The organism is Sphaerisporangium sp. NPDC004334, assembly GCF_053602655.1.
In genome coordinates, this window is record NZ_JBSGDZ010000016.1 from 114,864 (window position 1) to 171,505 (window position 56,642).

The following is a 56,642-nucleotide window of genomic DNA, read 5'->3' on the forward strand; positions in this document are numbered from 1 at the left end:
GCGCACGGGCACGCGCCGGACGGCCCGGCCGCCCGGCGCGTGTCGTGCTCTGCGCTCCGCGCCCCCTACCAGCGCAGGTGAAGGGCGGCGATGAAGTCGTTCAGCCGCTGCGAGATGATCTGGTGATCGTGGGCCGACGGGTGCCAGTCGCAGCCGCCGTAGTCCAGGTCGGCGTTGTCGTAGTACCAGTAGACAACCCGGTCGTCGCCCTGCCCGTTGCGGTCCTGCACGACCTGTCGCGCCGCGTCGGCGAGCGCCGTCGTGTTGTACACGTAGGTGGCGCTGACCACGATGACCGCGCGCTTGCCGTAGCGGGCGCGCAGCTTGTCGATGAAGCCCTGGTAGGCGGTCTTGTAGGCGGCGACCAGGGATTCCGGCGTCCACGGCTCGCCGGGGTTGATGGCGGTGGAGAAGTCGTTGATGCCGAGCCCGACCACGATGAGCTGCGGGTGCCAGGTGCCCGGATTCCTCCAGACGTCGCCGGGCACGCCGATCAAGGCACGGTCGTAGTAGGTGCGGTAGTCGGTGCCCGGCTCGATGCCGTTGTAGTTGCGCACCATCCCGCGCCCGGAGAAGGCGTTGAGCTGGTAGTCGGCGTCGAGACCGTGCGCGGTGAGGGCGCCGAAGCTCAGGTCGGCGTTGGTGTTCCTGTCGAGCTGCCCAGGAGCGGGGCATTCGCGGGTGGGGGAGAGGTTGCCGTAGCCGGCGGTGTAGGAGTCGCCGATGAACTCGATCTGCCGCCGGCGATCCGGGGGCCTGGGCAGGACGACGCCGCCGGGGGCGGCGACGAAACCGCCGAACTCGCCGATGCCCGACTGGCTCTCGGTGCGCTTGACGAGCCGCACGTCATGCACGCCGTAGCGCAGATTCTTGACCCAGTACGTGGTGCGGCCGGGGGTCACCAGCGTGGCGACGGTGGCGCCGTCGATCTGGACGTCGTAGTCGTTCACGGCGTCGTTCAGGGCGATCCCGACTCCGGTGCCGACGAAGCGGCCCTCGAAGTAGACGCCCGGCCAGCTGTACCGCACGGCGTCGCCGGCGACCTGTACCCGGCCGGCGGTGTGCGCCCTGGCCAGCACGGCCGCCGCATGCCTGCCCGCGGACGTCGCCGGAACGGCCGCCGGACTGCCCGCGGACGTCGCCGGAACGGCCGTCGCCGGACTGCCTGCGGACGTCGTCTCGGAAGGGCTCGCCGCGTTGGCGGCCGTCGGCAGCAGCGTGGCCGCCACCGCCAGCGCGGCCAGCGCCGCCTTCACCTGTGTGTGTCGCACGGTCTCTCCTACTCCTGCCGGCGAGAGCGCCGTGGGACACGCTCCGCCGGGCGATGAGGGGCCAGCGTTCAAAGCTCGCGTTGAAAGCTTCATGGGGGCGAGTACGGCGAGCGCCGCCGGCGGAGACCGCGGCCCGGCGGCATGACGGATCACGGCGACGCGAACATCCGGTGGGGGCACGGATGACGTGGGGCTCAACGCCCACCCTTCGCCTTGGATCGGAGACAGGCCCGGCGGCGACCCCGGAGAACACTCCGGTCCCGCGCCGGCCAGAGTGTCCGTCCCCCCACCCCAACGGTCAAGACCATCCGCTCGAGGGTCGCCCTGTCCGCGTAAGGCATGGGCAATGTCTAGGGTGTTCTTGTGCCTGCCACGCTCAATGCCACCAAGACCCGCACCGCACTGCGCACTTCGGCGCGCATCTCTTTGGAGATGCTGCTCGTCGTGCTGATGACGGCGGTGGCTCTGTGGATTCTCGGCCGGATGTGGTCTGTCCTATGGCCGCTCGTGATCGCCCTGCTGCTCACCACACTGACCTGGCCCCTGACCCGTTTCCTGCGCCGGCACGGCTGGCCACCCGCCCTGGCCGCATCGGCCGTGACCGTGCTCTTCCTGCTGGTCGCCGCCGGGACCGTGGTGCTGATCGCCGTCCCGGTGGCCTCCCAGTCCGGCGAGCTGGCCACCGGCGTGGGCGACGGCATCCAGAAGCTGCGCGACTGGGCCGCCGGGCCGCCGCTGAACATCGGCGCGGACCAGGTCAGCACCGCGTTCGACAGCGCGGTCAAGCGCGTCCAGTCCAGCGTCGGCAGCATCGTCACCGCCACCCTCACCGGCCTGGGCACCGTGGTCAACGGCCTGGTGACCACGGTGCTGGCACTCTTCCTCATGTTCTTCTTCCTCAAGGACGGCCCGCGGTTCCTGCCCTGGCTGGCCCGCCAGCTACCCGGCCGCCTCGCCACGGACGTGCCGATCGTGGCCGCCCGCAGTTGGGACACCCTCGGCTCGTTCGTACGCTCCCAGGCCTTCGTGGGCCTGCTCGACGCCGTCTTCATCGGTCTCGGCCTGTGGATCGTGGGCGTGCCGCTGGTTCTTCCCTTGGCCGTCCTGACCTTCGTCTCGGCGTTCATCCCCATCGTCGGCGCCCTGTTCGCCGGTTTCGTGGCGGTCCTCATCGCGCTGGTGTCCAACGGTTGGACGGACGCGCTGATCGTGCTCGCCATCATCGTCGTCGTGCAGCAGCTCGAGGGGAACGTGTTCCAGCCAATGGTGCAGAGCCGTGGTCTCGGCCTGCACGCGGCGGTGGTCCTGCTGGCGGTGACGCTGGGCGGCAGCCTGGCGGGCATCGTGGGCAGCCTGCTCGCCGTACCGGTCGCCGCCCTGATCGCCGTGGTGTGGAACTACCTCCGCGAACAGCTCACCGACCCGCCCCAGGAACCGGAGCCCGACCTGCCGGAAACCGGCGCGGCCGCCCCTGAGCGGACGTCCACCTGATCCACTCGCCTTCAGGGGTGTCGCGAGAGCCACTGCGATGCGTCAGGTCAGGGTGGCGAAGCTTGTTGCCTTGACGCCGCCGACGAAGGTCCGCCAACCGGAGGGACCGACGAGGAGTTCGGGGCCATCAGGAACCTTGCTGTCGCGCACCGCGACCACGCCGGGCAGGTCGTCGGCGACCTCGACGCACTGCCCGCCGTTGTCGGAAGAGCGTGACGATTTCCGCCACACGGCGGCACTCAAGTCCATTCCCGTCTCACTTCCTCGATCATTCGCAGGGATACGTGCTCAGGATAGGCCCACGCCCTTACGGCTTCATATCGGTTTCGGATGGAAACGACGAATTCGTGCTGGCTTGTTATCTGTCCCTGGACCGGTGAGTCCGCATGAATGACATCCGGCTGGCCGTTGGGAAGCTCCGCGATCATGAAGGCCCCGGCCAGTCCGGCCAGACAGTCCGGGTCGACGACTTGAATGGTTACGGCAGGCCGTTCGGCGACTTCGAGCAGATAGCCGAGTTGCTCGCTCATCACCTCTGGCCCGCCGACCCTGCGGCGTAGCACACCCGCATCGAAGAGGACGAGGACCAGCGGAGAGTCTTCCCTGTCCAGTACCCTCCGGCGCCGCATGCGGGCCTCGACTCGCCTCTCCACGTCCTCGGCGACGGATCTCGGACCCCTACTGAAGAGTTGCCGGGCGTACGCCTCGGTTTGGAGCAGTCCGGGGATCAGCAGCGGGTCCCAGGAGCGCAGGACGAGGGCGGTGGGCTCGATCTCCTCGGTCCAGCCCTCGAACCAGATCGGGCCACTGGGGCGGGCGACGATGCGACGGCGCAGCGCCGCGAAGTAGGTGCCGCCCTCCTCGCCGAAAAGCCGGTCCAGCCGCTCCGCGTCGGACTTGGACGGCGTCCTCGTGGCGGCCTCCAGGCGGCTGACCTGGGTCTGCGTGCATCCGAGGCGGGTGGCTACGGCGGCTTGAGACAGTTGCGCGGCCTCACGTAGACGGCGCATCTCGGCTCCGAAGACCATACGGGGGGACCCGGGGTCCGGGAATTGCTCGATGCTCATCGCGGTCCTCCCGAAATGGAGAAAATCGGGCTTTTGCCTCGGATGGCAAATGCCGGTCCGAGGTTTTCCTATACCGGTGACTGTCATCGCCGGTCATCTTCTGGGGCGCTGATCCGGCCATTCAAGCGCTGGTCGCGCAGGCAATCTAAGCACACGCCTTGTTTATCCGGCAGGGCGGAAGGCAAAGCGAATCGGCGCCTGCGAGCGAAGGACAAGACGAGTGATCAGCGATCGAAGGGGTGACTCCGCTCACTCCACCCACGCGTCCCCGAAAGCCGCGAGCGATGGCCCGGCGGTAGGGGGCGCGCATGGGAAATGCGTGTGGGCCGGGGCCGTCAGCGAGGCCGGCGTGGGCTGGTCGGGGGTGGGGTCGTGAGGTCGGACGAGCAGGTGGTTCGGCATGGGGGTGAGGTGCCGGGGGCGGAGGCGTGGTGCGGGGAGTTTCCCGGTGACATCGCCTCCGTGCCGGCCGCCCGGGCGTGGGTGCGTGGGCTGCTGGCCGCGACGGTCGCCACTCCGGCCCTGGACGACGTCCTGCTCCTGCTCAGTGAGGTGGTGACCAACGCGGTGGCCCACTCCGACTCCGGGAGCGCGGTGGGCGGGCGGGTGACGGTGCGCGTCGCCGTGGCCTCGCGGACGGTCCACGTGGAGGTGACCGACGCCGGTTCGGCCACCAGTGCGCCCGTGGCGCGGATGGTCGAGGCGGACAGCGACGGCGGCCGGGGCCTGTGGCTGGTCAACACGATCGCCACCGCCTGGGGCTCCCACCACGACGACGCGGACAGAACGGTGTGGTTCCACGTCGCCGAGATGTAAGGCGTACCTTCCGTTGAGTCAGGGTCGCTTGACCTAATGGAAGGTTCGCTTTACATTCATGGCATGGCAAAAGAGATGCAGCAGGATCAGGTGACGCGCGCGGCCCGCCGCGCCGTGCTCATCGACGGCATACCCGTGTCCACTTTGGGGGTGGTGGCCCTGGCGCTGGGCAGCGACCCCGATCAGAGCACCGTCCAGAAGGGTTGGTGGATCGCGACCACCACCGTGTTCACCCTCGCGATCGCCTGGGTGCTGCTGCGGGCGTTCCGGCGCGCGGACGAGTACCTGCGCAGGGTTCAACTGGAGAGCATGGCCATCGCGTTCGCCGCGGTCCTCGTGGGGCTGCAGGTGGCCACCCTGCTCGATGCCGCGGGCATCATCCGGCTCCAGCAGCTCGCGCAGTTGATCCTCATCGGCGGCGTGGCGCTGTGGCTGCTGATCGCGGACCTGCGCACCCGCCTGCACCGGTGACGGCGCGCATGAAGAACCGGCTACGCGAACTGCGTGCGGCCCGCCGTTGGAGCCAGGCCGACCTGGCCGACCGGTGCCGGGTCTCCCGGCAGGCCATCAACGCCATCGAGACCGAGCGGTACGACCCCAGCCTGCCTCTGGCGTTCACCCTCGCCGACGTCTTCGGCCTGACCATCGAGCAGATCTTCCTCCCAGAACGGACGGAGGACACGGGCGACCCGGCCTGACAGGGACCGTCCGGTCAACGATGCGGCGACGAAGGCACCCTTGTGCCCGGGGCGTGCTGGAGCCGCCGGCGCCGTGTCAGCTCATCACCCCTCTAAGGTGGGATGAATTCCGGGCAACGAAAGGGTGAAGGCGATGGTGTGCGGTGGGCGCACCTCGTGGTCCCCGTCTTGGATCCGGTCATCCGGCTGATGAAAGTTGCACGGAACTCGGGGGAGAGCCCTCGGCTGTCCTGGAGATCGGACCGGAGATGACACGGCGTTCTTGACGGCACACATGAGACGTCGTACGTTACGCACGCTTTATTCATGGGATGTATTTCCGGAAGCCGCATGATGTCCTTGCCGTCGGAGGCACCTTTGACCGAGTGCTCCGCATCAAGGTGCCCCGTCGAACGACGACCGTCACCAAGGCGACGGACCATCCATCGCGGCACAGGCGGCACGTGGCCGCGACCGTCATCCCCAGCTCGTCACCGGGAGCTTCGATGAACATGCCGCTGAACCGCCGACGTTTCATCGCGACCACGGCGGCTGCCGTCGGTGCCGCCGCGCTGCCCTCGACGATCTTCGCTGACCGGGCGGCCGCCGCCGTGCCGCCGCAGGTGTCGCTGCCGCAGCGGGGGATCTACGACACGGCCGCCGCGACGAGCTGGACCGATGCCTTCCTGACCGGCAACGGTGAGTACGGGGCCATGTTCTACGGTGCGCCCACCCTGGAGAAGATCGTCTTCACCCATCACCGGTTCGTGATGCCCAACGGCACCCGTAATGTGACACCGCCGGTGCTGTCGGGCCGGTTGGCGGGAGTCAGGGACAAGGCGCTCGCCGGTGACTTCAACGGCGCCACCGGCGACTTCACCTCCGGCTGGTCGCTGCGCTGGACCCAGACCTTCCATCCGGGCTATGAGCTGCAGATCAGCACTCCGGGGATGACGGCGGCCGGCGACTACGCCCGGATCACCGACTTCAGGACCGGTGAGGTGACCTCGACGTGGACCGACGGCAACGGCGCGTGGACGCGCCGGGCCTTCGTCTCCCGAGCCGACCGGGTGATCGTCCACGAACTCTCTCCCGCGCCGGGCCGGACGATCGACACCACGCTCAGCGTCAACACGGGCCTGAGCGGCGTGCCGGGGTCGGTCGGCTTCACCACCCTGGCCACGGTCGACAATGGTGACGGCTACCTGAACTTGAGGGGCAGGTACCCCGCCGGCCAGGGGGCTTTCGGCTATGAGGGCGTCACCCGGGTGGTCGCGTCCGGCGGCTCCGTTCGGGTGAGCGGGTCGGCCATCGTCGTGGCCGCGGCGACCAAACTCGTGCTGCTGACCCGACTCGACCGCTACGAGTCCTCCACCGCGTGGGACGCCAGACCGCTGCACGCGGCACTGGCCGCGCTGAACACCGACTACGCGGCGCTGCTCGCGCGGCACACCGCCCTGCACACCCCGCTGTACGACCGTTCACGCCTCGACCTCAACGTCAGCGCCGCCGACCGGCGACTGTCGACCAGTGAGCTGATCGCGCGGCAGAACTCCAGCCGCAACGTCATCGACCTGGCGTTGCTGGAGCGGATGTACGACTCCGGCCGTTACCTGTTCCTGTCCTCCAGCGGCGTACTGCCGCCGCGGCTGACCGGCCTGTGGACGGGCGCGTGGGACGCGGCGTGGGCCGGCGACTTCACCACAGACGCCAACGTCAACTTCCAGGTCGCCGGCGGCAACATCCTGTCCCTCACCGAAGCCATGGACGGCTACTTCACCCTGATCCTCGGCCAGATCGACGACTGGCGCACCAACGCCAGGAACCTTTACGGCACCCGCGGCCTGCTCGCTCCCTCCCGGACCGACGGCGAGTACGGCAAGATGCTGCACTTCGACGGCGGGTTCCCCGGCCACACCTGGATCGGCGGCGCCGACTGGCTGCTCTATCCATTGCTGGAGTACTACCAGGTCACCGGGGACGCCACCTTCTACCGCACCAGGCTCGCCCCGGTCCTGATCGAACTCGCCCTGTTCTATGAGGACTTCCTCACCCGCACCGACGCGGGTGGCAAGGTCATCTTCGTGCCCTGCTTCTCCATGGAGAACAGCCCCGGCAACACCGGCAGGCAGTTGTCGATCAACGCGACCGGCGAGATCGCCGCGGGCAAGCATGCGCTGCAGGCCGCCATCGAGGCCGCCGGCTTCCTCGGCACCGAGCAGGGCGCAGGCCAGGGCGTGCAACGCTGGACCGCCTTGCTGGCCAAGATGCCCGACTACCGGATCAACGGCGACGGAGCGCTCGCGGAATGGTCGTGGCCCAGCCTGACCGACCGGTACAACCACCGTCACGTGCAGCACATGTACCCCCTCTGGCCGCTGCACGAGATCAACCCCGAGGACAAGCCCGACCTTATCCGCTACGCGAGCCGCGCCCTTGATCTGCGAGGGGACGAGTCAGGAGAGGCCCACGGCGCCATCCACCGCAGCCTCGCCCGGGCCCGGCTGAAGGACGGCGCCGGCGTGTACGGCAACCTACGGAAGATCCTGGGCAACAACATGGTCTTCCGGTCGTTGATGACCTCGCACAATCCGAACCTGGCGATCTACAACGCCGATGCCGCCAACTCCCTGCCCGCGATCCTCGCCGAGGCGTTGATCTACACCAGGCCCGGCATCCTGGAGTTGCTGCCCGCGCTGCCCGATCAGTTCACCAAGGGCACGATCACCGGCGTGCGCGGCCGCAACCGTATCCGGATCGACTCGCTCATCTGGGATATCAGCGCCCGAACCGTCACCGCCACCGTCGTCTCCGACACCACCCAGACCGTGACGCTCATCTGCCGGCGCGGGATCACCTCCATCACCACCGGCGCGGGCGTCACCGCGTCACCTTTGGGCGGCCACGCCCGGCAGGTGTCACTCACCGCGGGCACCACGACCCAGATCACCGTCGAGCTGGGCGGCGGCGGCCCGTCCACCGGCGTCGTCCGCCTGGTCAACCGCAAAAGCGGGAAGGTGCTGGACGTCTACGGCGGCTCCACCGCCGACGGCGCCGCCATCGTCCAGTGGCCCTGGACCGGCGGGACCAACCAGCAGTGGCAGATGTCGCAGAACGCCGACGGCTCGGTCCGGCTGGCCGCTGTCGGCAGCGGCAAGGTTCTCACCAGCCCGAACGCCACGCAGGGGGCCGCCCTGGTCCAGATGACCGCCAACAACGGCGCCAACCAGCGGTGGAAACTCGTCCCCGCGGCCACAAGCGGCTACCACCAACTCGTCAACGTCGGCAACGGACTGTGCGCGGACGTCGAAGGAGGCTCCACGGCCGACGGCGCCCGGGTCATCCAATGGGGCGGCAACAGCGGCGCCAACCAGGAATGGCAGATCATCGCCCTGTGACACCGGGGACCCGGCCGTGTTGACGACGCACGATCACCGTTCAGAAAGGGTGGCGCGGAGCCCATCTCAGTACGATCGGAGGATGGGCAAGAGCAGTGATCATCCCCGCGGGGGGATGGAACTCGGATGCGATCGCCTCTCCACCACAACGGCCGGCGAGCAGGCATGAGATCCGACGTGTTCCTGGCCGACTGCCCGGCTCGTACCACCCTGAATCTGGTGGCCGATGCCTGGTCCGTCGTCGTGGTGTTCGGGCTCGGACGTGGTCCGCTGCGGTACACCGAGCTGCGCGACCGGATCGGCGGGATCAGCAACAAGATGCTGACCCAGACGCTGCGCAAGCTGGAGCGCGGCAACCTGGTGGAGCGGCGGACCCTGCCCACCGCGCCCGCGGGTGTGGAGTACCGGCTGACCGCCCTGGGGGAAAGCCTCCTTGAGCCGGTGTCGGTGCTCGCCCGCTGGGCCGAGGAACACGCCGGCGAACTCGCGGACGCCGACGGAGGCTGACCTCCGCAGGGCACCGGATGGTTCCCTGTAGACCTTTAGCGTTGCGGCCATGAAGATTGGAAGCAGCGATCTGGAGGTGTCACCGCTGTGCCTGGGCGGCAATCCCTTCGGCTGGACGGCGGACGAGCGGACCTCGTTCGCCGTGCTGGACGCCTTCGCCGGGGCGGGTGGCAACTTCGTCGACACCGCGGACATGTACGGCTTCCGCGTGCCCGGCAACAGGGGCGGTGAGTCCGAGACGATCATCGGCCGCTGGCTGAAGGCCCGCGGCAACCGGGACCGGATGGTGATCGCCACGAAGGTGGGTGCGCTCCCGGGGCTCGACGGCCTGAGGCCGGAGACGATCCGGTGCGCCGCCGATGACTCACTGCGGCGGCTCGGGCTTGATCACATCGACCTGTACTACGGGCATGTGGACGACCCCGACACCCCGCTGGCCGAGACCCTCGGGGCGTTCGACGAACTGGTCAGGTCCGGCAAGGTGCGGTACATCGCGGCGTCGAACTACACCGCGGCGCGGCTGTCGGCGGCACTGGAGACCTCGGACCGCGAAGGGCTCGCCCGGTACGTCGCCTTGCAGGCGGAATACAACCTGGTGCAGCGCGAGACCTACGAACGGGACCTCGCGCCCACCGTGACGCGGACCGGACTGGTCTGCCTGCCCTACGTCGCGCTGGCACGTGGTTTCCTCACCGGCAAGTACCGCCCCGGCGGACCCAGGGTGGACAGTCCCCGTGCCGATCAGGCCCGCGCTCACCTGGACGGCAACGGCCCGGCCGTACTGGCCGCTCTGGAAGAGGTCGCCGCGGCGCGGCACACCACGATGGCCGCGGTGGCGCTGGCCTGGCTCGCCGTCCAGCCGACCGTCGCCGTTCCCCTTGCCGGAGCCCGCAACCCGGCCCAGCTCGCCGACCTGCTGCCGTACCTGACCCTGCGGCTCGCCGACGACGAGATCGCCCTGCTCGACCAGGTCAGTGCCTGGGGAGGGTGAGAACTCAAGAAGAGGCTCTCCAGACGGAGGCGCCCCGTGGGCGCCCTTCACCGTCGCCTCCGTCACGCGGCATCTGAAGGCCCCGTTCATGGGCGGCGGTCGCGGTGGGCGACTTTGAGGGCGGGGAGGATCGCGGCGGCCGTGAGGGCGAAGGTCAGGGGGTAGCCGATCGAGGCGATGACCAGGCCGGCGCCGAGGGCGCCGGCGGCCATGCCGAGGTCGTAGGCGGCGTTCCAGATCGCGCTCACGGCGCTCTCGCCACCGGACGGCACGCGGGCGTACATCAGCGTCAGCGTCGCGTTCTGCAGGGCGCCGAACCCGAGGCCGAACACCAGCGCCCCGCCGATCACCGCCGACGGTGTGCCGGTGGCGGCGATCGCGGCCATGCCGGCGGCGGACAGAACCAGCCCGGGAACCAACAGGAACGCGGAACCGTGGCGGTCGCCGAGCCGTCCGGCGACCCAGCGGGCCAGGGTGGCGGCCGCGGGCTGGGCGAGCAACGCGCTCGCGGCGACCCAGGCCGGCTGCCCGGAGGTGGCGAGCGGCAGGAAGGTGACCAGCACCCCGACTGCCGCGGTCGACGCCGCGAAGATCGTCGCGGGCCTCGTCAGGGCCGGGTTGCGCAGACCGGCGACCACGCCGTGGTGATCACCGGCCTGCGCCGTCGCGGCGCGCCTCGGCAGAGCGGCCACCGGCAGCATGGCGAGCAGCGTGGCCACCGTCGTCATGACGAAAACAGGGGAGTAACCCCAGTGGGCCGCCATCCACACGCCGGCGGGCAGCGCGAGCATGCTGGTCGCCCCGCTGACGATCCCGACGAGCGCGAGCCCCTCACCGCGCCGGTCCGCCGGGATCAGCAGGGCGGTGACCGCCCCTCCGGCCACGGCGGCGATCGCGAAACCGGCCCCGCGCACCACGCTGACCAGGACGATCACCCAGATGCCGTCGCTCATGGTGAGGACGATGGTCGGCGCGCCGAGCAGGAACAGCCCCAGCGTCAGCGCCCACCGGTATCCGAGCCGGACGATCAGCCGGGGGGTCACCAGCTCACAGGCCACGGTGGACAGCAGCAGCGCGACCGTCGCCAGCCCGGCACTGCCGTCCGAACCGGCCTGCTTCGCGTACAGCGGCACGACCGACAGCGGGAGGTAGAAGCCGATCGACGAGCCGACGATGGAGACTAAGCGCAGCACGAGCGCCCGGGACACCAGCCCGGTGCGGGCCGGCCGGGTGCGGGGGCGAAGGTCAGTGGTCATGCTGAGAACGCTATGCGGCAACTGGGCCAGTGATAAGGTCCAGTTCCATGCCCGTGGAGTGGGCCGGTTCGGGTCCTGAACTACTCGTCACGATCGACCGGCACAGCGGCGCCGGGCTCCGCTCGCAGCTCGAAGACCAGATGCGCGACGCGGTCCGCAGTGGTCGTCTGGCCGGCGGCGAGCGGCTGCCGTCCTCGCGCGAGCTCGCCCGCGCCCTGGGGCTGTCGCGGGGCCTGGTCCAGGACTGCTACGCGCAGCTGCAGGCCGAGGGCTACCTGACCAGCAGGCCCGGGTCGGCCACGCGCGTGGCGGCGGGCGCGGTCGTCCGCCCGGGAGCGCCGTCGCCGGCGAGCCGGCCGGCCCGGCCCCGTCACGCGGTCGCCGACTTCCGGCACGGCGTCCCCGACCTTCGCCTCGCGCCTCGCGAGGACTGGGCGTGGGCGGTCCGGGAGGTCTGCCGCTCCGCCCCGAACTCCGCCTTCGACTACGGTGACCCGATCGGCGAGCCGCGGCTGCGCGAGGTGCTGGCCGCCTACCTGCGGCGGGTGCGGGCGGTGGCGGCGACCGCCGACCAGGTCGTCGTCTGCACCGGCATGGCCCAGGCGCTCGGGCTCGTCCTGCGCGTGCTGGCCGGCGACGGCGTGGACACGCTGGCCTTCGAGGACCCGGGGGCCGGCGTCTCGACGACCGAACAGGCGGTCGCCGCCGGGATGGCCGCGGTGCCCGTCCCGGTCGACGCGGACGGGCTCGACGTCGCCGCGCTTGATCGCACCCCGGCCCGGGCCGTGCTGGTGACCCCGGCCCACCAGTGGCCGACCGGCGTGGTGCTCGCCGGGCACCGCCGGCAGGAGCTCATCGCGTGGGCGCGGCGCCGCGACGGCGTGATCGTCGAGGACGACTACGACGCCGAGTTCCGGTACGACCGCGATCCGGTGGGCTCGCTCCAGGGGCTCGCGCCCGACCGCGTCGTCTCGCTCGGGACGGTCAGCAAGTCACTCGCGCCCGCGCTGCGCCTCGGCTGGGTGATCGCCCCCGAACGGCTGCTCGGCGCGTTGGCGGGCGGCAAGCGCGTCGCCGACCGCGGCAGCCCGTCCCTCGACCAGCTCGCGCTGCTCACGCTCATCGAGTCGGGCCGCTACGACCGGCACCTGCGACGGGCCCGCGCCGAGTACGCCGCCCGCAGAGAGACCCTGCTGGCCACCCTCGCCGCCCACGCCCCCGCGCTGCGCGTCACCGGCCTCGCCGCGGGCTTCCATGCCGTTCTCCACCTGCCCGCAGGCGCCGACGAGGACGAGCTGGTCAGGCAGGCCGGGCGGCGCGGCGTCGGCCTCTACGGCATGGCCCGGATGCACCGCGCGGCGCCCCCGGCCGCCCCGCGCCTCGTCCTCGGCTTCGGAGACACCCCGAAACCCGCCATCGAAGCCGGCATCGCCGCCATCGCCGACCTCCTCCAGGAGGGATGAGGTGACCGGGCGGTGCTGGGACAGGTCGATGTCGGTCAGGTCGTACCACCGGCCTGAAGGGGGCTGGTCGAGCAGCGGGTCGGTCCAGCGGAGGCGGACGCGGTGCGGGCGGACCTCGACCAGCAGGGCCTCCCGCCGGCGGGTGTCGTCCATCGTCTGAACCCACCACGGCTCGGCGAGGCAGGCCAGCCCCGTCTCGTGCAGGGTCTCCAGCGCCCCATCCCGGTCGGTGACCTCTCCGAGCGGCGCGCCGAACACGGTGGTGGCCTGCCAGCCGCCCGCGGTCGGGACCAGCCGTCCCAGCACCTCGCCGTCGTCGCGGCGGACCTCCTCCGGCGCCGGGACGTCCGGCCACGTCCGACGGATCGCCTCCATGATCCGTTCGTTGGAGTCCCTGAGCCAGGCGACGCCCTCGCGTTCGACGGCGCTCCCGGCGTAGGCGCCGGGGTCGGCGGACCGTCCCGCCACCCACACCTGACGGAGCGACCCGGTCGCGGCGAGGTCCGTCGTCGGGTCGCCGTCGACCAGGACGAGGTCCGCCCGGCGGCCCGGGAGCAGCCTGCCCCGGTCCGCGAGGCCGAAGACCTCCGCGGGGACGGAGGTGGCCGCGGCCAGCGCCTCGGCCGGACGCAGGCCCGCCCGGGCCAGATGCCGCAGTTCGCGGTGCAGGCTCGCGCCGAACACCAGCCCCGGGTTGGGGGTGTCGGTGCCGGCGAGCAGCCGCACCCCCGACTCCAGCAGGGCGACCGCGTTGTACCGCGCCGCGGCGCCGTCCGGCGGGTGCGGAGGCATCCACCGTCTCGACTGGGCCGTGAGCACTTTGCGCCACCGCGGCGTCAGGCGGGCGGCGAGCGCGGGCTCGGCCAGCAGCGGCATGACGCCGTCCGGGCCCGGGAAGCCGTCGATCACCGACAGCGTCGTGATCACGGCCACGCCGGTGCGGGCCACCTCACCGATCTCGCGGTCGGACATGCGGTCGAAGGGCACGTGCGCCAGCACGTCCACCCCGCACCGCGCGACCGTGACCGCACCCGCCGCCGTCGAGACGTGCGCCACCACCGGCAGGCCGCGTCGGTGGGCCGCGCCGACGAGCGCTTCGATGGTCGCGGGGTCCAGCGAGGGGATGTCGAGCATGGCGCCGGAGCCGTCGTCGTGGATGACCTTGAGGTGGGTGGCGCCCTCGGCCAGCCGGGCCTCGGCGAACGGCTCGGCGTCGGCCGGCCCGGTCACGTAGGGGATGGGGGCGTAGGCGAGCGTCGGGTGGCCGCCCGGTGCGGTCGCCCCGATGCCCGAGGTGCGCAGGCCCGCGCGGACCGGCCCGGCGCCCTGCTCCGAGGCCGCGACCGCCGCCAGCTCGGGGGAGATGACCTCGGGCTTGCTGAACTGGTCGATCACCGTCGTGACGCCGAAGAGGGCCGCGAGCTGGGTGCATCCGGGCAGCAGGTGAACGTGGGCGTCGATCAGCCCCGGCAGGAGCGTCCCGTCGTTCCCGGGGACCAGGGCGTCGCCGGGCCGGGCGATCGCGGCGTCGCCGGCCGCGTCGACGCGCCCGTCCACGACCCGCAGATGGGTCGCCGCGATGACGTCGCCGCCGTCGAAGACGCGGACGCCGCTGATGGTGAAGGGCTGGTGCGCGCTCATGCGCCCGACGGTAGAAGTTGACGCAACGAGAAGGTCAACCCATGAACAGCGCGCCGTCCCGAACGCTCGGCGAGGCCGGCGCCGCAGGCCTCGCCGACAGCAGGTGAGCACTCGTCGATCTCATAGCACTCCACAAGCCGTCTCATCCTGCCCGAAGGGGCACAAGTCGGCCTGCGCCACCGCGAGGTGGCCGTGCGCGAGACGAGCCATCAGGCGAAGTCGGTTCCGGCCGCGGGGCCGAGCGCGGCGGCGCGCCTGCGCACCAGGAGGTTCTGCGTCCCCAGACCGATCGCCAGGTACGCGTACAGCGATGCCGTCCCCAGCAGTCCGGCCCCGGCGGCGTGGTCGATCCACAGTGCCAGCCCGATGTGCACACCGACCGAGGCGAGCCACAGCGCGGTCGTCGCCGTCGTCCCCTTGCGCAGCACCTCGCTCTGGGGGCCCCGCCAGATCCGCACGGTGCGGGCCCTGGCCACGCCGAACGACGCCGCGACGGCCAGGCTCGCCAGCAGCAGGACGATGGGCAGCGTGGTCAGCGGGTGGTACTTGACGACCGAGGCGATGCCGAAGGCGATCGCGGCGGCACCGACGACACCGAGGACCACAGGTGCGATCAGCGAGCCGTTGCGCCGCACAGGACGGGTGCGTAACTGCCGTCGCACCACCAGGCCGACGACCACCACGGCTATGAGGAGGACGGCCTCGCCGTTCGTATTCTGCATGCCACAAACTCCTCGCCGTAGCAGTGCCCTTATGCGCGGACTCCTCGCTGATCATTATGCTGCGCCCACGGAGGCCGCTGATCATTATGTTCCGACCGGCCGGCGTCCCGAGGGCGGCGACGTCACATGGTCCCGCCGGTAGCGGATGAGGTGGCATGAGCCCCGGTGAGCGACGGCGCCGGTATCGGGGCGGGGGGCTAACCTTCGCGGCATGGAGCACTCGATCAGCCAGGTCGCCAAGATGGCGGGCATCTCCTCCCGGGCGCTGCGCCATTACGACGAGATCGGCGTCCTGCGGCCGGCCCGCGTCTCGGCGAACGGGTACCGCTGGTACGGGCGCCCCGAGCTGCTGCGCCTGCAGCGCATCATGCTGCTGCGGGAGCTGGGAATGCCGCTGGACCTCATCGCCGCGACCCTGGACGGCGAGACCGACGAGCTGGTGGCGCTGCGCGGGCACCGCGAGCGGCTGGCGGCCGAGCGCGACCGCCTGGACCGGATCCTGGACACCGTCGACCGCACGATCGCCGGCCTGTCGGGGGAGCGGCCGATCAGCGACGAGGACTTCTTCACCGGCCTGGCCGAGGGCAGGCGCCGCCTGCGCGAGGACCTGCGGGCCCGGTACGGCGCGAAGGCCGAGGCGCAGGTCGCCGTCGCCGAGCGCTCCACGGGCGAGTGGACCAGGCGGGAGTACGAGCGCGCCGCCGACGAGGGACGACGCCTGCTGGCCCGCCTGTCCGCGGCGCGCCGGTGCGGCGTGGCGCCCGACGCGCCGGAGGCCCTGGACCTGGTGGCCGGGCATTACGCGGCGGTGCGCGCCCTGTGGCCGGCGGACGCCGCCGCCTACCACGCCCTGGGCGAGCTCATCCAGGACAATCCCGAGCAGCGCGCCATCGTCGCGGCCGAGGACCCGGAGCTGCCGTCCTGGCTGGCGCGCGCCGTCCAGGCGTACGCCGTCCACCGGCTCGGCCACGCCTGAGGCGCCCGCCCGGTCACGCGCACGGCCGTGTGTGAGGACCTGCCCGGCGGCGTCGCCGTGGCGGCGCAGGAGGCGTCGCGGACGGTTGCTGTTGCGCGTGTGGCGGAGGGGCCCGACACTTGGCTACCTATGAGCGCGGAAGATCGAGTGGAGCGGGCGCGGGCGCTGTACGACAGGGCCGTCTTCGGCGGGGACGCGGATGCGCTGGTCAGCGTCGAGCGCCTGCTGGACGCGATGGAGGCCGACCTGGCGCTGGCCCGGGGGAAGGTGCTCCACGCCCGGTTCGTCGACCGGCGCGGCGAGGAGTCGCCGGACGTCGCGGCCCTGACCGGCGCCGAGGAGATGGCGCTGTTCGAGCGGGCCGTGGAGCTGTATCACGGGCTCGGGGACGAGCGGGGCGAGGCGGAGGCGCTGTTCTGGGTCGGCGCCTGCCACCAGGTCGTCCTGGACGATCTCGAGGCCGCCGTGGTCTGGTTCGAGCGGTCTCGCGCGCTCGCGGCCGAGGCCGGTGACGCGCTGACGATGTCGTACGCGCTGCGTCACCTCGGCTTCGTCGAGCACATGGCCGGCCACCTGGAGGTGGCGCGCGAGCGGCTGGAGGAGTCCACCCGGCTGCGCAGGGAGGCGGGTTTCCTGCCCGGTGTGGCCGCCAACCTGGTCGGGCTGGCCTACGTCGCCGCCGGGCAGGAACGCGGCCAGGACGCGCTCGCGCTCCTCGACGAGGCCACGGCGATCGCCGAGGCCGCCGGCGCCGAGGCCATCCTGCGGCAGATCGAGGAGGCCCGGACGCGACTGTGACCCGCCCGCCATGGTCGCGGTCGCGCCCGGACGATGAGAACGGCCGTGCTGTTGTGATGACAACGGTCGTGCCGTGGTGATTCGAGCGGTCGCCCTGAGGGCCGTCCGGCCGGCGTGGAGGCCGGCCGGACGGGCCTGGTGAATGGGTCAGGGGCTGGTGCAGGTGGCGGTCGGGGTGGCCGCGGTGCCGTTGGCGGTGAAGCCGAAGGTCGTGGACCCGTTCGCCGGGATGGAGCCGTTGTAGGCGGCGTTCTTCACCGAGACGTTGGAGCCGGAGACGGTCGGCGTTCCGCTCCACACGCTGCTGAAGCTCTGCCCGCTCGGCCAGGTCCACTGCACGGTCCACCCGTTGACCGCCGAGGAGCCCGCGGTGACCGTCACCGTCGTCTGGAAGCCGCCCGGCCAGCTGCTGACCGTGCTCAACGTCGCCGAGCACGCCCCGGTGCCCGGCGTGGGCGTCGGCGTGGGAGTCGGGGTGGGGGTCACCGTGGGCGTCGGGGTGGGCGTCGGGTCGGGTCCGGGGCCGCCCGCGGCGTTCAGCGCGTTGAGGACGGAGGTGTAGGCGGCCTTCTTGTTGCCGTTGCCGTCGAACAGCAGGGGGGTGTCGCCCGAGCGCCAGGAGTCGCTGTCACGCACGCCCCAGGTCGTGATGCCGGCGCAGCGCGGCACCGCCAGGCAGTCGTTGACGATGGCGGCGTAGGTGGTGGCCGACGCGCCCTGGACGTCCAGCTCGGTGATCTGCACGTCCACGCCGAGGGCGGCGAAGCTGGAGATGGTGGTGCGGTAGTTGGAGTTGTAGGGACTGCCGCTGTTGAAGTGCGACTGCAGCCCGACGCAGTCGATCGGCACGCCGCGGGACTTGAAGTCCTTGACCATGTTGTAGACGCCCTGCGTCTTGGCCCAGGTCCAGTTGTCGATGTTGTAGTCGTTGTAGCAGAGCTTCACGTCCGGGTCGGCCGCGCGCGCGGTGCGGAAGGCGACCTCGATCCAGTCGTTGCCGGTGCGCTGCAGGTTGGAGTCCCGCCGGCCGCCGCTGCTGTCGTCGAAGGCCTCGTTGACCACGTCCCACGCGTAGAGCTTGCCCTTGTAGTGGGCCATCACGCCGTTGATGTGGTTGATCATCGCCTGGCGCAGCGCGCTGCCCGACAGCGACTGCATCCAGCCCGGCTGCTGGTTGTGCCAAGCCAAGGTGTGGCCGCGCACCCGCTTGCCGTTCTGCACCGCCCAGTTGTAGACCCGGTCGGCGTTGGTGAAGTTGAACTGCCCCTGGTTCGGTTCGGTGGCGTCGATCTTCATCTCGTTCTCGGGCGTCACCATGCTGAACTCGCGGCCGGCGATCGTGGTGTACTGCGAGTCACCCAGCTTGCTCGCGCTGATGGCCGTGCCGAAGTACCGGCCGGTCCGGGCCGCCGCGGCGCCGAGGGTGGTGCCGGGCTCGCCCGGCGTGGGAGTGGGGGTCGGCGTGGGAGTCGGGGTCGGGCTCGGTGTCGGGGTGGGTGTCGGTGTCGGTGTCGGGGTGGGGGTCGGAGTGGGGGTGGGAGTCGGGGTCGGTGTGGGCGTGGGTGCGGCGGCGTTGAGGCCGAGGAAGTCGATGGCGTACTGCACCATGCCGCTCTGCGGCAGCGAGTGGCCGACGCCCTGGACGCTGATGCCCTCGACGGGGGCCTGCGTGAGGTTGGACCCGTAGCGGGTGCGCGTCCAGCCCGACTGCGGAGTGGTGGTGGACACCGGCGTCTGGCCGACGCCCTGGAGGTTGGTCCACTGCTTGATCTCTTCGCCGAAGTTCGGGTAGCGCAGCGTGTCGTCGGCGGTGCCGTGCCACAACTGCATGCGCGGGTAGGAGCCGCTGTAGCCGGAGTACATCGCGCGGGCCTGGTCACCCCACTGCTGGGCCGTCTTGGTGATCTGGCCGTTGGCGCACTGGCTGTTCCAGGTGGAGCCGTCGGTGGTGCCGAAGCACCCGGCGGGCACGCCCATGAAGGCCGAGCCGGCGGCGAAGACGTCGGGGTACTCGGCGGCCATGACGTTGGTCATCATCGCGCCGGAGGAGAAGCCGGTGACGAAGACGCGGCCCGGGTCGACGTTGTAGCGCTGCTTGGCGTAGTCGACCATCGACATGATGCCGACGGGGTCGCTGCCGCCGCCGCGCCTGAGCGCCTGCGGGGAGTAGACGTCGAAGCACTGCCCGCTGCGGGTGGCCTCGGGGAACACGATGACGTACCCGTATCGGTCGGCCGCGGTGACGTAGTCGCGGGCGTAGCCGTTGAAGACGGCCGACGCCGAGCCGGTGCAGTAGTGGATCGCGACCAGCAGCGCCGGCCGGGGTGCCACGTTGTCCGGCACGTAGATGTACATGTTCAGGTTGGTGGGATTGCTCCCGAAGCTCGTCACCCGGGTGAGCGAGGCCGCCGAGGCCGGCCTGGTGAGCACGATCGAGGTCGCCGCGATGGCGGGGACGATCGCGAGGGCCAGCAGGGCCCTGAGGAATCGTTTCACGTACTTGATCCCTTCCTAGATCAAGCCAAGGACGTGCCGGGGGTGCGCGCGGGCGCGCGAAAGCGCGGGTGAGCTGCGGTTTCACCGTCGCTCGCCCGGCTGGTACGGGATGGGGCCGAGATGTGGACTCATTGTGAGAAGACCCTTGAAACGTGTCAACAAACATCAGGAACGTTTCGCCCTGCTTAACCGCTTAAGGAGTGCCTGTCCTGCTGAAACGGCGGTGAAAGACCCGAAAGCTTTCGGATCGCCGACCCTCCGCCTTCCGTCTCGACGGTCCGCTCATCGGTCTCGACGGTCCGCTCATCGCCGAGGCCATCCGGCCCACGTCCGCATGCGCCCCGGCGGAGGGCCGCCGCCGACCGGCCGGTACTTTTGCGGCGAGCGTTTCGTCCCTCAGAAAGGCGCCTCAGTGGAGATTCGCCGTGTCTCGTTCGACCACCCGGACGCGGTCAGGCTGAACAAGGAAGTACAGGCCGAGTACGGCCGCCGCTACCAGAGCGACGGCGACGCGACGCCGCTGGACCCTTCGATGTTCGAGCCACCGAACGGCCTGTACGTCATCGCCTACGACGAGGAGGGCCTCCCCGTCGCCACCGGCGGCTGGCGCGCCCGGGACGAGGCGGACCAGGAGAACTACTCCGACGGCGACGCCGAGGTCAAGCGGATGTACGTGGTGGAGGCGCTGCGCGGCAGGGGCCTGGCCCGCCGCATCCTGGCCTACCTGGAGGCCGACGCCCGCGCCGCGGGGCGCACGCGCATGGTGCTCGAGACCGGCGACGCCCAGCCCGAGGCGATCGCGCTCTACGCCTCCAGCGGCTACGAACTCTGCGTCAAGTTCGGCCACTACCGAAACAGCGAGAACAGCCGCTGCTTCGCCAAGCCCCTCACCTCCTGACGGACGGCGCGCCGGCCATCCGGCCATTCGGCCGTCCGGCCATTCGGCCGTCCGGCCGTCCGGCCGTGCTCACGCCGTGCTCAGGCCGTGCCGTCCGGGGTGACCAGGCCCGACTGGTAGGCGAAGACGACGAGCTGGGCGCGGTCGCGGGCGTGGAGCTTGACCATGGCACGGCTCACATGGGTCTTGGCGGTCAACGGGCTGATCACCATGTGCGCGGCTATCTCGTCGTTGGTCATCCCCCGCGCGACCAGCGCCACCACCTCGCGCTCCCGGTTGGTGAGCGAGGACAGCCCGGCGGGCACCGCGCGCGGGCGGCGGGCGACGAACTCGCCTATCAGGCGGCGGGTGATGGACGGGGCGAGCAGCGCGTCCCCGCGCGCCGCGACGCGGATGCCGTGCAGCAGGTCGGCGGGGTCGGCGTCCTTGACCAGGAACCCGGTGGCCCCCGCGCGCAGCGCGTCGAACACGTACTCGTCCAGCCCGAAGTTGGTGAGGATCACCACGCGCACGCCGGGCAGCCGTTCGTCGGCCACGATGCGCCGCGTCGCCTCGATGCCGTCCATCACCGGCATCTGCACGTCGATGAGCACGACGTCCGGGACCAGCTCGCGGGTCAGGGCCACGCCCTGCCTGCCGTCAGGCGCCTCGCCCACCACCTCGATGTCCTTCTCGGGCGCGAGCAGCGCGCGGAAACCCGCGCGGATGAGCGCCTGGTCGTCGACGAGCAGCACACGGATCACGGGCGGTCCTTCAGGGGGAGCGGCGGCGCGAGAGGTGTCGCGCGGGAACCGTTCACGGGCGGTACTTCAGGGGGAGTGGCGGCGCGGGAGCCGCTCACGGGCGGTCCTGCAACGGGAGTTCGGCGCGGACGGTGAAGCCGCCGCCGGGGCGGGGCCCAGCGTGCAGCCGGCCGCCGAGGGCGGCGACCCGTTCCCGCATGCCGGTCAGTCCCACGCCCGGCACGGGCGGCGGGCCGGCCGGCGGGACGCCGTCGTCCTCGACCCGCACGGTCAGCGCCGCCGGGCCGTAGCCCACGTGGACCCGCGCGCCGGTGTGCCCGGCGGCGTGCCGGGACACGTTGGTGAGTCCCTCCTGGACGATGCGGTAGCCGGCGCGGTCGACGCCGGCGGGCAGCGCGCGTGGCTCACCGGCGACCTCCACGGTGACCGGCAGGCCGGCCGAGCGCGCCCGGGCCACCAGGTCGTCCAGCCGGTCCAGCCCGGTGCCGGGCGGGTCCCCGGCCGAGTCGCGCAGCACCTCAAGGGTGGCGCGCAGCTCGCGCATCGCCTCGCCACTGGCCTCCTGGATGGCCAGCAGCGCCTCCGGAACCTCTTCGCCGCGCCCGCGCGCCAGGTGGACGGCCACGCCGGCCTGCACCTTGATGATGGAGATGCTGTGGGTGAGCGAGTCGTGCAGCTCCCGGGCGATGCGCAGGCGCTCCTCCCCGGCACGCCGCAGCGCGGCCTCCTCGCGGGTGCGCTCGGCCTCGGCGGCCCGCTGCCGCGCCTGTTCCAGGTAGGCCTGCCGGTGCCGGGTGACCGTCCCCCCGACGCCGGCCGCGAGGAACCAGCCGAGCAGCAGGACGGCCGACTGGTTGAGGTGCTGGCGGGACTGCACGGGGGCGGTCAGCACGTTGTCGGCCACGGTGCCGAGCAGGAACGCGGCGCCGGCGACGGCGGGCAGGATCCGGCGGCCCGACCGCACCACGGCGAACACCGCGATGAGCACCGGGAAGGCCGCCGACGGCCCCGGGTGCGTCCGCAGCGCGTAGACCAGCATGAACGTCGTGGCGACGACCAGGGCGGCCGCCGGAGCCCTGCGCCAGGCCACGACGGAGCAGGTGCCGGCCAGCAGGATCAGGTAGTCCAGCGGGTCGGCGCGGGGGAGCGACACGGCGTCGGCCACCGACAGCAGGGTGACCACGGCGGCGAGCAGGACGTCGATCGCGAGCGGGCGCCACGGCCGCCCGGAGGACCCGGAGGACCCGGAGGACTCGGAGGACTCTGCCGGTGCTCGGCCTTCGCGCACAAACCCCATCCCAGCACGGTAGAGCCCGCCGCGCCCCGTCTCCTCCGCACCAGGGCGTAACCCGGCCTACTCCCGCCGTGGTACACCCGCCGCGCCTGGCGCTCCCGGACGTACCGATGCCGCACCCACCGCCGGACGACGACCGGCCACCGAAAGGGTGACGATCGGTAGTCGAGCGGTCACGGAGTTCTGGCGTTTCCCGATGTTGCTGATAAGGTATTCCTTATAGTGCCCTTTCGTGACGTGGAAAATTGTCGTTCATGCCGAGGTGCGACAGTGGTTGATCGAGCTGCGGCGTTCGGATCGAGCGTCGGCCTACCTCGTCGGCGCCGCCATCCAGCACGTGCTGGAGCATGGCCCTGGGGTGGGCAGGCCGCTGGTCGATACGCTGCGGGGCAGCAGCATTCGCAACCTCAAGGAACTGCGGCCCGGTTCCTCCGGGTCCAGCGAGATCCGGATCTTGTTCGTCTTCGATCCCGTGCGCAGGATGGTGCTGCTGGTGGCAGGTGACAAGGCGGGCCGGTGGAGCGAGTGGTACGAGCGTGCTGTTCCCTTGGCGGAGGCGCGCTATCAAGAGGTGATCAAGGGGGAGGAGGACGATGAAGGAAAGTGAGCACTCGGTGCGGTACGAGGACATCGACGAGTTCTTCGAGGATGTCGGGCTGACCGATCGCGGCGAACTCGCGCAGGCCAGACGTCACCTCGAGTCGTACGTGCACGGATGGCATCTGGCACAGTTGCGCAAGTCGCGGGGGCGGACCCAGCGGCAGATGGCCGACCAGATGAGCGTGTCCCAGCCTCGGGTGCACGAGGTGGAACACGGTGATCTCGACAAGACTACGCTCGCCGTGCTGCGCTCCTACGTCGAGGCCCTTGGAGGAGAGCTCGAGGTCGTGGCCAAGATCGACGGGGCCGTATATCGCGTCGCTTAGTCATACGGGAGCATGGTGTCCGAAAGTTGACGTCGTTCTTCGGCGTGGCGGGAGAGGGTTGGCATGGACACGGTGTTCTGGGATGACGCGGATCGGCTTCTGGTCCGTTACGGGGGGGCTTTCACCCCACGGGTCATCGAACGTGCCGCCGGTGCGTACGTCTACGATCGCCAGGGCCGGGCGATCCTCGACTTCACCTCGGGGCAGATGAGCGCCATCCTCGGCCACGCCCACCCGGACATCGTGGCGACGGTCTCCTCGGCCGTCGCTTCGCTGGACCACCTCTTCAGTGGCATGCTCAGCGCTCCTGTGCTGGAGCTGGCCCGCAGGCTCACCGCGACCCTGCCCGAGTCGCTCGCCAAGATGCTGCTGCTCACCACGGGAGCCGAGGCGAACGAGGCAGCGATCAAGATGGCCAAGCTCGCCACCGGCCGCTTCGAGATCGTCTCATTCGACCGCTCCTGGCACGGCATGACGCAGGGGGCCGCCGCCGCGACCTTCTCCGCCGGGCGGCGCGGCTACGGTCCCCCGATGCCGGGAAACCTCGCGCTGCCCGCGCCGAACGCCTATCGCTCGCCGTTCCGGTCCTCCGACGGGTCGCACGACTGGGAGGCCGAACTCGACTACGGCTTCGCCCTGGTCGACCGGCAGTCCGCCGGCAGTCTCGCCGCCTGCCTCATCGAGCCCATCCTGTCCTCGGGCGGCATCATCGACCTGCCGCCCGGGTATCTGCGCCGCCTCAAAGAGATGTGCGACGAACGCGGCATGCTGCTCATCCTGGACGAGGCGCAGACCGCTCTCGGCCGCACCGGGCTGATGTACGCGTTCGAGCGCGACGGGGTCGCGCCCGACATCCTGACGTTGTCGAAGACCCTGGGAGCCGGGCTGCCGGTGGCGGCCGTGGTCACGACCGCCGAGATCGAGCAGGTCTGCCACGACCGGGACTTCCTGTTCTACACCACCCACGTCTCCGACCCCCTGGCCGCCGCCGTGGCCCTGACGGTCCTCGACGTCATCGACCGCGAGAGCCTCCCGCGGCGTGCCGCGACACTGGGCGGCCTGCTCGCCGAGCGGCTGCTGGCGCTTCGCGAGGAGTACGAGGTGGTCGGCGATGTCCGCGGCCGGGGCCTGCTCCAGGGGGTCGAGCTCGTCGAGGACAAGAAGAGCAAGGCGCCCGCCGACGCGCTGGGCAAGGCGGTCACCTCGGCCTGTCTCGAACGCGGGCTGCACATGAACATCGTCCAGCTTCCGGGGATGGGCGGCATCTTCCGCATCGCCCCGCCTCTCACGATCAGCGAGGACGAACTGCACGCCGGCGTGGACATCCTGGAGGCGTCCCTCAAGGCCGTGCACCTCCGGCGGTTCTGACCGGGCTGCTGAAATTTTCAGGGGGGCCGATGGCAGTGTGGTCGCATCTTTCGGCTGGTCGCCAAACTAATGGAGCGATCTTCGCTGGTCAGTCCGGGGTTGACCTGCCGGGGTCGTTTGTGTGGGGGTGGGGCGTCAGATAGCGTCGCGGGTGCGGGAGCGCTCCCCTTCCCCGGAATCCCCCCGACCGGAACACGGAGACCGCACGATGTCCCACCGCATTCTTCGCTCACCCCGTCGCGCCCTGCGCGCGCTGGCCGTCCTGATGTGCGCGGTCATGCTGTCCTCGGTCCCCTTCACCGGGACCGCGTCGGCGCACGGGTCGGTCGTCAACCCCGCCTCCCGCAACTACGGCTGCTGGCTGCGCTGGGGCAACGACTTCCAGAACCCCTCGATGCAGCAGCAGGACCCGATGTGCTGGCAGGCGTGGCAGGACAATGTCAACGCCATGTGGAACTGGAACGGGCTCTACCGCGAGAACGTGGCCGGCAACCACCAGGGCGTCATCCCCAACGGCCAGCTCTGCAGCGCCGGTCTGACCGAGAACGGCCGCTATCGCTCCATGGACAGGCCCGGCGCGTGGAAGATGACCAACCTGGGCAGCACGTTCAACATCAACCTGATGGACCAGGCCGCCCACGGCGCGGACTACATCAGGGTCTACATCACCCGCCAGGGCTACAACGCCCTCACCACGCCGCTCGGCTGGAACAACCTGGAACTGGTCCGGGAGACCGGCAGGTACGCGCAGGCCAACACCTACATGATCAACAACATCTCGCGCGGGTCCCGCACCGGCCGGCACGTGATCTACACGATCTGGAAGGCCTCGCACGCGGACCAGAACTACTACTTCTGCAGCGACGTCAACTTCGTCTGACGAACGGCCCGCCGCCTTGCGACCGTCCGATCTCCTCCGCACGCCGCCCCGTGCGGAGGGACCGGGCCCCTGCGGAGATCGCCCCGGTGCTCACCTGAGTGAGCACCGAGGCGACCGGGTCACTGCACGGTGATCTTGTCAACCTCGATGGTGATGCCCTTCACCTCGTCGGTGGAGGTGGCGGTCGTGACCGAGCCCACGCCGGAGCTCACGCCCTTGACCTTCATGGTGTAGGTCAGCTTGCCGCCGGGGGCGCCGGGGGTGCTGCTGACCCGGTAGTCCTCGGTCGGCGGCCCGGAGATCTGGGCGCCGGCCGTGCCGTCGGAGTTCTCGGCGCCCACGGTCAGCCCGTAGGAGGCGCCGGGGTCACCGGGCAGGTTGGACGGGTCGTAGGCGTAGGTGATGTCCTCGGCGCCGTTGACGCCGATCCACTGCTGGAAGACCTTCAGGCTCGAGGTCCCGTACAGGTGGACGCGCCACTCGATGACGAGCCAGGTGGACACGCCGTCGGTCAGCGTGCCGGCGTAGACGCCGGGGGCGCCGCCGCCGTCCAGGTCGGTCCAGTAGGCCGCCAGCACGTTGTTCGGCGGCGCCGGATCGGGCAGGGTCTGCGGGCTGAAGGAGACGTCCGCCGACCCGTTGGTGCCGCCCACGACGCTGTAGCCGTCGGAGACCACGCCGATGCGGGTGTAGCTCTTACCCGCGTAGGTGAAGGCCGGGACGTTGAAGTTCACCGACTCCTCGTCCCCGATCGGGGTCGGCGCGATGCCGAACGCGTCCAGCGGCAGGTAGCCCGCCGGGCCGGTGCCAGGGGCGATGGCCGGGCGGTCGGGCTGCCGCCCGGCCAGCGTGGCCTTGGTGGTGGCGATCTGCGTGCCCACCTTGGTCGCGCCGGTCACGCCGTTCAGCCGCAGCCGCGCGTCCAGGGTGCTGAGCGCGGTGACCTCGGTGTCCTTGAGCGTGGTGTTCTCCACGGTCACCGTGCAGGTGGACTCGCCGGTGTTCTTGGCGATGGTGGCCGGCGCGCAGGTCTGGTCGACCGGCACGACGCCCTCCTTGCGGTAGAACGCGACGGGCAGGTGCAGGTCGCGCGAGCCGCCGACCTGCTTGAGGTTCACCTGGCCGAAGTACTGCCCCTCGGGCAGGTCCGGCGCGGTGACCACGATGGTCAGCTTGGCGCTCTTGCCGGGCTTGACGCTGAACAGCGGAGGCAGCACCGTGATGTTGGCGCCGCTGGGCGCGGTGCCGGTCGCGGTGTAGTTGAGCGTCTTGTCGGTGACGTTGGTGACCGTCCGCTTGGCGGTGATGATGCCGGGCATGACCGGCGCGTTCACCGACGGCACGTTGAGGTCGATGCGGTTCAGCGGGTCGGCCGCCGAGGCCGCGTAGTTGACCGCCGTCTCGTCCAGGGTGAGCCCCGGGTCGCCGGCCTTGGTGAGGTCGATGCGGCCGCCGCCGTAGTCGAACGGGTCGGCGGGGGTGACCCGGTCCTGCTTGGTGACCGCGGTCTTGGCCGTGGTCTCCAGCGCCGACTTGACCTGGCCCGGCGTCCAGTCCGGGTGCAGCGCGAACAGCAGCGCGCCGGCCCCGGCCACGTGCGGCGACGACATCGAGGTGCCGGCGATCACCTGGAAGAGGTTGCCGGGCGGGCCCTCCAGCGGAGACTCCGGCGTCGGAGTCTGCCCGGCCAGGATGTGCAGGCCCGGCGCGGTGACGTCCGGCTTGAGGAAGTCGCCGGCCGGCCCTCGCGAGGAGAACGTCGTGATGACGTCGCCCTGCCAGGTGGTCTTGGCGCCCTGGGTGAACGACGCCGTCGCGCCGGGGTTGGCGGCCAGGAAGTTGAGCAGGGTCGTGCTCTCGGGCTGGTCGATGTGGACGGCCGGCAGCCAGTGGTTGTCGGTCATCACGTCGAGCGGCGTCGCGTTGTAGAGGATCATGCCCACCGCGCCGCCCTGCCGGACGGAGAAGCCCTTGAGCACCCGGTTGGGGCCGCGCTGACAGACGACGATCTTGCCGCTGAACAGGCCCGGAGGCGCCGGGGTGAGGCACAACGGGTCGGAGTACGGCGGGGCGGCGGCCGACACCACGGGCCGGGCGGTGGTGACGCCCTGCGTGATGGAGGCGCCCGAGATGGTGGCCTTGGCGCCGCCGGTCCCGTTGAGCGTGATCGTCGAGCGGAAGGTGCGCGTCTGCGTGGAGGCGGCGACGGTCGTCACCCACGGCGAGGCGTGGTCGGTGGTCCCGGCGCCCGGCCCTGCGTTGCCGGCCGAGGCCGAGACGAAGACCCCGGCCGCGTAGGCGTCCAGGAAGGCCAGCTCGACCGGGTCGCTGTAGGGGTCGGCGCCGCCCGAGATCGAGAAGTTGATCACGCGGACGCCGTCGAGGATGGCGCGGCCCACGGCGGCGGCGGAGTCGGAGGAGAAACAGCCCTCGGCGCCGCAGACCTTGTACACCGACACGGCCGCCGCGGGGGCGATGCCGTGGATCGGGCCGCGGCTGATGCCGAGCGGGTTGGCGTCGGCCACCGGCCCGCCGGCCGAGGTGGAGGCGGTGTGGGTGCCGTGCCCGTTGGAGTCGCGGGCGCTGTCGGGGTACACCTCGCCGCCGTAGACGGCGTTGTAGGTGTCGATGAACGGCCGGCCGCCGACCAGCTTGTGGTTGCAGACGAACGGGTCGGCGGCGGGCGTCAACGGGTTGTCGCCGAAGTCGCACACGCGCGGCGTGCCGTCCTTGGTGGGCGGGGGAGCGGGCAGGCCGCCGGGGTCGGCGAAGGAGGGGTGCTCGGGCCAGACGCCCGAGTCCAGGCTGGCGAAGATGACGCCCTTGCCGGAGGAGTTGGTGCCGCCGAGCTTGTTGTAGATCGTGGGGGCGCCGATGAAGTCGGAGCTGGCGTCGGTCAGCGGGTGCTGCAGGTCGTCCTTCTGCACGGCGGCGACGCCGGGCAGCTTCAGCAGGTCGGCGGCCTTGTTCGCCGGGACGCTGAGCGCGATGCCGCCGTAGACGGTGCGCAGCTTCTGGCCCGCCCTGGCGCCGGGGAGGCGCCTGCCGAGCTCGCCGAGGAAGGCGTTCTCGACGCCCTCGATGTGCTTCTCGTACTGCTTGGCCGCCGTGCTGGTGACGTCCAGGCTCTTGCCGGTGACCGAGGGGCTGGTGCCCTTGAGCCCGTCCACTCCGCCCTTGTAGGCGGCGAGGGAGTCGTAGTCGAGCTTCACGACCACGTTGACGGGCTTGGCCGACGTCGCCCCGAACAGGGATGCGTCACTTCTGGCCAGCTTGCCGCTCGGGGACCTGGCCCCCTGGACGCGGTCGGCCGGGGTCAGCGCGGTGGCCTTCCACTTGCTGGTCGAACCGGTCGCGGGGCTCGCCGAGCCCGTCGCCGTGCTCGGCGAGGGATCGGCGGACGCCGGCACGGCCGGGCTCATCACCGCGATGACCGCGAGACTCGCTCCGGCCGCCGCGACGCGGCGCGACCGGGATAAGAGGGTGGGAAGGGGCTTGCGTGGCACGACACCTCCTGGTGAACCACCTGGACTCGCCGCCCGGCGGGCATGGAGGAGTCGCGTCACCCGTGCGCACGGGAAAGGACCCCACCCTCCCCGTCGGGCGACACTGGCCGGCGAGCCGTCTCCGGGTCGCCGAACTCAGACGGAGTCTAGATGCGCGCCACTTTTCCGCCTAGATCGCGGTAAGCCTCGATCAGCAGCAATATCTGACCAAATGTGGACATGGAACGGTTAAATGCTGTGATCGTCGCAGTTAGCGGACCGTTCCAAAGCGGGCCGCGTACAATCACGGGCGTGAAGCTGAAGCTTGATCTCCATGACATCTACAACAAGGGCGGCGAGATCGACCGGGCGCTGCGCGGCATCATCCAGGAGGCGGTGCAGAAGAAGGCCACCGAGGTCGAGATCATCCCCGGCAAGGGGTCCGGCCAGCTCAAGAAGAAGGTGCTGCGCTTCCTCGACCAGAAGGAGGTCAAGGCCCTGTACCACCGCATCGACAAGGACGCCAAGAACCACGGCCGCCTGTTCGTCTACTTCCGCTGGAAGTGACGCAAAGGGTGACGCCCCCCGCAAAAGCGTATAAGACCGATGAAATAGGCTGACCTCGGTCATGATCGGCTAGCGGAAGGGGACACCGTGCCGGAGAACGTCCAGGACGTCGAGGAGAGCGGGGCCGCCTGTGCGGCCGACCGGCTGGAGGAGGCCATCGGGCGCGCGTCCGGCGCGGCGTCCGGCACGCGGGCCTCGCGGGAGGGATACGCCGAGGTCACCTCCGAAGCCGAGCTGCGCGCGCTGCTCGGCGAGGTGATGCCCCGGGCGGTCACCAAGGAGCGCACGGCCCTGCACGAGCTCGACCGTGAGTGGCTCGCGGCCTCCCCGTTCTGCCTGATCGCCACGGCGGACGCGGACGGCGCCTGCGACGTCTCACCGAAGGGCGACCCGCCCGGGTTCACGCTGGTCCTCGACGACACCACGATCGCCATCCCCGAGCGCCCGGGCAACCGCCGGGCCGACGGCTTCCTCAACGTCCTGGCCAACCCGCACGTCGGCCTGATCTACCTCGTGCCCGGCCGCAACGAGACGCTGCGCATCAACGGCCGCGCCCGCCTGCTGCGCGAGGCCCCGTTCTTCGACCAGATGGTCGTCAAGGGACACCGGCCGCAACTGGCCCTCGTCGTGGAGATCGAGCAGATCTTCTTCCACTGCGCCAAGGCGTTCATGCGCTCGTCGCTCTGGAAGCCCGCCACCTGGGACCCGGGCGTCCTGCCGCCGCACGCGCAGATCGTCAAGGCCATCCAGCCGACCGAGGAGAGCCTCGCGGAGCTGGAGCGCTACTACGGCGCCCAGTACGCCGAGCGCCTCTACCGGAGCTGAACGCCTCTCCTCAGCTGTCGCCCTCGCTCTGAGCGTCACCTCGCCGCAGACGCCGCCGGCGCCGCACACCTCGGGGAGCGGCGGGCAGAGATGGAGGAAGCGGTCGGCCATGCGCAGAGCCGGGTCCAAGCGCCGCCCGAGCGGGGCGGCGCCGCGAGGCCGAAGGCGTTCAGGCGTTCGATCGCTTCCTCTCTTCGATGATAACTCCGCCCGAAGGCGCAGGTCACGGCCGTGAGCGCGGTGCGCTGGCCTGGTGGGAGCGCCGTCCGGGGGTGGCACGAGGGGGCCGTCCGGGTCCACCATCGTGCAGGCACGGCAGCGCCGGGAGGAGAACGACATGGTGCAGACCACTGACGGCACGGAGGTGTTCCGCGCGGCCCGCGACTTCCTGCTCGCCCACCGCGAGGACTACGCCACCGCCTACGAGAAGTTCGAATGGCCGGCACTGTCCCGGTTCAACTGGGCGCTCGACTGGTTCGACGTCATCGCAAGGGGCAACGACGACCCCGCGCTGTGGATCGTCGAGGAGGACGGCTCCGAGCGCAGGCTGTCCTTCGCCGACATGTCCCGCCGCTCCTCGCAGGTGGCCGGGTGGCTGCGCGCCCAGGGCGTGCGCCGCGGCGACCGCCTGGTGCTCATGCTCGGCAACCAGGTCGAGCTGTGGGAGACGATCCTGGCGACGATGAAGCTGGGCGCCGTGCTGATCCCCACGGCGCCGCTGCTCGGCCCCGCCGACCTGCGCGACCGCGTCGAGCGCGGCGGCGCGCGACACGTGGTCGCGGGCGCGGCGGACACCGCCAAGTTCGACGGCGTGCCCGGCGCCTACACCCGCGTGGCCGTCGGCGGGCCGGTGCCCGGCTGGCTGGACTACGCCGCCGCCTACGACCACGACCCCGCCTTCGAACCGGACGGGCCCACCGCGGCCGACGACCCGCTATTGCTGTACTTCACCTCGGGGACCACGGCCCGGCCCAAGCTCGTGGAGCACACCCACGCCTCCTACCCGATCGGCCACCTGTCCACGATGTACTGGATCGGGCTGCGGCCCGGGGACGTGCACCTGAACATCTCCTCGCCGGGGTGGGCCAAGCACGCCTGGAGCAACGTGTTCGCGCCCTGGAACGCGCAGGCGTGCGTGTTCGTGTTCAACTACACCCGCTTCGACGCGGCACGGCTGCTGCGCGAGATCGACCGCTGCGGGGTCACCGCCTTCTGCGCGCCCCCCACGGTCTGGCGGATGCTCATCCAGTCCGACCTATCGTGCCTGCGCATCCCGCCGCGCGAGGCGGTCAGCGCGGGCGAGCCGCTCAACCCCGAGGTGATCGACCAGGTGCGCGCCGCCTGGGGGCTGACCATCCGCGACGGCTACGGGCAGACCGAGACCACCGTCCAGGTGGCCAACACGCCCGGGCAGCAGCTCAAGCCGGGCGCGATGGGACGTCCCGCGCCCGGGTACCGGGTGGTCCTGGTGGACCCGATCACCGGCGAGCCGGCCGAGGAGGGCGAGATCTGCCTGGACCTGTCCCGCCGCCCGCTCGGGCTGACCGCCGGCTACCACGGCGACGAGGGGCGCACGGCCGAGGCCATGTCCGGCGGTTACTACCACACCGGCGACATCGGAGCCCGGGACGCCGAGGGCTACATCACCTTCATCGGCCGCACCGACGACGTGTTCAAGGCCTCGGACTACCGCATCTCCCCGTTCGAGCTGGAGAGCGTGCTGATCGAGCACGAGGCCGTCGCCGAGGCCGCCGTCGTCCCGTCCCCCGACCCGGTGCGGCTGGCGGTGCCCAAGGCCTACGTGGTCCTGGCGGCCGGGTGGGACCCGACGGCCGCGACCGCGGCGGCCATCTTCGCGCACTGCCGGGCCCACCTCGCGCCGTTCAAGCGGGTGCGGCGGCTGGAGTTCGGCGAGCTGCCCAAGACCATCTCGGGCAAGATCCGGCGGGTGGAGCTGCGCGACGGCGAACGGGACAAGCACGCCGCCGCCGACGACCGCCCCGCCGGGGAGTACCGCGACACCGACTTCCCCGCGGAACCGCCCCGGTAGCCTTCCCCGCACCGCCGGCGGCGCGCCCGGGAGGCGCGGGGCCTCGGCAGGGCGGCCCGCCGATCCGCGGGCCGGCGATCCGCGGCCCGGCGGACCGCGCCCGGCGGACCGGCGTGCTAGGACTCGGCCTCGGCGACGCCGGGGGCGCGGATCAGGTCGACGTCCTCGGGGTCGGCGGCGACGCCGTTCTCGGCCGCGACCTGCGCCAGCAGCAGCTCGCCGCTGCGCGCGACGTGGGCGCGCATCGCCGCGGCCGCCGCGGCGGCGTCGCCGGCCTCCACCGCGGCCAGGATCGGCTCGTGCTCGGCGGCGATGTCCACCAGCGAGCGCGAGCGGTCGACGGTGGAGGCGCCCAGCGTCATCGTCGCGTCGCGCAGGTTGCCGACGATGCCGACGAGCCTGCGGTTGGCGCCGGCGTTCAGCAGCAGGTCGTGGAAGGCGCGGTCGTGGCGCATGAAACGCGGCTCGTCGTCCTGCTCGGCGGCGGCGCGCATCAGCGCCAGCTCGCCACGCATGCCCTGGACGACCTCGGGACCGGCGCGGCGGGCGGCGACGCGCGCCGCCGGGACCTCCAGCAGCAGCCGGAGCTGGAACACCTCGGCGATCTCCTTGGGGTCGCGCCGCAGCACGCGAAAGCCCCGGCTGCGCTCGAAGCGGACCATGCCCGCCTCGGCCAGGCGCAGCATGGCCTCGCGCACGGGCGTGCGTGAGACGTTGAGCTGCGCGGCGAGCTGGTACACCGAGTACAGCTCGCCGGGACGGAGCTCGCCGGAGTGGATCGCCTCACGGACGGCCGCGATCACCTGCTCCGTGAGGCTGGACGCGCCGCCGACCGTTCGCACCGAGGGGGGACCTTTCCGCTGTGATTCGACTCCTGGGGGACTCTACCGCTGAATGACCGGAACACCCCTTGCCGTCCCGAATGTTGACATGCAGCATGCTACGTACCGGATTCCGGGATCTGTGGCGCACGGTGCTCGTACCGGTCACCGGCCGTCCCTCCCCGCCGTGCCGGGGGACCCGCGCATCCTTCCCGCCGTGCCAGGTGACCCGCTCATCCTTCCCGGCTCGCGGACTCCGCGTGTCCGCCGGGTGAACATCGTCCGACTCGGCGGCGCGTTTTCTTGACTGATTCAAGAAAATAGGCCAGTCTTTTGCGGTGGCCACGACCTCGGAATACCAGCGGATGCTGCGCGGCGCGGCGATGCGCGTGACCCGTCCACGGGTGGCGGTGCTGAGCGCGGTGTACGCGCATCCGCACGCCGACACCGACTCGATCATCCGCGCCGTGCGCCGTGACCTCCCCGAGGTGTCCCACCAGGCCGTGTACGACTCGCTGCACGCGCTGACGGCCGCGGGCCTGGTGCGCCGCATCCAGCCGTCCGGCTCGGTGGCCCGCTACGAGTCGCGCGTCGGTGACAACCACCACCACGTCGTGTGCCGCTCGTGCGGTGTCGTCGCCGACGTCGACTGCGCGGTCGGCGAGGCGCCGTGCCTGACCGCCTCCGACGACCACGCGTTCTCGATAGACGAGGCCGAGGTCACCTACTGGGGCCTGTGCCACGACTGTTCCACCGCCCGCAGTTCCTGAGCACCCTGATCGCCTAGTCCCTAAGGATTCCCATGTCCGAGAACCATGATGCAATCGTCACCGACGCCAAGGCGGAGGGCGGAGGTGGCTGCCCGGTCGCGCACGAGCGCGCCCCGCACCCGACCCAGGGCGGCGGAAACCGCCAGTGGTGGCCGGAGCGGCTGAATCTGAAGATCCTCGCCAAGAACCCCGCCGTGGCCAACCCCTTCGGTGAGGAGTTCGACTACGCCGAGGCGTTCAAGTCCCTGGACCTCGCGGCCGTGAAGCAGGACATCGCCCAGGTGCTGACCACCTCGCAGGACTGGTGGCCGGCCGACTACGGCCACTACGGCCCGTTCATGGTCCGCATGGCGTGGCACAGCGCGGGCACGTACCGCATCAGCGACGGCCGCGGCGGCGCGGGCGCCGGGCAGCAGCGCTTCGCCCCGCTCAACAGCTGGCCCGACAACGGCAACCTCGACAAGGCCCGCCGCCTGCTGTGGCCGGTGAAGAAGAAGTACGGCAAGGCGCTCTCGTGGGCCGACCTGCTGATCCTGGCCGGCAACGTCGCCCTTGAGTCGATGGGCTTCACGACCTTCGGCTACGCCGGCGGCCGCGAGGACGTCTGGGAGCCCGAGGAGGACGTGTACTGGGGCCCCGAGTCCACCTGGCTGGACGACAAGCGCTACACCGGCGACCGCGAGCTCGAGAGCCCGCTCGGCGCGGTGCAGATGGGCCTGATCTACGTCAACCCGGAGGGCCCGAACGGCAACCCCGACCCGCTGGCCTCGGCCCGCGACATCCGTGAGACCTTCCGCCGGATGGCGATGAACGACGAGGAGACCGTCGCCCTCATCGCGGGCGGCCACACCTTCGGCAAGACCCACGGCGCCGGTCCCGCCGACCACGTCGGCGCCGACCCCGAGGCCGCTCCCATGGAGGACCAGGGGTTCGGCTGGAAGAACTCCTTCGGCACCGGCAAGGGCGGCGACGCCATCACCAGCGGCCTCGAGGGTGCGTGGACCAACACCCCGATCACCTGGGACAACAGCTTCTTCGAGATCCTGTTCGGCTACGAGTGGGAGCTGAGCAAGAGCCCCGCCGGCGCCCACCAGTGGAAGCCGAAGGACGGCGCCGGGGCCGGCACCGTGCCCGACGCCCACGACCCGCTGAAGACGCACGCCCCGACGATGCTCACCACCGACCTCGCGCTGCGCGTGGACCCGATCTACGAGCAGATCTCGCGGCGGTTCCTGCAGAACCCCGGCGAGTTCGCCGACGCCTTCGCCCGCGCGTGGTTCAAGCTGACCCACCGCGACATGGGCCCGGTCGTGCGCTACCTCGGCCCGGAGGTCCCCTCGGAGACGCTGCTCTGGCAGGACCCGCTCCCGCCGGTGACCCACGAGCTCGTCGACGCCGAGGACATCGCCTTCCTCAAGAGCCGCGTCCTGGACTCCGGCCTGCCGGTGTCGCAGCTGGTGTCCACCGCCTGGGCGTCGGCCTCCTCCTTCCGCGGCAGCGACAAGCGCGGCGGCGCCAACGGCGGGCGCATCCGCCTTGAGCCGCAGAACGGCTGGGAGGTCAACGACCCCGACCAGCTCGCGACGGTGCTGCGCACCCTGGAGGGCGTGCAGGAGTCCTTCAACGCCGCCCAGACCGGCGGCAAGCGCATCTCGCTCGCCGACCTCATCGTGCTGGCCGGCGCCGCCGCCGTCGAGAAGGCCGCCAAGGACGCCGGCTTCGCCGTCGAGGTGCCCTTCACGCCGGGCCGCGTGGACGCCTCGCAGGAGCAGACCGACGTCGAGTCGTTCGCCGCGCTCGAGCCGTCCGCCGACGGCTTCCGCAACTACCTCGGCAAGGGCAACCGGCTGCCGGCCGAGTACCTGCTGCTCGACCGGGCCAACCTGCTGACCCTCAGCGCCCCCGAGATGACCGTCCTGGTCGGCGGCCTGCGCGTCCTGGGCGCGAACTACCAGCAGTCGCCGCTCGGCGTCTTCACCCGGACCCCCGGCACCCTGACCAACGACTTCTTCGTCAACCTGCTCGACCTGGGCACGACGTGGAAGGCGACCTCCGAGGACGCCGGCACCTTCGAGGGCCGCGACGACGCCACCGGCCAGGTCAAGTGGATCGGCAGCCGCGCCGACCTGGTGTTCGGGTCCAACTCCGAGCTGCGTGCGCTCGCCGAGGTCTACGCCTGCGACGACGCGAAGGAGAAGTTCGTCAAGGACTTCGTCGCGGCGTGGGTCAAGGTGTCCAACCTCGACCGGTTCGACCTCGTCTGATCACGACGTGCGGGCCGGCCGGGCTCCGGCCGGCCCGCACGGGCTTCCTCCGGGCGATCTGTACGGCGGACGCCGCCGGCGTGGCACAGTAGGCGGAAAGATCGTTCGGGTGAGCAGGTGAGGAGGGCGCGATGGGCGCCGCGCGCCGGCCGGTCCGCATCGCCAACGCCTCGGGGTTCTACGGGGACAGGCACACGGCCTTCGCCGAGATGGTGACCGGCGGCGAGGTGGACGTCGTCACCGGCGACTACCTGGCCGAGGTGACGATGCTCGTCCTGGCCAAGGGGCGGGCCCGCGACCCCGAGGCCGGCTACGCCGCGAGCTTTCCGGCGCAGCTCGCCCCCGTCCTCGGCGCGGTCCTCGACCGGGGGACCAAGGTGGTCGTGAACGCGGGCGGGCTGAACCCGCGCGGGCTGGCCGCCCGTCTCACCGCCCTGGCGGACGCCGCCGGTCTGTCGCCGCGGGTCGCCTGCGTCACCGGGGACGACCTGCTGGACCGGCTCGGCGAGCTGCAGGCCGCCGGCCACCCGCTGGCGCACGCCGAGCGCGGCACCCCGCTCGCCGGGTCTGGGCTCACGCCGCTCACCGCCAACGCCTACCTCGGCGGATGGGGCATCGCCCGCGCGCTTTCGGCGGGCGCCGACATCGTCGTCTGCGGCCGGGTCAGCGACGCCGCGCTCACCGCCGGACCGGCGGCGTGGTGGCACGGCTGGGCCCGCGACGACTGGGACCGCCTCGCCGGGGCCGTCGCCGCCGGGCACGTCATCGAGTGCGGCGCGCAGGCCACCGGCGGCAACTACTCCTCCTTCCTGGAGCTCCCCGGCCTTACTCGTCCCGGCTTCCCGATCGCCGAGGTCGCGGCCGACGGCGGCGCGGTCATCACCAAGCACCCGGGCACCGGGGGAGCGGTGACGGTCGGCACGGTCACCGCGCAGCTCGTCTACGAGATCCAGGGCACCCGGTACCTGAACCCGGACGTGACCACGCTCCTGGACACCGTGACGCTGAGGCAGGCCGGCCCGGACCGCGTCGAGATCAGCGGGACGCGCGGCGCGCCCCCGCCGCCCTTCGCCAAGGTCGCGATCACCGCGCTCGGCGGCTACGAGAACGAGATCACACTCGTGCTGACCGGCCGCCACATCGAGGAGAAGGCCGCGCTCGCCGAGCGCGCGGTGCGGGAGGGGCTGGGCGAGGGGTGCTCGGCCGACTTCCAGCGCGTCGGCACGGCCGCGCCGGACGCCGCCGACCAGAACGCCGCCTCGTGCCTGCTGCGCGTCGCGGTCAAGGGACCGCAGGAGAAGGCCGTCGGACGGGCCTTCTCCGGCCTGGTCGTCGGGCTCGCACTCGGCAGTTATCCCGGGTTCTACGCCGCAGGGACGCCCCAGGGAGCGCGCAGCTACGGCACGTACTGGCCGGCGACCGTCCCGATCACCGAGGTGGACCACCGCGTCGTCCTGCCCGACGGCACCGTCGAGCCCGTCCCCTGGCCCCCCACCGCCGACCCCATCCTGACCGACCCCATCCTGACCGGCCCTCCCCTGACCGGCCCTCCCCTGACCGGCCCTCCCCTGACCGGCCCCGCCCTGACCGGCCCCGCCCTGACCGGCTCGGCCCTGACCGGCCCGGATGTGCGGCGACCGGCCGGGGAATCGGCCGTCAGTGGGCCGGCCCTGGGTGGACCGCCCCCGAGTGAACCGGCTGTGGAGGGGCGGGCCGGGCGACCGACCGCGAGCGGACCGGCCGTGACGCCGGGGGACGCGGGCGATTCCCCGGTGCGGGTGCCGCTGGGCGAGGTGGCCGACGCGCGGTCCGGCGACAAGGGCGGGAACGCCAACCTCGGCCTGTGGGCGCGCGAGGAGGAGTCCTACGCCTGGATGCGGCGCGCGCTCACCGTCGACCGGCTGCGCGAACTGCTCCCCGAGGCCGCAGGCCTGCCGATCGACCGCCACGAGCTGCCCAACCTGCGCGCGCTGAACTTCGTGGTGCACGGCCTGCTGGGCGAGGGGGCGACGGCGACCAGCCGCTTCGACGCCCAGGCCAAGGCGCTCGGGGAGTTCGTCCTGTCCCGCCTGGTCGACGTCCCGCCGTCCGCCGTCCTCGCAGCCAAGGCGGCGAGGACGTCCGCATCCTGACCGGAACGTTCGCTCCCTGACCGGAACGTCTACCTTCTGACTGGTACGTCCGCCCTTGACCGGGTACATCCACCCCCTGTCCCCAGAGGCGTGCGCCCCCTGTCCGCGGGGGCGCACGCTCCTTGGCCGCGAGGGCGGAAGCGCCGCGATGGCGTGCGCCGGCCGTGGTGGCGGGTCAGCCGGACCAGTGAGGGGCGGCTCGCCACGGGTAGAGGGGGAGACGGACGAATACCGCTCCGACGTCGAAGGCGCCCTCCCAGTCGGTGGGCTCCTCCCCGCGCAGGTACCTCGCGGCGAGGCCGTCGAGCGGCGCGCCGGTCGAAGGGCCTGGCTCAGGGAAGGCGGCGAGCGCCTCGCGCAGGTCTCCCGCCGATTCCACGACCGCGGCGAACCGGAGCGGGTGGTGGTCGCGGCGGACGGCCGCGCTGTAGCACAGGTCGCGCAGCGGCGGGGCGTCGTCGCCTTCGAGCAGGTCGAGGTAGGCGCGGGCCAGCCGGGCCAGCGCCTCCTGGCTGAGGGCGGACATGGTGAACAGGTGGTGGCGCCGCGACGCGGGGGAGTGGCGGGGCGGCGCGGCCGGTGCCCGGCCGAGCACGACGTGCACGTTCACCGCCGACAACCCCGTGCCGCTCACCCTGGCGACGGCCCCCTCGGGCAGGTCGTGTGGCGCGGGCGACGCCGGAACGGCCGGCCGGTGCCACGGGACGGGCGTCCCTGGGCCGTCGGGAGCGGGCGCCGGCGGCGCCATGCCGTACTCCGGCTCCAGGTCCTGCCGCGGCTCCTGCTCCAGGCGCAGGACGGTGCTCATCAGCCCGGCCATGCCGGAGTCCGCCCGCACGTGCCCCGAGCCGTCTTCGGCTCCGTCCGCTCCCGCGAGCGGCGGCCGCTCGCGGCGGTCGACGGCCGTGGGGTCGGCTCCGGCGTCCTGGTACGCCCAGCGGAGCGCGTCGATCATGCCGGACGCGGCCGGCCTGAGCACGGGACCGTCCGTCGCGCCGTCGCTGGAGACCGCCGTGCCGAGGATGACGCCGCGGATCGCGTCGCCGTCCGCGAGGGCGCGGTCGAGCCTCTTGAGCACGACGACCCGGACGCCGTCCCCCTGGCGGCGTCCGCGCGCCGGCACGCGGGCGAACCCGCGGCGGGCGTCCTGGACCGTCAGCGCGTCCCAGGGGCCTGAGGCGCCGTCGTCGGCGAGCGGTCGCAGGTCGACCCCGCCCGCGAGCGCCAGGCCGGTATCGCCGGTGCGCAGGCTCTGGCAGGCCAGGTGGACGGCGGTCAGCGAGGACGTGCAGGCGGTGTCCAGGGTCACGCTCGGCCCGCACAGTCCGAAGGTGGCCGACAGCCGCCGGGAGAGCGTGCCGCGGTGGTCGCGCGGGGTGAGCGTCCTGAGGGGGGCACGGGACGGGCGGGAGGGACGTTCGGGCTCGTCCATGTGCGCGTTTCCGATGAAGACGGCCGTGCGGCCGCCCGCGACGCGGCTCGGGCGAAGGCCGGCGTCCTCCAGCGCCTCCCACGCGGTCATCATCAGCAGGCGTTGGCGCGGGTCCAGGCCCGCCGCCTGGTCGGCGTCCATGCCGAAGAGCACCGCGTCGAAGCCGTGCATGTCCGGCACAGGCCCCTCCGCGTGCGGGAGGAGGCCGTCCGCGTCCGGAGAGAGCCTCTGCGCGTGGGGGAGGAGCCCGTCGGCGTGCGACAGGAGCCCCTCCGCGTCCGGGAGCCATCCCCGCGCGTCCCTCGGCCGCCCCCTCCTGCCGGGCCTGCGCCTCCTCGCCTCGGCGTACACGCTGTCCGCGCGCGCGAAAGGCCCTCCCACGCCGAGATGGGTGCGGCCCCTGCCGGCGGGGGGCGCGTGCGTGTCGAGGTACAGCCGGTCGGGCATTGGCGCGTTCCTGGAGGAGGGGCCAGGGGGCTCGACGGCGGTGACGAGGGCGTCTTCGAGCGGCCCTCCCAGGTCGCCGGGGCCGGACGGGCCGGGGGGCCGGAACCCCATTCCGATGATGGCGATGGGGTCGTTCATCGGCGCCCCCTCTCACCGGCCGGGGCGCGGGGCGGTATGCGGCGGATGCCGGCCGCCAACGGCCGGGGGCCCGCGAAGTACGCGGCGGAGTATGTCATGAGTCACTCTCATGTGCGACGGCCGGAATTAAATAATTGAATACCGGAACAGTGCGCGCGAAGTGTCGAGTACGCGGCCGGTCGCCCGGCGTATGGTGATTCCCCGTGCGCAGGAAGCCCCATTCCCTGCCCCTAATCCCGTCGAAACTCTAAGATGCGCCCGCCGGATACGTCAAGACGGCCATCACGGTACACTTGTATCAACGCCGGAATATCCGGGGTGATATCCCGATGAATATTCATGGTCGCGGCGGGCGCCACGGCTCGTCCCGCGGATCCGGCGCGGGCGCCACGGCGATCCTCGCGGACCCGGCGCGAGCGCCACGGTGACGCCTGCGGACCTGGTGGGAGTGCCGCCGTGGTTCTCGGGCGCGGCCTGTCGCGGCATCGCCGTGCGCCTCCTCATGCGAGGTACGCGCCCGGCGGGGCGTACGGGCGTCCGGGAATGCCGGGCGGACCGGTCGCGTTCCTCCACCGGCCGCCGGCGTCGCCGGCGCCGTTAGGGTTTGCAACGAGTTATGAAATCGGCCATTCCCTGCGACACGGTCACGGCGTTTTGGGCCCCGGTTCACGTGGAGCCGTCCGGGGCCGTCCCCGTGCCCGCCGCGGCCCGGGCGGCCGATTAGCTCCCCGTTCCCACCTGCGTCGCAAAGGTTTCGCTCCGCGGTATCGAAGCGTTTCGCGAGCGCGGCCGGCGCGCCCGTCTCCGGGCGCCGGGCGATCGGCGCGTCCGGCCGGCCGCCGTCAACGGTCAGGAGCAGGCGGACGGGGGCGGTGAGCCGCAGAACCTCTCTCCCCATCGGCGCAGTTCCTCCACCGATGGGCGCAGGCCCTCGCCCGCCAGGGTGAGCCGGTAGGACACCTCGACCGGCGGTCCGGTCTCGACGTGCCGTTCGACCAGGCCGACCTCGGCGAGCTCGACCAGCCGGCGCGACAGCATGGGACCGCCGATGCCCGAAATGCCCCGTTCGAGCTCGCTGAAGCGGGCGGGACCGCCGAGCAGCGCTCCGATGATCAGGCCGTTCCACCGCTTGCCCAGCAGCGCGAAGACGTGGAACAGATGATCGCAGACCACGTGGTCCGCCCTGTCCGCATCCATATCCGGAGTCTAACCCCTTGTGGGTTCCAAATCTGAAGCAGATACTCTTCCTGCACTTCATCCGATCTTTGAACCCAGAGCTGGAGCCGTTCCCATGAACATCGCCGTGATCGTCCTCACCATCCTGCTCGCGGCGACCTTCGCCGGCTCCGGCGTGGCCAAGCTGGCCGGAGCGGCGGCGATGCGGGAGAGCGCGCAGCACCTCGGCATCGACTACCCCAAGTACCGCCTGATCGGAGTGCCCGAGGTCGCCGGCGCCGCCGGTCTGGTCATCGGCCTGTGGGTCGTGCCGCTGGGCATCGCCGCCGCCGTGGGCCTGGCCCTGCTCATGGCGGGCGCGGTGGTCGTCCACGTGCGGACGGGCGACGGGTTCGACAAGACCGCGCCCGCCGCGGTCCTCTGCCTGCTGTCGGTCGTGCTCGCCGTCCTGCTGCCGATGGCGGCCTAGCGGCCTGTTCTCCCGGCCGGCGGTCTCTTCTCCCGGCCGGCCGGGAGAGCCCGCGGCCGGTCAGAGCTTGCGGTAGGTCCTCGCCTCCTGCGCCGCGGCCAGGACGTCCGCGAGCGGGGCGCCGGTGGCGGCCAGGACGGCGGCGGAGATGGCGCCCTCGACGAACGGCACGTCCGCGATGACCACCGAGCCGGGTTCCTCGAACAGGCGGGCGGTGAGCACCGAGCTGCCGAGGTCGGGGATCAGCACCACGCCGGCTCCCTGGTCGACCTCCTCGACGGCCGCGGCGATCTTGTCGGCGCTGGTGCCGCAGCCGCCCTCGTCGGTCCCTCCGGCCGGCGCGACGCGCGCGTGCGCGCCCGCGATCTGCCGCACAAGCGCCGCCGCCTCCCTGGCCAGGGCGTCGCTGTGCGAGACCAGGACGATGCCGACCCGCCGTTCGGGAATGCTCATCGGTCAGCCGCCCGCCGCCTCGCGCAGGGCGGCGAACAGCAGGACCGTGGAGGCGGCGCCCGGGTCCTCGTGGCCGATGCTCCGCTCACCCAGGTAGCTGGCCCGCCCCTTGCGCGCCATCAGGGGGACGGTCGCCACGGCCCCCTCCCGAGCCGCGGCGAGCGCGGCGTCGAACACCTCCCGCGCTCCGCGGCCGGCGCTCACGGCGCCGGAGAGGGCGCGGGTGGCGGGTGCCAGGGCGTCGACCATGGTCTTGTCGCCCTCCTGCGCGCCGCCGAGCTTGCGCACCCCGGCCAGCCCCGCCTCGAACGCGGCGGCGAGATCCGCGAGCGTCACCGTGACCTCCACCTCGGGCTCCTCGCGCCACTCGGGCCACTCGGGCCCGGGAGCGTCCCCGGCCGCCGGCGGTAACGACCGCCCCGCCGGGCCGTGACCCGCCGGCTCGCCCGGCCCTTCGCGCTGCGCGGCGGTGAGGACGGCGCCCATCTGCCGGAAGACGGTGCCGTACAGCGGACCGGAGGCGCCGCCGACCTTGCGGATGAGGGTCGTGCCCGTCAGGGTGAGAACGGCTCCGGGGGTGCCGGGGAACGCGGCGGACAGCGCCTCGCGGACGGCGGTGAAGCCGCGGTCCAGGTTGGTCCCGTGGTCGGCGTCGCCGATCGCGGCGTCGAGCCGCGTCAGGCGGTCCCGGTCGGCGGCGACGGCGCGAGCCGTCTCCTCGACCCAGGCGGTGAAGAACCGGGCGTCCATCAGCGGCCCCAGCGCAGGGACGGGGTCTGCACCGGAGCGTCCCACAACTGGGTCAGTTGGTCGGTCAGCAGGCACACGGTGACCGAGAAGCCCTGCATGTCCAGGCTGGTGACGTAGTTGCCGACCAGGCTGCGCGCCGGAACGGCCCCCTTCTCACGCAGGTAGGCGGCGACCTCGGCGAACACGACGTACAGCTCCACGAGCGGGGTGCCGCCCATGCCGTTGACCATCACCAGGACCTCTCCGGACAACGGCAGGTCGTCGTGGACGGCGTCCATGGCGACGCGGGTGAGCTCGCGCGCCGGGGCCGCGGGCGCGCGCGTCCTGCCCGGTTCGCCGTGGATGCCGATGCCCAGCTCCACCTCGGCGTCGCCCAGGTCGAACGTCGGCCCGCCCGCCGCCGGGACGGTGCAGGACGACAGCGCGACGCCGAACGACCGGCTGCGCGCGTTCACCCGCCCGCCGAGCTTCGCCACCTCGCCCAGCGGGGCCCCGGTCTCGGCGAGCGCCCCGGTCATCTTCTCGACGAAGACGGTGGCGCCCGTGCCGCGGCGCCCGGCGGTGTAGAGGGAGTCCTTGACGGCGACGTCGTCGTTGACCAGGACGGTGCCGACCTCGACGCCCTCCTCGGCGCACACCTCGGCGGCCATCTCGAAGTTCATCACGTCGCCGGTGTAGTTCTTGACGATGTGCAGCACCCCCGCGCCGCCGTCCACGCCGTGCGAGGCCTCGATGACCTGGTCGGGGACGGGGGAGGTGAAGATCTCTCCCGGGCACGCGGCGTCCAGCATGCCGTGGCCGACGAAGCCCGCGTGCAGCGGCTCGTGGCCCGAGCCGCCGCCCGAGACCAGCCCCACCTTGCCCGGCGTGGGCGCCCCCCGGCGGTACACGACCTTGTGCGCCAGGTCGACCCGCAGGTCGGGGTGGGCCGCGGCCATCCCGGCGAGTGCGTCGGTGACGACGGAGTCGGTGCTGTTGATGAGCTTCTTCATGACCCGGCCTTCGACTCGCGTTGGTGGTCTTTCGGCAAATCTCTCCCCGTTCGCGGCATCCGGCAAGCGCCAGGCGATCCGGCGCGGACCGCGCCGCAGGTGATGACGCGGGGCGGCCGGAGGGAGGGCACGGCGTGCGGTTCGTCGCCGCCCGCCACGAGGGCGGCGCGGCCACCATGGCCGACGCCTACGCCCGCATGAGCGGCACCGTCGGCGTCCTCAGCGTGCACCAGGGGCCGGGGCTGACCAACGCGATGACCGGCATCACCGAGGCGGCCAAGAGCCGAACCCCGTTGCTCGTCCTGGCCGCCGAGGCGCTCGAACCCCGCTCCAACTTCCACATCGACCAGAGCGCCCTGGCCGCCGCCGTCGGAGCCGTGCCCGCGCGGGTGGAGTCGGCCGCCACCGCCGTCGCCGACACCGCGCGGGCCTTCCGCCTGGCCGCCGACCGGCGCACGACCGTCCTGCTGAACCTTCCGCTCGGCCTGCAGAACGCGCGGGTGGACGACGTGGAGACTCCCGCCGGGAACGGCGTCACGGTCCCGCGTCACGGCGCGGGCGAGCGCGGCGCGCGGCCCTCGCCCGAGGCGGCCGCCGAGCTGGCCAAGGTGCTCGCCGGGGCCCGCCGTCCCGTCTTCGTCGCCGGACGCGGGGCGAGGCGGGCTCGGCGCGAGCTGGAACGGCTGGCCGAACGCACCGGCGCGCTGCTCGCCACCTCGGCCGTGGCCCGCGGCCTGTTCGTGGGGAACCTGTGGAGCCTGGACGTCAGCGGCGGGTTCGCCTCGCCGCTCGCCGCCGAGCTGATCCGCGATTCCGACGTGGTCGTCGGCTGGGGGTGCGGGCTGAACATGTGGACCACGCGGCACGGCGCGCTCATCGGGCCCTCCGCGACCGTCGTCCAGGTCGACCTCGACCACGACGCCCTCGGCGCGCACCGCCCGGTCGCCCTCGGCGTCGCCGGCGACGTGGCCGCCACCGCCCGTGCGGCCGCCGAGGCCCTCGGGCATCACCCCCGTAGTGAGAGCCCGGCCTCGCGTGCACGCGGAGAGACGCCGGGTTCGGGGCCCGGCGGCGGGGCCGTGGATTCGCGGGGCGGCGGCGAGGGGTGGCGCACCCCCGCCCTGGCCGAGCGGATCGCCCGCGAGGTCGCCTGGCGGGACGTCCCGTACACCGACGGCTCGGGCGGCGGCCGCATCGACCCGCGCACGCTGTCGATCGCCCTGGACGACCTGCTGCCCGCCGGGCGGCTCGTCTCCGTCGACTCCGGCAACTTCATGGGCTACCCGTCGATGTACCTGTCGGTGCCCGACGAGAACGCCTTCTGCTTCACCCAGGCGTTCCAGTCGGTCGGGCTCGGCCTCGCCACGGCGGTGGGCGCCGCCCTGGCCCGTCCCGACCTGCTTGCCGTCGCCGCGCTCGGCGACGGCGGCGCGCTGATGGGCGTCGCCGAGATGGAGACCGTCGTCCGGCTGGGCCTGCCCATGATGGTCGTGGTCTACGACGACGAGGCCTACGGCGCCGAGGTCCACCACTTCGGCCCGCAGGGGCACGCCCTGGACCGGGTGCGGTTCCCGCCGTGCGACATCGCCGCCGTCGCCCGCGGGTACGGCTGGGACACGGTGACCGTGCGGGAGCCCGCCGGCCTGGCCGGGGTGTCGCGCTGGCTGGACGGCCCCCGCGACCGCCCTCTGCTCGTCCACGCCAAGATCACCGCCGACCGTGGCCGTGGTGGCTGGAGGAGGCCTTCCGCGGTCACTGACCCGGTCCCGGACGGCTCGCCCACCGCGCAGGCCGGGCGCAGGCCGGGCGCCGCCGTCCCGCCGGCGCCGCAGGTTACCCGTGCGTAGGTTACGGTGCAGGCATGGCTGAGATCGTGTACCCCCTGGTGATCACGACCGCGCGCGGGCTGTTCAAGGCGCTCGACGTGCGCATCGACGTGAGAGGGGCCGAGCACGTCCCGGCGAGCGGGGGAGCGGTCCTGGTGAGCAACCACATCAGCTACCTCGACTTCCTCTTCGTCGGCTACGGCGCCCTGCCCGCCGGGCGGCTCACCCGGTTCATGGCCAAGAAGGAGGTCTTCGCCCATCCCGTCTCCGGTCCGCTGATGCGCGCGATGCGCCACATCCCGGTCGACCGCTCGGCGGGCGCGGGGGCCTACGGCCAGGCCGTCGCGCGCCTGCGGGCGGGGGAGGTCGTCGGCGTCTTCGCCGAGGCCACCATCAGCCGCTCCTTCACCGTCAAGCAGATCAAGAACGGCGCCGTGCGCATGGCGGCCGAGGCCGAGGTGCCGCTGATCCCGGTCACTCTGTGGGGTACGCAGCGCATGTGGACCAAGGGCCGGCCGAAGCGCCTCACCCAGCGGCACATCCCGGTCACCATCGACATCGGCGAGCCGCTGTACCCCAAGCCCGGCCAGGACACCGAGGAGCTGACGGCCGCCCTGCGGGCCACGATGGAGCGGCGGCTCGACGGCGTCCAGCGGGCCTACCCCGGCGCCGCGGACGCCGCCGGCGCGTGGTGGCAGCCCGCCCACCTCGGCGGCGCGGCCCCGACCCCCGAGCAGGCCGCCGCCTTGGACGCCGCCGAGCGCGAGTCCCGTCGCCGGCGCTGACCGCGGCCGCCGCCGACGAGCGAGTCCTGTCGCAGGCGCTGACCGCGGACGCCGAGCGAGTCCTGTCGCGGACGCCGGCCATGGGAGTCCGTACGACGACGGCGTGACGCGCAGGCCGCGAAACTCCCTGCGACGGCGTCAGCCGCTGGTGGCGGGAGCGGCGGCCAGGGCCTCCTCGACGGTCGGGTAGACGGGGATGCGGGCCGCCAGGCCGGTGATCCACAGCACGCGCGCCGCGCTGCGCTGGACCGCGGCCAGCGCCAGCCACCCGCCCGCCTCCACCGACCGCTTCCAGCAGTTGACGAGCAGGCCGGTGGACCGCGAGTCGAGCAGGTCCAGGTCGAGCAGGTCGATGACCAGGTCGGGCCCGCATCGGGTGAACGCCTGGTCGAGGAAGTCCTCGAAGGTCAGCCGGACGGTGTAGTCCAGGGTGCCCTTGAGCGTCACCAGTCCGACGGCGCCGCGGCGTTCGGCCGCGAACTGGGCGGCATCGGTGGAGACGTGCAGATCGGACATCAGGGGCTCTCCTGGACGTTCGGCGTCACGTGTGCGACGAGGATGCAGGTGTCGTCGCTGGTGTTGCTGGGCACCAGAGCCTCCATGACGGCGGACAGGCGGTCCGGGGGCCCGGAGCGCATCACCTCGGCGATGGTCGCCGCCAAGATGTCCAACCCCTCATAGAGATCACGACCGGGCCTCTCGATCAGACCGTCGGTGTACATCACCAGAAGGTCGTCGGTTTCCAGTCGTATGCTGGCGTGAGTATAACTGGCGTCGTCGAAGACCCCGAGGAGCACTCCGGGATGCAGCACCCGGTGCACGGAGCTCCCGCGCACCAGCAGCATCGGCGGGTGGCCGGCGTGGGTGAAGGTCAGCGTGCGGTCGCGCCGGTCGAACCGGCCCACCACGGCGGTGGCCAGCACGTCAGGGCGCACCGCGCGCAGCAAGCGGTTCAGCGCCCCGAGGATGCGGTCGGGGTCGTGGTCGGCGAACGCCAGCCCGGTGATCGCGTGCCGCAGCTTCGCCATGGCCGAGGCGGCCGGCAGCCCGCTCCCGGCGACGTCGCCGACGGCCAGCAGCGCCTGGTCGCCGCTCAGCGGCATCGCCTGGTACCAGTCGCCGCCGAGCAGAGCCGTCTGGGCGGCGTCGTAGCGCACGCCGACCCGCAACCCCGGCAGGTGGATCAGGCTCTCCTGCACCGGCATGATGATGTGCTGTAGCTCCGCGGTGAGCCGCAGCTCCTCCTCCAGCCGCCGCCGGGTCTGGGCCAGCTGGTCGTGCGCGTACCGCCATTCGGTGACGTCCTGAGCCACGCCGTGGAGCTCGACGGCCTGACCCGAGCCGTCCCGGCCGGCCTCGCCCACGATGCGCAGGTGGCGCAGCGCGTCGCCGACGTACACGCGGATCTCGAACTCGTGGGGGCCCGCGGCGTTGGTGATGGTGGCCAGCGCGTGGTGGAGCACCGGCTGGTCCTCGGCGTGCGTGATGGCCGCGTAGCCGCGCAGGTCGAGCGGCCCGTCGTCCGGGTCGCGGCCGTGGATGGCGTACATCTGGTGCGACCACTCGATGTCGCCGGTGGCCATGTTCCAGTAGCCCCACCCGAGGTGCCCGAGGCGCTCGGTGTGGGCGAGGCGGGCGAACAGCCGCTGCTCGTCGTCGTCGCGCACCCACGAGGCCAGCAGCCCTCCGGCGACGCGCGTCGCCTTCACCGTGAAGCTGGACCGGTGCGGCACGCCCTCGACGGTGTCCACGTGCACGTACCGGGCGATCTCCTCCGGGCCGCCGGTCTCCATCGCCCGCAGGTAGCCCTCCCACAGTGGGCTGCCGGCGACGGCCGGATAGGAGGCGACCGTGCGCAGGCCGACGAGCTCCTTGCCGGCGCGCCCGTACACGTCCTTGGCCTGCGGGGCGGCCGCGCGGATCTCGAAGTCGACGATCGCCCCCGCCTGGTCGCGGATCGGGGTGTACCAGGCGGTCTGGGAGGGGACGCCGTCCAGCACGGCTTGGATCAAGGCGTCCGAGCCGGTAGGCGATCCCACGCCGTCCGGGCTGGTGTGCGGTCCCACGCCGTCCGAGCCGGTGTGCGGTCCGGCGCCGTCCAGGCCGGTGTGCGGTCCTACGCCGTCCGGCCCGGTGCGTGGTCCCGCGCCGTCCAGGCCGGTGATCGGACCGGTGTGCCGCGGTCCGGCGCCGTCGGAGCCGGTGTGCGGCGGTCCCGCGCCGTCCGACGAGGTGGTCACGGGGGTGAATCGCCGCCCGCGCTCGCCGCCGTCCGTCCCCATCAGCCACCTTCCCCAGGGCGCGCGCCGCCCGGCGGCCGTGGAGCCCGCCTCGGCAGGACGGCGCTCCAGGACGCGGAACGGCTACCCAGTGACTTTACCAACGCCCTGCCCACTCTCCGAAGCCCGCGACTCAAGACACCCGCCGGCACTTCATCCGGGTGGAACGCGGCTTCGCGGGCGTCGGCCGGAGCCTGTGGCGCTCACGATGCGTCTCGGGTGAAGGGTCGCTGGCCGCCTTCACGGGGGCAGGGTGTCGCGCCAGGGCACGGGGGTGCAGGGTCAGCCTAACGCGCGGAACGCGGTGGCGGGCGCCCCCCCGGACGCGAGCTCCGCCGGACGCGGCGGCGTCCGGCGGAGCGGTCGGGGCGGAGAGGTGGTCCGGCGGTCGGGCGTCGGGGCCTGCCGGGTCCGGTGCGGTGGGTCAGACGAAGTTCACGTCACTGCAGATGAAGTACGCCTGGTCCATGTGCGAGGCCTGCCAGATGGTGTAGACGACCGCGCGCCCGCGGTGCCCGGAGGTGCTGACGTTGATCGAGTAGTTCTGGCTCTGGCCGTACCTGCCGGTGGTGGTCACCAGGTCCAGGTTGTTCCATCCGAGCTGCTGCGTGCTCGGGTCGAAGCCCTGCTTGGTGATGTAGACCTTGAAGTAGTCGGCGCCGTGGCTCGCCTGGTCGTACAGCTTGATGGTGAAGGTGTTGGAGATGTTGGTGGTCTTCCACGCGCCCACGGTGTCCAGCGCGTTGTACCGGCCGCCTTCGGTGTGGCCGCCGCTGCAGAGCTGCCCGTTCGGCACCACGGCCTGGAAGTTGCCGGCGGCGCCGTTGCGGTAGAGCCCGTTCCAGTTCCACATGGCGTTGGGGTTGGCCTGCCAGGCCTGCCAGCACATGGGGTCCTGCTGCGCCATGGCGGGGTTCTGGAAGTCGTTGCCCCAGCGTTGCCAGCAGCCGTAGTTGCGGGAGGCGGGGTCGATGACCGACCCGTGTGCGGAGGCGGTGTCGAACCAGGGGACCAGGGCGAGGACGGCCACGGTCAGCAGGGCGAGGGCACGGATCGTCCAGCGAGGGTGCCGCGCCAGGTCAGGACGTTGCATCGTTGCGTTCTCCGTCTTCCGGTGGGGGGTTCCGGGTGGGTGGGAGCGCTCCCATATGTTAAGGGGATATTACCTGACAGGCTCGAGTAATGAAACATTACGCCACAGAGTTGAAAGTTTCAGTAGCCGCGACATATCGCATCCATGCGATGCGGCGGACTTTCCGCAGCTCATAAGGCCTGCTCCCCGCCGCCGACGCGAGCCGGGGCGCCACCGCCGCCGGGCCGGTGAAAGATCGTCGATTGTTTTCGGTGGCTGTCATGATGATCCCGGTATGCGGGATACGGGGAAATTGTCGCGCCGCGTGCCTCCACGAACCTCCACCGGAACTCCGAAGGGGACAGAAGTGTCTTCCAGCAACGCGCCACACCGCCCGGCGGCCCGCTTACGACTCCGGTCGCTGACCGGCTCACGACTCCTGCCCGGCGCCCGGCCGCGCGCCCGCTCTCTGGCGGGCGCCGCCGCCCTCGCCCTGGCCGCGACCGGTGTCGCGGCCTTCCTGCCGACCGCTCCCGCCTCCGCCGCGCGCGTGGAGGTGACCTGCGCCGCGACCGACCAGGACGCCGCGGTCATGCAGGCCGCGATCGACGGCTCCCACGATGGCGACGAGGTCGTCTTCAAGGGCCCATGCCTGATCAACGCGACCATCACCCTCCTGGACCGTCGCACCTACCGCGGCGACGGCAAGGCCGGCACGGTCATCAAGCAGGCCGACGGCGCGAACCTGCCCGCCATGCTCGCCTCGGAGTCCTGGGTCAACGACGCCGAGTACAGCTCCGACACCGTGCGCGTCGAGCGGCTCACCCTCGACGGGAACCGGGACAACAACACCGGGACCGTCGGTCTCATGCTGCGGTCGTGGAACGCCAGGATCTACGACGTGGACGTCTACGGCGCGCCCTCCGACGGCATCCGCATCAGCAACCCCTCCAAGAACGGAACCCTGCTGCAGAACACGATGGTGAACAGCATCATCAGCGACGCCGACATCGAAGGGTCGGGCGGCGCGGGCCTGCGGGTGGTGGACCCCGGCAACTCCGTCACCGACTGGACCTTCCAGCGCTCCTGGGTCGGCTTCAGCGGCGCGAGCGCCATCGAGTCCGACAACGCGGCCGGGTGGACCTTCAGCGACCTGCACCTGTACGCCACCCCCAAGCACGCGATCGACGCCCACCGCTGCTTCGGCACCTCGATCCAGAACAACTACATCGAGGACTTCGGCGCCGAGGGGACGGCCGGCCAGACCTACTACGGCATCCGCTGCGACCTGCAAGGCGAGGCCGCGACGACCGTTACCGGCAATCGCGTCCACCGCTTCCTGCCGCCGCCGGACGTACTGGCCACCTACGGCAAGGCGCGCAAGCTCGGCATCGGGCCCTTCCCACGCGCCCGTCGGCTCACCGGCGCGCCGCCCCGGGACGCCAAGTTCGTCTACCTCGCGCTCGACGAGGTCAACTACGGCACCGGGCACGCCGCGGTGACCGGCAACACCATCCTCGGCCAGGGCGTCAAGCGCGAGACCGGCATGCTGTTCAAGAAGGGCCAGGGCGAGGGCATGTCCGTCGTCACCAGCGGAAACCTGGTCGACAACATCGACGACCCGCGCGTCACCGGCCCCGGCGTGCGGCTGTCGCACGGGTACTGACCGGCCCATTGACACCGGCCCTCCCGGCCCGCGCCGGGAGGGGCAGGAGCGGGGCCGGCCCTCACGGCGGGCCGGCCGGCGTGCTCGTCAGTTCGAGGCGGCGCCGCGCTCCTCGTCCGCGGAGTCGGTCTTCAGCACCGACGCCGGCAGGCCGAAGGACCGCGCCAGCCCGTCGAAGCCCTCGTCGGTGACCTTCACCACGCGCTCGCCGTCGCGGGGCCGGACGATCCAGCCCAGCTCGAACAGCCGGTGGGTGATGGCTCCGGCGAGGGCGCCCGCCACATGGTGGCGCCGCTCGCTCCAGTCGACGCACGCCCTGATCGCCGGCCGGCGGCCCTTCAGCGACGGCCGGCAGTCGATGTCCAGCGGGCGCAGGTCCTGCCAGACGGGGACGTCGAGCTCCAGCCCGTCCCCGGTGCGCCTGACCAGCCCCCGGCTCTGCAGCACGTCGGCGATGGCGACGCCGAGCCGGCCCGCGACGTGGTCGTAGCAGGTGCGCGCGCGCCGCAGGTTGTCCAGGTGGAAGGAGGAGCGCAGCGACCTCGGCGGGTGGATCGGCGCCAGCACCGCCAGCGCCTCCAGGGCGGTCGCGACCTCAGGGCCGGCCAGCCGGTAGTAGGCGTGGCGGCCGCAGCGCTCGACGCTGACGATGCCGTGCTCGACCAGCCGGGCCAGGTGCTCGCTCGCGGTCGGGCGCGACACCCCCGACAGGGCGGCCAGCTCGCTGGCCGGCATGGCGCGGTCGGCCACCAGCGCCTTGACCATGGTGGCCCGGGTGCGGTCTCCCAGCAGCCCGGCCACCGCGGCGATGTCGGGACCGGCGTCGATCCTGTTCTCAACCGTCCTGGTCATGTCTCCTCGTTCCCCGCTGCGAAGCGCACGACCCCTGGCCGTCACTCGATTATGCGCCTCCGCCCTCGCCGCGGTCCTCCGGCAGGATCTGCACGCAGTCCTCGGGCAGCCCAGAGCCGGCCTGGCGCGGGACGAACCGCGTCGCGAGCCGCTCCTCGGCGCAGCATCGTTCGAGGTAGGTCACGACGCTCTTCCACTGCTCACTGCCCGGGGACGCGTGCACCGGCTCGTTGTCCGGGCCGATGACGGCCGGGCGGAAGCCGACCGCCACGGGACCGTCGTTCGCCGAGACCCTGACCACCGCGACGCCGGTGAGCCGCGAGTCCTCGTGGAAGGGGAGCAGCGGGTAGCCCTCCTTGGGCTGGATGCGGTACTCCCCGAACCGGCGGCTCAGCGCGAGCTCGTCCTCGGGGCCGGTGGCGCTCAGGTATCCGTCCTTGGCCAGCCGCTCCCGCAGCCGGGGCAGGTCGAACAGGTAGTGTCCCAGGCCGTAGAAGATGGGCTTGCCGCGGTAGAACTCGACGCCGCGCAGCATGTGGTGGTGGTGGCCGAGCACGATGTCGGCGCCGGCGTCCACCGCGACGCGGGCGCAGCGCCGTTCGTGGTCGGTGAGCACGTACGGGCGGGTGAAGTCGCCCCAGTGGAAGCTGGCCACCACGACGTCCGCGCGCTCCCGCGCCGTCCGGAGGTCCTCGCGCAGCGCCGTGAGGTCCTGCGCCAGGGTCTCGGTGGTGACGCGGGGGATCAGGCCGGGCTGCCACTCGTTCGGCTCCCACGGCGTATACCGGGTGTGCGCGCGCAGCGGCGCGAGCCCGGGCACCGCCGCCTTGGCCTCGTAGCCGTAGGGGAAGACCGAGGCGTAGGCGACGAAGGCGACGCGCAGGCCGCCGCGGTTGACCACGACCGGCCGGCGGGCCGCCGCGATGTCGGCTCCCGCCCCGACCGGCGAGACGCCGAGTTCCGCGAGAGTCGCGCAGGTGTTCAGCAGCGCGCCGTACCCGCCGTCCACACTGTGGTTGTTCGCCAGCGACACCACGTCGAACCCCGCCTCGGCCAGCGGGCGGGCGTTGACGGCCGGCGCCACGACCGGCGAGCCCGAGCTCGGCGCACGCTCCCAGGCGTCGCTGAACGCGCCTTCGCAGTTGCCGAATAGCACGTCGCCGCCGCGCAGGAACTCTTTGGCGGAGTGGAACGCGGTCGACGGGTCGTCGCGGTCGATGAAAACGTCCCCGACGGCGAAAATCGAGGCCTCTGTGGTCATCGTCGGCTCCTGACAATCGATTTTGGATGACGTGCCGATGTGGCGGCGTGGCCGGCGCCGCCGCGGATCCACGATGCACAATAACGAGCGGTTGATTCGGTCACGGCCGAAACGTTCTCGCACGCGGCCGGCACAGTGGGCGTCCCCCGTTGTTTTCGGCGTTCATCATTTGCTGCTTTCGGTACGGCTGAACCATATTTGACGCCCGCCTTGTCCGGACTGTGCCATCAATAGTTAGGCCGATACCTAACGGTCGGCTTGCTAAGCTTCGCGGCGTCCTTCGATATACCGCGATCCGGGCATATCGGACGCGGTTTCGAGAAGCGGATTCTCACTCGTGAGGGGACGTCATGGCCGATCGGAAAACATACCGCGGCGAGTACGACGAGGCTCTCTATTGGGAGCGGGTGGATCGTAATCTGGGATGGCTCGGTGACACCCCGGAAGAGCAGCGCAAGCGTCAGGAAAAGCTGCGCGACTCGGTGATCGGCATCGTCGGGACCGGCGGCATCGGCGGGGCGGTCGCGCTCCGGCTGGTCCGCATGGGGGCCCGCAACCTGAAGCTGGCCGATCCCGACGAGTTCGACGTGACGAACATCCAGCGGCAGATGGGAGCCGACCTGGCGACCGTCGGCCGCAACAAGGCCGAGGTGGTGGCCGAGATGGCCTTCGACCTCACGCGGGACGTCAACATCGACGTCTACCCCGAGGGGATCACCCCCGGCAGCGCGGAAGAGTTCATGGACGGCTGCGACTACGTCATGGACCAGATGGAGTTCTACCAGGTCAAGAACCGCTACGCGCTGCACAGGGCGTTCCGGGCCTCCGAGCGCTGCAAGTTCATGCTGAAGATCCCCACCGTCGGCCACACGGTGATCGTCTACAAGTACACGCACGACTCGATGACCATCGAGGAGGTCTACGACATCCCCGAGGACGCCGAGTTCACCGACGACGTGGTGCGCAAGCTCGTCGAGCGCGCCATCGCGGTGATGCCGGACTACCCCGACCGGGCCGAGATCGACCGCTGGTTCCTCGACATGCGCCGCATGCCCATCTTCGGCGCCTGCCCGCCCATGGCCGAGGGCATCCTCGTCGAGCGTCTGGCCATGGAGATCATGGAGCTGCCGGGGGTGGCCCCGCTGCCCGTGCAGCCCGGCTACGCGATCTTCGACTCCAAGAACTGGACGGCCCGCATGGTGCCGGGCAAGTGGTGGGAGAGGTGAGCCTCCCCGTCCGCGTCGTCCTGATGTCGGAGGTCAACTCGAAGCTCGGGGCGCCGTTCCTGTCCATCCTGGCCGAGCATCCCCTGGTCGAGCTCGTGGGGGTGGTGACCAGCCCGCGAGGCCGGCTCTGCCCGTACTTCCTGGGCGAGGAGGACCAGGTCGACCTCGACGCCCAGGGACGCGGATGGGGCATCCCGCCGATGCGCCCGGCGAACGTCAACGACCCCGGCAGCGTCGCCGCCATCGCGGCCCTGAAGCCCGACTACATCATCGTGGGCAACTACCAGCAGATCCTGAAGGCGGACCTGCTGGGCGTGCCCCGCATCACCTCGGTCAACTTCCACCCGAGCCCGCTGCCCAAGTACGCCGGCTGGGCGCCGTTCTTCTGGATGGCGCGCACCGGGGAGACCCGCAGCGGCGTCACGGCCATCGCCATGACCACCCAGATCGACGGGGGACCGGTCATCGCGGCCAAACCCATCATGCTCAGCGGCACCGAGACGGCCCTGGAGATCAGGGAGTCGCACACGGTGGCCAACGTCGCGCTGCTGCGCGAGCTGATCCCGCGCCTGGCCGCGGGACGGCTGCCCCTCACTCCGCAGGACCCGGGGGAACGCACCTACTTCAGCAAACCCGGCGACCAGGACTACTGGCTCGACTTCACCCAGGACACCGAGACCATCCTGCGCACCGTCCGGGCCGGCTACCGCCGCCCGGGAGCCTACGTCCTCACCGAGGACGGCGAGGTGATGGTCGTGCTGTCCATGGAGGCGGTGGGGACGCGCTACCCCGCCTCGGTCACCCCCGGGACCGTGCGCCACGAGAACGACGATGTGTTCATCGCGGCGAAGGACGGGTGGCTGCGGCTGTGGTCGATCGAGGTGGAGGGCGAGGAGCAACTCGGCCACCTGCCCCGCTCGCACACCTCCGTCAGCACGCGGTTCGCGCCGCGCCCCTCCGCCTGACCACCCGCGACCGGGCGGCCGCACGCGTGCCGGTGCCAGGCGCGCCGGCATGCCCGCCGCGGGACCCGATCATCCATCCCCGAGAAATGAGTACTCATGTCTTATGGGTTTTCCGAAGCGATGGCCGCGCGCCCTGACCGGGCGCCGACACCCGGTTCGGAGGTCGGCGTCCAGCCACTGGTGGACCACACCCGGCTGGACGGCGACACCGACGAGGACCGGCGGATCCAGGCCGCGCACCGGCTGTACGAGCACCTCAT

General features: G+C 71.7%; 48 protein-coding genes and 1 pseudogene (1 of these 49 only partly in view). 28 read left to right on the plus strand and 21 right to left on the minus strand.

All coding sequences use genetic code 11. From position 1 onward, the window contains the following. Nucleotides 1-65: 65 nt before the first annotated feature. Complete coding sequence (locus ACWEN6_RS22105) at nucleotides 66-1,271, minus strand: SGNH/GDSL hydrolase family protein (RefSeq protein WP_452572351.1); 1,206 nt, start codon at nucleotides 1,269-1,271, stop codon at nucleotides 66-68. A gap of 363 nt (nucleotides 1,272-1,634) precedes the next feature. On the opposite strand from ACWEN6_RS22105, the gene ACWEN6_RS22110 reads away from it, so the two are divergent. Further along, the gene (locus tag ACWEN6_RS22110) at nucleotides 1,635-2,762 is read left to right on the plus strand and encodes an AI-2E family transporter (protein ID WP_452572353.1); all 1,128 of its coding nucleotides are present in this window, start codon (nucleotides 1,635-1,637) and stop codon (nucleotides 2,760-2,762) included. A gap of 42 nt (nucleotides 2,763-2,804) precedes the next feature. Here the strand turns inward: ACWEN6_RS22110 and ACWEN6_RS22115 are convergent, their stop codons facing one another. Next, complete coding sequence (locus ACWEN6_RS22115) at nucleotides 2,805-3,011, minus strand: DUF397 domain-containing protein (RefSeq protein WP_452572355.1); 207 nt, start codon at nucleotides 3,009-3,011, stop codon at nucleotides 2,805-2,807. Further along, the gene (locus ACWEN6_RS22120; protein WP_452572357.1) at nucleotides 3,002-3,829 is read right to left on the minus strand and encodes a helix-turn-helix domain-containing protein; all 828 of its coding nucleotides are present in this window, start codon (nucleotides 3,827-3,829) and stop codon (nucleotides 3,002-3,004) included. The genes ACWEN6_RS22115 and ACWEN6_RS22120 overlap by 10 nt, the downstream gene beginning before the upstream one ends. A gap of 372 nt (nucleotides 3,830-4,201) precedes the next feature. Here ACWEN6_RS22120 and ACWEN6_RS22125 point away from each other — a divergent pair, with 372 nt between their 5' ends. The 6 genes from ACWEN6_RS22125 (at nucleotide 4,202) to ACWEN6_RS22150 (ending at nucleotide 10,218) form a co-directional block, all read left to right on the plus strand. After that, nucleotides 4,202-4,645: an ATP-binding protein gene (locus ACWEN6_RS22125; RefSeq protein WP_452572359.1), complete on the plus strand. Its 444-nt coding sequence runs from the start codon at nucleotides 4,202-4,204 to the stop codon at nucleotides 4,643-4,645. Nucleotides 4,646-4,708: 63 nt separating this feature from the next. Next, entirely contained in the window at nucleotides 4,709-5,116 is a 408-nt protein-coding gene (locus tag ACWEN6_RS22130; protein WP_452572361.1) for a hypothetical protein, read from the plus strand. Continuing rightward, nucleotides 5,113-5,343, plus strand: a complete 231-nt coding sequence (locus ACWEN6_RS22135; protein ID WP_380827331.1) for a helix-turn-helix transcriptional regulator — start codon at nucleotides 5,113-5,115, stop codon at nucleotides 5,341-5,343. Before ACWEN6_RS22130 ends, ACWEN6_RS22135 begins: the two co-directional genes overlap by 4 nt. 485 nt (nucleotides 5,344-5,828) lie before the next feature. Continuing rightward, on the plus strand, nucleotides 5,829-8,720 hold the full coding sequence (locus tag ACWEN6_RS22140) for a glycosyl hydrolase family 95 catalytic domain-containing protein (protein ID WP_452572363.1): 2,892 nt from the start codon (nucleotides 5,829-5,831) through the stop codon (nucleotides 8,718-8,720). A gap of 165 nt (nucleotides 8,721-8,885) precedes the next feature. Then, nucleotides 8,886-9,227: a winged helix-turn-helix transcriptional regulator gene (locus ACWEN6_RS22145; RefSeq protein ID WP_354918948.1), complete on the plus strand. Its 342-nt coding sequence runs from the start codon at nucleotides 8,886-8,888 to the stop codon at nucleotides 9,225-9,227. 49 nt (nucleotides 9,228-9,276) lie between these two features. Beyond that, entirely contained in the window at nucleotides 9,277-10,218 is a 942-nt protein-coding gene (locus ACWEN6_RS22150; protein WP_452572365.1) for an aldo/keto reductase, read from the plus strand. A gap of 86 nt (nucleotides 10,219-10,304) precedes the next feature. Here ACWEN6_RS22150 and ACWEN6_RS22155 read toward each other — a convergent pair whose 3' ends face one another. Then, the gene (locus ACWEN6_RS22155) at nucleotides 10,305-11,474 is read right to left on the minus strand and encodes an MFS transporter (protein WP_354918954.1); all 1,170 of its coding nucleotides are present in this window, start codon (nucleotides 11,472-11,474) and stop codon (nucleotides 10,305-10,307) included. 47 nt (nucleotides 11,475-11,521) lie between these two features. On the opposite strand from ACWEN6_RS22155, the gene pdxR reads away from it, so the two are divergent. Further along, nucleotides 11,522-12,937, plus strand: coding sequence for a MocR-like pyridoxine biosynthesis transcription factor PdxR (gene pdxR, locus ACWEN6_RS22160; RefSeq protein WP_452572367.1), 1,416 nt, complete (start codon nucleotides 11,522-11,524; stop codon nucleotides 12,935-12,937). Between the two features lie 468 nt (nucleotides 12,938-13,405). On the opposite strand, the pseudogene ACWEN6_RS22165 reads toward pdxR, so the two are convergent. Together ACWEN6_RS22165 and ACWEN6_RS22170 are read right to left on the minus strand one after the other, a co-directional pair. Then, a pseudogene (locus ACWEN6_RS22165) lies at nucleotides 13,406-14,578 on the minus strand (amidohydrolase family protein); the annotation flags it as partial. A 209-nt stretch (nucleotides 14,579-14,787) separates the two neighbouring features. Then, nucleotides 14,788-15,300, minus strand: coding sequence for a hypothetical protein (locus tag ACWEN6_RS22170; RefSeq protein ID WP_452572369.1), 513 nt, complete (start codon nucleotides 15,298-15,300; stop codon nucleotides 14,788-14,790). Between the two features lie 211 nt (nucleotides 15,301-15,511). Between ACWEN6_RS22170 and ACWEN6_RS22175 the strand changes: the two genes are divergently transcribed. Next, nucleotides 15,512-16,276 carry a MerR family transcriptional regulator gene (locus tag ACWEN6_RS22175; protein WP_452572371.1) on the plus strand — a complete coding sequence of 255 codons (765 nt, stop codon included), beginning with the start codon at nucleotides 15,512-15,514 and terminating at the stop codon, nucleotides 16,274-16,276. 129 nt (nucleotides 16,277-16,405) lie between these two features. After that, complete coding sequence (locus tag ACWEN6_RS22180) at nucleotides 16,406-17,074, plus strand: hypothetical protein (RefSeq protein ID WP_452572373.1); 669 nt, start codon at nucleotides 16,406-16,408, stop codon at nucleotides 17,072-17,074. A gap of 147 nt (nucleotides 17,075-17,221) precedes the next feature. Here ACWEN6_RS22180 and ACWEN6_RS22185 read toward each other — a convergent pair whose 3' ends face one another. Then, entirely contained in the window at nucleotides 17,222-19,570 is a 2,349-nt protein-coding gene (locus ACWEN6_RS22185) for an extracellular catalytic domain type 1 short-chain-length polyhydroxyalkanoate depolymerase (protein ID WP_452572375.1), read from the minus strand. A 412-nt stretch (nucleotides 19,571-19,982) separates the two neighbouring features. On the opposite strand from ACWEN6_RS22185, the gene ACWEN6_RS22190 reads away from it, so the two are divergent. Then, nucleotides 19,983-20,468 carry a GNAT family N-acetyltransferase gene (locus tag ACWEN6_RS22190; protein WP_452572377.1) on the plus strand — a complete coding sequence of 162 codons (486 nt, stop codon included), beginning with the start codon at nucleotides 19,983-19,985 and terminating at the stop codon, nucleotides 20,466-20,468. Nucleotides 20,469-20,548: 80 nt separating this feature from the next. On the opposite strand, the gene ACWEN6_RS22195 is transcribed toward ACWEN6_RS22190, so the two are convergent. Beyond that, nucleotides 20,549-21,211: a response regulator transcription factor gene (locus ACWEN6_RS22195; RefSeq protein WP_354846217.1), complete on the minus strand. Its 663-nt coding sequence runs from the start codon at nucleotides 21,209-21,211 to the stop codon at nucleotides 20,549-20,551. A gap of 94 nt (nucleotides 21,212-21,305) precedes the next feature. Then, entirely contained in the window at nucleotides 21,306-22,508 is a 1,203-nt protein-coding gene (locus tag ACWEN6_RS22200) for a sensor histidine kinase (RefSeq protein WP_452572379.1), read from the minus strand. A gap of 229 nt (nucleotides 22,509-22,737) precedes the next feature. On the opposite strand from ACWEN6_RS22200, the gene ACWEN6_RS22205 reads away from it, so the two are divergent. From ACWEN6_RS22205 to ACWEN6_RS22220, 4 genes are all read left to right on the plus strand, one after another. Then, entirely contained in the window at nucleotides 22,738-23,112 is a 375-nt protein-coding gene (locus ACWEN6_RS22205; RefSeq protein ID WP_452572381.1) for a type II toxin-antitoxin system RelE/ParE family toxin, read from the plus strand. Further along, entirely contained in the window at nucleotides 23,099-23,431 is a 333-nt protein-coding gene (locus ACWEN6_RS22210) for an XRE family transcriptional regulator (protein ID WP_452572383.1), read from the plus strand. The genes ACWEN6_RS22205 and ACWEN6_RS22210 overlap by 14 nt, the downstream gene beginning before the upstream one ends. Before the next feature lie 63 nt (nucleotides 23,432-23,494). Next, nucleotides 23,495-24,799 (plus strand): aspartate aminotransferase family protein, encoded by a 1,305-nt coding sequence (locus tag ACWEN6_RS22215; protein ID WP_452572385.1) that lies wholly within the window; start codon nucleotides 23,495-23,497, stop codon nucleotides 24,797-24,799. Between the two features lie 208 nt (nucleotides 24,800-25,007). Continuing rightward, nucleotides 25,008-25,679 carry a lytic polysaccharide monooxygenase auxiliary activity family 9 protein gene (locus ACWEN6_RS22220; protein ID WP_452572387.1) on the plus strand — a complete coding sequence of 224 codons (672 nt, stop codon included), beginning with the start codon at nucleotides 25,008-25,010 and terminating at the stop codon, nucleotides 25,677-25,679. 119 nt (nucleotides 25,680-25,798) lie between these two features. Here the strand turns inward: ACWEN6_RS22220 and ACWEN6_RS22225 are convergent, their stop codons facing one another. Beyond that, entirely contained in the window at nucleotides 25,799-29,185 is a 3,387-nt protein-coding gene (locus tag ACWEN6_RS22225; protein ID WP_452572389.1) for a S8 family serine peptidase, read from the minus strand. A gap of 291 nt (nucleotides 29,186-29,476) precedes the next feature. On the opposite strand from ACWEN6_RS22225, the gene ACWEN6_RS22230 reads away from it, so the two are divergent. From ACWEN6_RS22230 to ACWEN6_RS22240, 3 genes are all read left to right on the plus strand, one after another. After that, nucleotides 29,477-29,731: a Smr/MutS family protein gene (locus ACWEN6_RS22230; RefSeq protein WP_354846233.1), complete on the plus strand. Its 255-nt coding sequence runs from the start codon at nucleotides 29,477-29,479 to the stop codon at nucleotides 29,729-29,731. 258 nt (nucleotides 29,732-29,989) lie between these two features. Beyond that, nucleotides 29,990-30,556, plus strand: a complete 567-nt coding sequence (locus ACWEN6_RS22235; RefSeq protein WP_452572544.1) for a pyridoxamine 5'-phosphate oxidase family protein — start codon at nucleotides 29,990-29,992, stop codon at nucleotides 30,554-30,556. A gap of 337 nt (nucleotides 30,557-30,893) precedes the next feature. Then, nucleotides 30,894-32,606, plus strand: a complete 1,713-nt coding sequence (locus ACWEN6_RS22240) for an AMP-binding protein (protein ID WP_452572391.1) — start codon at nucleotides 30,894-30,896, stop codon at nucleotides 32,604-32,606. 116 nt (nucleotides 32,607-32,722) lie between these two features. On the opposite strand, the gene ACWEN6_RS22245 is transcribed toward ACWEN6_RS22240, so the two are convergent. Beyond that, nucleotides 32,723-33,448, minus strand: coding sequence for a GntR family transcriptional regulator (locus ACWEN6_RS22245; protein WP_452572393.1), 726 nt, complete (start codon nucleotides 33,446-33,448; stop codon nucleotides 32,723-32,725). Nucleotides 33,449-33,792: 344 nt separating this feature from the next. On the opposite strand from ACWEN6_RS22245, the gene ACWEN6_RS22250 reads away from it, so the two are divergent. From ACWEN6_RS22250 to ACWEN6_RS22260, 3 genes are all read left to right on the plus strand, one after another. Then, on the plus strand, nucleotides 33,793-34,197 hold the full coding sequence (locus ACWEN6_RS22250) for a Fur family transcriptional regulator (protein WP_354846515.1): 405 nt from the start codon (nucleotides 33,793-33,795) through the stop codon (nucleotides 34,195-34,197). A 32-nt stretch (nucleotides 34,198-34,229) separates the two neighbouring features. Then, on the plus strand, nucleotides 34,230-36,461 hold the full coding sequence (katG, locus tag ACWEN6_RS22255; protein ID WP_452572395.1) for a catalase/peroxidase HPI: 2,232 nt from the start codon (nucleotides 34,230-34,232) through the stop codon (nucleotides 36,459-36,461). A 131-nt stretch (nucleotides 36,462-36,592) separates the two neighbouring features. Further along, complete coding sequence (locus tag ACWEN6_RS22260; protein ID WP_452572397.1) at nucleotides 36,593-38,593, plus strand: acyclic terpene utilization AtuA family protein; 2,001 nt, start codon at nucleotides 36,593-36,595, stop codon at nucleotides 38,591-38,593. A 175-nt stretch (nucleotides 38,594-38,768) separates the two neighbouring features. Here ACWEN6_RS22260 and ACWEN6_RS22265 read toward each other — a convergent pair whose 3' ends face one another. Together ACWEN6_RS22265 and ACWEN6_RS22270 are read right to left on the minus strand one after the other, a co-directional pair. After that, a complete protein-coding gene (locus tag ACWEN6_RS22265; RefSeq protein WP_452572399.1) occupies nucleotides 38,769-40,610 on the minus strand; it encodes a beta-ketoacyl synthase N-terminal-like domain-containing protein in 1,842 nt (613 codons plus the stop codon). Between the two features lie 849 nt (nucleotides 40,611-41,459). Continuing rightward, complete coding sequence (locus ACWEN6_RS22270) at nucleotides 41,460-41,807, minus strand: winged helix-turn-helix transcriptional regulator (protein ID WP_452572401.1); 348 nt, start codon at nucleotides 41,805-41,807, stop codon at nucleotides 41,460-41,462. Nucleotides 41,808-41,901: 94 nt separating this feature from the next. Here ACWEN6_RS22270 and ACWEN6_RS22275 point away from each other — a divergent pair, with 94 nt between their 5' ends. Further along, the gene (locus ACWEN6_RS22275) at nucleotides 41,902-42,255 is read left to right on the plus strand and encodes a DoxX family protein (protein WP_452572403.1); all 354 of its coding nucleotides are present in this window, start codon (nucleotides 41,902-41,904) and stop codon (nucleotides 42,253-42,255) included. 60 nt (nucleotides 42,256-42,315) lie between these two features. On the opposite strand, the gene dhaM is transcribed toward ACWEN6_RS22275, so the two are convergent. From dhaM to dhaK, 3 genes are read right to left on the minus strand one after another with little or no spacing between them, the layout of a single operon-like run. Then, nucleotides 42,316-42,708 carry a dihydroxyacetone kinase phosphoryl donor subunit DhaM gene (gene dhaM / locus ACWEN6_RS22280; RefSeq protein WP_354846254.1) on the minus strand — a complete coding sequence of 131 codons (393 nt, stop codon included), beginning with the start codon at nucleotides 42,706-42,708 and terminating at the stop codon, nucleotides 42,316-42,318. Between the two features lie 3 nt (nucleotides 42,709-42,711). Beyond that, the gene (locus tag ACWEN6_RS22285; RefSeq protein WP_452572405.1) at nucleotides 42,712-43,458 is read right to left on the minus strand and encodes a DAK2 domain-containing protein; all 747 of its coding nucleotides are present in this window, start codon (nucleotides 43,456-43,458) and stop codon (nucleotides 42,712-42,714) included. Next, complete coding sequence (gene dhaK, locus ACWEN6_RS22290; RefSeq protein WP_452572407.1) at nucleotides 43,458-44,450, minus strand: dihydroxyacetone kinase subunit DhaK; 993 nt, start codon at nucleotides 44,448-44,450, stop codon at nucleotides 43,458-43,460. The genes ACWEN6_RS22285 and dhaK overlap by 1 nt, the downstream gene beginning before the upstream one ends. A 134-nt stretch (nucleotides 44,451-44,584) precedes the next feature. On the opposite strand from dhaK, the gene ACWEN6_RS22295 reads away from it, so the two are divergent. Next, on the plus strand, nucleotides 44,585-46,297 hold the full coding sequence (locus ACWEN6_RS22295; protein WP_452572409.1) for a thiamine pyrophosphate-binding protein: 1,713 nt from the start codon (nucleotides 44,585-44,587) through the stop codon (nucleotides 46,295-46,297). 14 nt (nucleotides 46,298-46,311) lie between these two features. After that, complete coding sequence (locus tag ACWEN6_RS22300) at nucleotides 46,312-47,061, plus strand: lysophospholipid acyltransferase family protein (RefSeq protein ID WP_452572411.1); 750 nt, start codon at nucleotides 46,312-46,314, stop codon at nucleotides 47,059-47,061. Nucleotides 47,062-47,199: 138 nt separating this feature from the next. Here ACWEN6_RS22300 and ACWEN6_RS22305 read toward each other — a convergent pair whose 3' ends face one another. The 3 genes from ACWEN6_RS22305 to ACWEN6_RS22315 all read right to left on the minus strand — a co-directional run bounded on the left by ACWEN6_RS22305 (nucleotide 47,200) and on the right by ACWEN6_RS22315 (nucleotide 50,433). Beyond that, nucleotides 47,200-47,577: an anti-sigma factor antagonist gene (locus tag ACWEN6_RS22305; protein ID WP_452572413.1), complete on the minus strand. Its 378-nt coding sequence runs from the start codon at nucleotides 47,575-47,577 to the stop codon at nucleotides 47,200-47,202. After that, a complete protein-coding gene (locus ACWEN6_RS22310; protein ID WP_452572415.1) occupies nucleotides 47,577-49,343 on the minus strand; it encodes a SpoIIE family protein phosphatase in 1,767 nt (588 codons plus the stop codon). Before ACWEN6_RS22310 ends, ACWEN6_RS22305 begins: the two co-directional genes overlap by 1 nt. A 421-nt stretch (nucleotides 49,344-49,764) precedes the next feature. Continuing rightward, complete coding sequence (locus tag ACWEN6_RS22315; protein WP_354846277.1) at nucleotides 49,765-50,433, minus strand: lytic polysaccharide monooxygenase auxiliary activity family 9 protein; 669 nt, start codon at nucleotides 50,431-50,433, stop codon at nucleotides 49,765-49,767. Nucleotides 50,434-50,779: 346 nt separating this feature from the next. On the opposite strand from ACWEN6_RS22315, the gene ACWEN6_RS22320 reads away from it, so the two are divergent. After that, entirely contained in the window at nucleotides 50,780-52,078 is a 1,299-nt protein-coding gene (locus ACWEN6_RS22320; protein ID WP_452572417.1) for a right-handed parallel beta-helix repeat-containing protein, read from the plus strand. An 87-nt stretch (nucleotides 52,079-52,165) separates the two neighbouring features. On the opposite strand, the gene ACWEN6_RS22325 is transcribed toward ACWEN6_RS22320, so the two are convergent. Both ACWEN6_RS22325 and ACWEN6_RS22330 read right to left on the minus strand, forming a co-directional pair. After that, nucleotides 52,166-52,930, minus strand: coding sequence for an ArsR/SmtB family transcription factor (locus ACWEN6_RS22325; RefSeq protein WP_452572419.1), 765 nt, complete (start codon nucleotides 52,928-52,930; stop codon nucleotides 52,166-52,168). A gap of 49 nt (nucleotides 52,931-52,979) precedes the next feature. Beyond that, the gene (locus ACWEN6_RS22330) at nucleotides 52,980-54,191 is read right to left on the minus strand and encodes a CapA family protein (RefSeq protein ID WP_452572421.1); all 1,212 of its coding nucleotides are present in this window, start codon (nucleotides 54,189-54,191) and stop codon (nucleotides 52,980-52,982) included. Nucleotides 54,192-54,541: 350 nt separating this feature from the next. Between ACWEN6_RS22330 and ACWEN6_RS22335 the strand changes: the two genes are divergently transcribed. The 3 genes from ACWEN6_RS22335 to ACWEN6_RS22345 form a co-directional block, all read left to right on the plus strand. Further along, entirely contained in the window at nucleotides 54,542-55,417 is an 876-nt protein-coding gene (locus ACWEN6_RS22335; protein WP_452572423.1) for a ThiF family adenylyltransferase, read from the plus strand. Continuing rightward, on the plus strand, nucleotides 55,414-56,382 hold the full coding sequence (locus ACWEN6_RS22340) for a methionyl-tRNA formyltransferase (protein WP_452572425.1): 969 nt from the start codon (nucleotides 55,414-55,416) through the stop codon (nucleotides 56,380-56,382). The genes ACWEN6_RS22335 and ACWEN6_RS22340 overlap by 4 nt, the downstream gene beginning before the upstream one ends. Before the next feature lie 96 nt (nucleotides 56,383-56,478). Next, a protein-coding gene (locus tag ACWEN6_RS22345) for a methyltransferase domain-containing protein (protein WP_452572427.1) crosses the window boundary here: on the plus strand, nucleotides 56,479-56,642 show its 5' portion. 1,006 nt of this gene lie beyond the right edge of the window; the window shows 164 of its 1,170 coding nt (coding positions 1-164); its start codon is at nucleotides 56,479-56,481; its stop codon lies off the right edge, out of view.

Bases quoted from the DNA above. Each gene is read 5' to 3' on its own strand.
- ACWEN6_RS22115 (WP_452572355.1), bottom strand. From the start codon at position 3,011: ATGGACTTGAGTGCCGCCGTGTGGCGGAAATCGTCACGCTCTTCCGAC.
- ACWEN6_RS22120 (WP_452572357.1), bottom strand. From the start codon at position 3,829: ATGAGCATCGAGCAATTCCCGGACCCCGGGTCCCCCCGTATGGTCTTC.
- ACWEN6_RS22130 (WP_452572361.1), top strand. From the start codon at position 4,709: ATGGCAAAAGAGATGCAGCAGGATCAGGTGACGCGCGCGGCCCGCCGC.
- ACWEN6_RS22140 (WP_452572363.1), top strand. From the start codon at position 5,829: ATGAACATGCCGCTGAACCGCCGACGTTTCATCGCGACCACGGCGGCT.
- ACWEN6_RS22145 (WP_354918948.1), top strand. From the start codon at position 8,886: ATGAGATCCGACGTGTTCCTGGCCGACTGCCCGGCTCGTACCACCCTG.
- ACWEN6_RS22150 (WP_452572365.1), top strand. From the start codon at position 9,277: ATGAAGATTGGAAGCAGCGATCTGGAGGTGTCACCGCTGTGCCTGGGC.
- ACWEN6_RS22155 (WP_354918954.1), bottom strand. From the start codon at position 11,474: ATGACCACTGACCTTCGCCCCCGCACCCGGCCGGCCCGCACCGGGCTG.
- pdxR (WP_452572367.1), top strand. From the start codon at position 11,522: ATGCCCGTGGAGTGGGCCGGTTCGGGTCCTGAACTACTCGTCACGATC.
- ACWEN6_RS22170 (WP_452572369.1), bottom strand. From the start codon at position 15,300: ATGCAGAATACGAACGGCGAGGCCGTCCTCCTCATAGCCGTGGTGGTC.
- ACWEN6_RS22175 (WP_452572371.1), top strand. From the start codon at position 15,512: ATGGAGCACTCGATCAGCCAGGTCGCCAAGATGGCGGGCATCTCCTCC.
- ACWEN6_RS22180 (WP_452572373.1), top strand. From the start codon at position 16,406: ATGAGCGCGGAAGATCGAGTGGAGCGGGCGCGGGCGCTGTACGACAGG.
- ACWEN6_RS22200 (WP_452572379.1), bottom strand. From the start codon at position 22,508: ATGGGGTTTGTGCGCGAAGGCCGAGCACCGGCAGAGTCCTCCGAGTCC.
- ACWEN6_RS22210 (WP_452572383.1), top strand. From the start codon at position 23,099: ATGAAGGAAAGTGAGCACTCGGTGCGGTACGAGGACATCGACGAGTTC.
- ACWEN6_RS22215 (WP_452572385.1), top strand. From the start codon at position 23,495: ATGGACACGGTGTTCTGGGATGACGCGGATCGGCTTCTGGTCCGTTAC.
- ACWEN6_RS22220 (WP_452572387.1), top strand. From the start codon at position 25,008: ATGTCCCACCGCATTCTTCGCTCACCCCGTCGCGCCCTGCGCGCGCTG.
- ACWEN6_RS22235 (WP_452572544.1), top strand. From the start codon at position 29,990: ATGCCCCGGGCGGTCACCAAGGAGCGCACGGCCCTGCACGAGCTCGAC.
- ACWEN6_RS22240 (WP_452572391.1), top strand. From the start codon at position 30,894: ATGGTGCAGACCACTGACGGCACGGAGGTGTTCCGCGCGGCCCGCGAC.
- ACWEN6_RS22250 (WP_354846515.1), top strand. From the start codon at position 33,793: ATGCTGCGCGGCGCGGCGATGCGCGTGACCCGTCCACGGGTGGCGGTG.
- katG (WP_452572395.1), top strand. From the start codon at position 34,230: ATGTCCGAGAACCATGATGCAATCGTCACCGACGCCAAGGCGGAGGGC.
- ACWEN6_RS22260 (WP_452572397.1), top strand. From the start codon at position 36,593: ATGGGCGCCGCGCGCCGGCCGGTCCGCATCGCCAACGCCTCGGGGTTC.
- ACWEN6_RS22265 (WP_452572399.1), bottom strand. From the start codon at position 40,610: ATGAACGACCCCATCGCCATCATCGGAATGGGGTTCCGGCCCCCCGGC.
- ACWEN6_RS22270 (WP_452572401.1), bottom strand. From the start codon at position 41,807: ATGGATGCGGACAGGGCGGACCACGTGGTCTGCGATCATCTGTTCCAC.
- ACWEN6_RS22275 (WP_452572403.1), top strand. From the start codon at position 41,902: ATGAACATCGCCGTGATCGTCCTCACCATCCTGCTCGCGGCGACCTTC.
- dhaM (WP_354846254.1), bottom strand. From the start codon at position 42,708: ATGAGCATTCCCGAACGGCGGGTCGGCATCGTCCTGGTCTCGCACAGC.
- ACWEN6_RS22285 (WP_452572405.1), bottom strand. From the start codon at position 43,458: ATGGACGCCCGGTTCTTCACCGCCTGGGTCGAGGAGACGGCTCGCGCC.
- dhaK (WP_452572407.1), bottom strand. From the start codon at position 44,450: ATGAAGAAGCTCATCAACAGCACCGACTCCGTCGTCACCGACGCACTC.
- ACWEN6_RS22300 (WP_452572411.1), top strand. From the start codon at position 46,312: ATGGCTGAGATCGTGTACCCCCTGGTGATCACGACCGCGCGCGGGCTG.
- ACWEN6_RS22305 (WP_452572413.1), bottom strand. From the start codon at position 47,577: ATGTCCGATCTGCACGTCTCCACCGATGCCGCCCAGTTCGCGGCCGAA.
- ACWEN6_RS22310 (WP_452572415.1), bottom strand. From the start codon at position 49,343: ATGGGGACGGACGGCGGCGAGCGCGGGCGGCGATTCACCCCCGTGACC.
- ACWEN6_RS22315 (WP_354846277.1), bottom strand. From the start codon at position 50,433: ATGCAACGTCCTGACCTGGCGCGGCACCCTCGCTGGACGATCCGTGCC.
- ACWEN6_RS22325 (WP_452572419.1), bottom strand. From the start codon at position 52,930: ATGACCAGGACGGTTGAGAACAGGATCGACGCCGGTCCCGACATCGCC.
- ACWEN6_RS22330 (WP_452572421.1), bottom strand. From the start codon at position 54,191: ATGACCACAGAGGCCTCGATTTTCGCCGTCGGGGACGTTTTCATCGAC.
- ACWEN6_RS22335 (WP_452572423.1), top strand. From the start codon at position 54,542: ATGGCCGATCGGAAAACATACCGCGGCGAGTACGACGAGGCTCTCTAT.